54 protein-coding genes and 1 riboswitch (1 of these 55 running past the window's edge) are annotated in these 56,186 nt (G+C 71.5%); of the genes, 26 read left to right on the top strand and 28 right to left on the bottom strand.

All coding sequences use genetic code 11. The annotated features are described in order from the left end of the window. Window positions 1-91: 91 nt before the first annotated feature. The 5 genes from ABZ845_RS00005 to ABZ845_RS00025 all read right to left on the bottom strand — a co-directional run bounded on the left by ABZ845_RS00005 (window position 92) and on the right by ABZ845_RS00025 (window position 5,122). Window positions 92-802, bottom strand: coding sequence for a VIT family protein (locus ABZ845_RS00005; protein ID WP_360970953.1), 711 nt, complete (start codon window positions 800-802; stop codon window positions 92-94). Window positions 803-827: 25 nt separating this feature from the next. Beyond that, a complete protein-coding gene (locus ABZ845_RS00010; RefSeq protein ID WP_360970956.1) occupies window positions 828-2,075 on the bottom strand; it encodes an amidohydrolase family protein in 1,248 nt (415 codons plus the stop codon). Then, a complete protein-coding gene (locus ABZ845_RS00015) occupies window positions 2,072-3,355 on the bottom strand; it encodes an amidohydrolase family protein (RefSeq protein WP_360970959.1) in 1,284 nt (427 codons plus the stop codon). Before ABZ845_RS00015 ends, ABZ845_RS00010 begins: the two co-directional genes overlap by 4 nt. Before the next feature lie 85 nt (window positions 3,356-3,440). Next, window positions 3,441-4,325 carry an SDR family NAD(P)-dependent oxidoreductase gene (locus ABZ845_RS00020; RefSeq protein WP_360970962.1) on the bottom strand — a complete coding sequence of 295 codons (885 nt, stop codon included), beginning with the start codon at window positions 4,323-4,325 and terminating at the stop codon, window positions 3,441-3,443. Next, window positions 4,325-5,122, bottom strand: a complete 798-nt coding sequence (locus ABZ845_RS00025) for an acetoacetate decarboxylase family protein (protein ID WP_360970964.1) — start codon at window positions 5,120-5,122, stop codon at window positions 4,325-4,327. Before ABZ845_RS00025 ends, ABZ845_RS00020 begins: the two co-directional genes overlap by 1 nt. Before the next feature lie 149 nt (window positions 5,123-5,271). Here ABZ845_RS00025 and ABZ845_RS00030 point away from each other — a divergent pair, with 149 nt between their 5' ends. Continuing rightward, the gene (locus ABZ845_RS00030) at window positions 5,272-5,913 is read left to right on the top strand and encodes a TetR family transcriptional regulator (protein ID WP_360970967.1); all 642 of its coding nucleotides are present in this window, start codon (window positions 5,272-5,274) and stop codon (window positions 5,911-5,913) included. A gap of 95 nt (window positions 5,914-6,008) precedes the next feature. Next, on the top strand, window positions 6,009-7,016 hold the full coding sequence (locus ABZ845_RS00035; RefSeq protein WP_360970970.1) for a DEDDh family exonuclease: 1,008 nt from the start codon (window positions 6,009-6,011) through the stop codon (window positions 7,014-7,016). 70 nt (window positions 7,017-7,086) lie between these two features. Here ABZ845_RS00035 and ABZ845_RS00040 read toward each other — a convergent pair whose 3' ends face one another. Continuing rightward, window positions 7,087-7,335 carry a hypothetical protein gene (locus ABZ845_RS00040; protein WP_360970973.1) on the bottom strand — a complete coding sequence of 83 codons (249 nt, stop codon included), beginning with the start codon at window positions 7,333-7,335 and terminating at the stop codon, window positions 7,087-7,089. 1,211 nt (window positions 7,336-8,546) lie between these two features. Between ABZ845_RS00040 and ABZ845_RS00045 the strand changes: the two genes are divergently transcribed. Beyond that, a complete protein-coding gene (locus ABZ845_RS00045; protein ID WP_360970976.1) occupies window positions 8,547-9,374 on the top strand; it encodes an SURF1 family protein in 828 nt (275 codons plus the stop codon). 114 nt (window positions 9,375-9,488) lie between these two features. Next, window positions 9,489-11,273, top strand: coding sequence for a glycoside hydrolase family 15 protein (locus ABZ845_RS00050; protein ID WP_360970979.1), 1,785 nt, complete (start codon window positions 9,489-9,491; stop codon window positions 11,271-11,273). A 20-nt stretch (window positions 11,274-11,293) separates the two neighbouring features. Here the strand turns inward: ABZ845_RS00050 and amaP are convergent, their stop codons facing one another. From amaP to ABZ845_RS00090, 8 genes are all read right to left on the bottom strand, one after another. Then, window positions 11,294-11,872 (bottom strand): alkaline shock response membrane anchor protein AmaP, encoded by a 579-nt coding sequence (gene amaP, locus ABZ845_RS00055; protein WP_360970982.1) that lies wholly within the window; start codon window positions 11,870-11,872, stop codon window positions 11,294-11,296. Between the two features lie 6 nt (window positions 11,873-11,878). After that, on the bottom strand, window positions 11,879-12,544 hold the full coding sequence (locus tag ABZ845_RS00060) for a DUF6286 domain-containing protein (protein ID WP_360970985.1): 666 nt from the start codon (window positions 12,542-12,544) through the stop codon (window positions 11,879-11,881). Then, window positions 12,541-12,921, bottom strand: coding sequence for a hypothetical protein (locus tag ABZ845_RS00065; RefSeq protein WP_360970988.1), 381 nt, complete (start codon window positions 12,919-12,921; stop codon window positions 12,541-12,543). The genes ABZ845_RS00060 and ABZ845_RS00065 overlap by 4 nt, the downstream gene beginning before the upstream one ends. 3 nt (window positions 12,922-12,924) lie before the next feature. After that, window positions 12,925-13,110 (bottom strand): hypothetical protein, encoded by a 186-nt coding sequence (locus ABZ845_RS00070; RefSeq protein WP_360970991.1) that lies wholly within the window; start codon window positions 13,108-13,110, stop codon window positions 12,925-12,927. Between the two features lie 53 nt (window positions 13,111-13,163). After that, a complete protein-coding gene (locus ABZ845_RS00075) occupies window positions 13,164-13,643 on the bottom strand; it encodes an Asp23/Gls24 family envelope stress response protein (RefSeq protein ID WP_360970994.1) in 480 nt (159 codons plus the stop codon). A 166-nt stretch (window positions 13,644-13,809) separates the two neighbouring features. Then, window positions 13,810-14,601: an enoyl-CoA hydratase/isomerase family protein gene (locus ABZ845_RS00080; protein WP_360972370.1), complete on the bottom strand. Its 792-nt coding sequence runs from the start codon at window positions 14,599-14,601 to the stop codon at window positions 13,810-13,812. A 133-nt stretch (window positions 14,602-14,734) separates the two neighbouring features. Then, window positions 14,735-14,956, bottom strand: a complete 222-nt coding sequence (locus ABZ845_RS00085; RefSeq protein WP_043439149.1) for a helix-turn-helix domain-containing protein — start codon at window positions 14,954-14,956, stop codon at window positions 14,735-14,737. A 373-nt stretch (window positions 14,957-15,329) separates the two neighbouring features. Next, the gene (locus ABZ845_RS00090) at window positions 15,330-16,928 is read right to left on the bottom strand and encodes an ABC-F family ATP-binding cassette domain-containing protein (RefSeq protein WP_360970997.1); all 1,599 of its coding nucleotides are present in this window, start codon (window positions 16,926-16,928) and stop codon (window positions 15,330-15,332) included. A 350-nt stretch (window positions 16,929-17,278) separates the two neighbouring features. On the opposite strand from ABZ845_RS00090, the gene ABZ845_RS00095 reads away from it, so the two are divergent. Continuing rightward, the gene (locus ABZ845_RS00095; protein ID WP_360972372.1) at window positions 17,279-17,689 is read left to right on the top strand and encodes a VOC family protein; all 411 of its coding nucleotides are present in this window, start codon (window positions 17,279-17,281) and stop codon (window positions 17,687-17,689) included. Window positions 17,690-17,696: 7 nt separating this feature from the next. On the opposite strand, the gene ABZ845_RS00100 is transcribed toward ABZ845_RS00095, so the two are convergent. The 3 genes from ABZ845_RS00100 to ABZ845_RS00110 form a co-directional block, all read right to left on the bottom strand. Then, window positions 17,697-19,106, bottom strand: a complete 1,410-nt coding sequence (locus tag ABZ845_RS00100) for a hypothetical protein (protein ID WP_360971000.1) — start codon at window positions 19,104-19,106, stop codon at window positions 17,697-17,699. Between the two features lie 186 nt (window positions 19,107-19,292). Further along, window positions 19,293-20,426 (bottom strand): alpha/beta fold hydrolase, encoded by a 1,134-nt coding sequence (locus ABZ845_RS00105; RefSeq protein WP_360971003.1) that lies wholly within the window; start codon window positions 20,424-20,426, stop codon window positions 19,293-19,295. Between the two features lie 66 nt (window positions 20,427-20,492). Further along, the gene (locus ABZ845_RS00110; RefSeq protein ID WP_360971006.1) at window positions 20,493-21,224 is read right to left on the bottom strand and encodes a class II aldolase/adducin family protein; all 732 of its coding nucleotides are present in this window, start codon (window positions 21,222-21,224) and stop codon (window positions 20,493-20,495) included. 393 nt (window positions 21,225-21,617) lie between these two features. Here ABZ845_RS00110 and ABZ845_RS00115 point away from each other — a divergent pair, with 393 nt between their 5' ends. From ABZ845_RS00115 to cobI, 9 genes are all read left to right on the top strand, one after another. Further along, entirely contained in the window at window positions 21,618-22,838 is a 1,221-nt protein-coding gene (locus tag ABZ845_RS00115) for an inorganic phosphate transporter (RefSeq protein ID WP_360971009.1), read from the top strand. Window positions 22,839-22,860: 22 nt separating this feature from the next. Then, window positions 22,861-23,076: a hypothetical protein gene (locus tag ABZ845_RS00120; protein WP_360971012.1), complete on the top strand. Its 216-nt coding sequence runs from the start codon at window positions 22,861-22,863 to the stop codon at window positions 23,074-23,076. Window positions 23,077-23,270: 194 nt separating this feature from the next. Beyond that, a riboswitch (cobalamin riboswitch) is annotated at window positions 23,271-23,413 on the top strand. 99 nt (window positions 23,414-23,512) lie between these two features. Continuing rightward, on the top strand, window positions 23,513-24,496 hold the full coding sequence (locus ABZ845_RS00125) for a cobalamin biosynthesis protein (protein ID WP_360971015.1): 984 nt from the start codon (window positions 23,513-23,515) through the stop codon (window positions 24,494-24,496). Next, window positions 24,493-26,001, top strand: a complete 1,509-nt coding sequence (locus ABZ845_RS00130; RefSeq protein ID WP_360971017.1) for a cobyric acid synthase — start codon at window positions 24,493-24,495, stop codon at window positions 25,999-26,001. The genes ABZ845_RS00125 and ABZ845_RS00130 overlap by 4 nt, the downstream gene beginning before the upstream one ends. Further along, complete coding sequence (cobN, locus tag ABZ845_RS00135; protein ID WP_360971020.1) at window positions 25,998-29,654, top strand: cobaltochelatase subunit CobN; 3,657 nt, start codon at window positions 25,998-26,000, stop codon at window positions 29,652-29,654. The genes ABZ845_RS00130 and cobN overlap by 4 nt, the downstream gene beginning before the upstream one ends. Then, entirely contained in the window at window positions 29,651-31,657 is a 2,007-nt protein-coding gene (locus ABZ845_RS00140; protein ID WP_360971023.1) for a putative cobaltochelatase, read from the top strand. The genes cobN and ABZ845_RS00140 overlap by 4 nt, the downstream gene beginning before the upstream one ends. Further along, window positions 31,657-32,265, top strand: a complete 609-nt coding sequence (gene cobO / locus ABZ845_RS00145; RefSeq protein ID WP_360971025.1) for a cob(I)yrinic acid a,c-diamide adenosyltransferase — start codon at window positions 31,657-31,659, stop codon at window positions 32,263-32,265. Before ABZ845_RS00140 ends, cobO begins: the two co-directional genes overlap by 1 nt. Then, entirely contained in the window at window positions 32,259-33,668 is a 1,410-nt protein-coding gene (locus ABZ845_RS00150) for a cobyrinate a,c-diamide synthase (RefSeq protein ID WP_360971028.1), read from the top strand. Before cobO ends, ABZ845_RS00150 begins: the two co-directional genes overlap by 7 nt. Beyond that, window positions 33,665-34,414: a precorrin-2 C(20)-methyltransferase gene (cobI, locus tag ABZ845_RS00155; protein ID WP_360971031.1), complete on the top strand. Its 750-nt coding sequence runs from the start codon at window positions 33,665-33,667 to the stop codon at window positions 34,412-34,414. The genes ABZ845_RS00150 and cobI overlap by 4 nt, the downstream gene beginning before the upstream one ends. Window positions 34,415-34,428: 14 nt before the next feature. On the opposite strand, the gene ABZ845_RS00160 is transcribed toward cobI, so the two are convergent. Further along, complete coding sequence (locus ABZ845_RS00160) at window positions 34,429-35,157, bottom strand: ZIP family metal transporter (RefSeq protein WP_360971034.1); 729 nt, start codon at window positions 35,155-35,157, stop codon at window positions 34,429-34,431. A gap of 103 nt (window positions 35,158-35,260) precedes the next feature. Between ABZ845_RS00160 and cobM the strand changes: the two genes are divergently transcribed. Genes cobM through cobC form a run of 6 tightly spaced genes read left to right on the top strand, consistent with a single transcriptional unit; the run spans window position 35,261 to window position 41,599 of the window. Further along, window positions 35,261-36,079, top strand: a complete 819-nt coding sequence (gene cobM, locus ABZ845_RS00165; protein WP_360971037.1) for a precorrin-4 C(11)-methyltransferase — start codon at window positions 35,261-35,263, stop codon at window positions 36,077-36,079. Next, window positions 36,076-37,329, top strand: a complete 1,254-nt coding sequence (cbiE, locus tag ABZ845_RS00170; RefSeq protein WP_360971040.1) for a precorrin-6y C5,15-methyltransferase (decarboxylating) subunit CbiE — start codon at window positions 36,076-36,078, stop codon at window positions 37,327-37,329. Before cobM ends, cbiE begins: the two co-directional genes overlap by 4 nt. Then, the gene (gene cobJ, locus ABZ845_RS00175; RefSeq protein WP_360971042.1) at window positions 37,326-39,008 is read left to right on the top strand and encodes a precorrin-3B C(17)-methyltransferase; all 1,683 of its coding nucleotides are present in this window, start codon (window positions 37,326-37,328) and stop codon (window positions 39,006-39,008) included. The genes cbiE and cobJ overlap by 4 nt, the downstream gene beginning before the upstream one ends. After that, window positions 39,005-39,589, top strand: coding sequence for a precorrin-8X methylmutase (locus ABZ845_RS00180; protein WP_360971045.1), 585 nt, complete (start codon window positions 39,005-39,007; stop codon window positions 39,587-39,589). Before cobJ ends, ABZ845_RS00180 begins: the two co-directional genes overlap by 4 nt. Next, on the top strand, window positions 39,586-40,539 hold the full coding sequence (locus ABZ845_RS00185) for a sirohydrochlorin chelatase (RefSeq protein WP_360971048.1): 954 nt from the start codon (window positions 39,586-39,588) through the stop codon (window positions 40,537-40,539). Before ABZ845_RS00180 ends, ABZ845_RS00185 begins: the two co-directional genes overlap by 4 nt. Further along, window positions 40,529-41,599 carry an Rv2231c family pyridoxal phosphate-dependent protein CobC gene (cobC, locus tag ABZ845_RS00190; protein ID WP_360971051.1) on the top strand — a complete coding sequence of 357 codons (1,071 nt, stop codon included), beginning with the start codon at window positions 40,529-40,531 and terminating at the stop codon, window positions 41,597-41,599. The genes ABZ845_RS00185 and cobC overlap by 11 nt, the downstream gene beginning before the upstream one ends. A 68-nt stretch (window positions 41,600-41,667) precedes the next feature. Here the strand turns inward: cobC and ABZ845_RS00195 are convergent, their stop codons facing one another. The 5 genes from ABZ845_RS00195 to ABZ845_RS00215 all read right to left on the bottom strand — a co-directional run bounded on the left by ABZ845_RS00195 (window position 41,668) and on the right by ABZ845_RS00215 (window position 46,458). Then, complete coding sequence (locus ABZ845_RS00195; RefSeq protein WP_360971054.1) at window positions 41,668-42,621, bottom strand: SCO1860 family LAETG-anchored protein; 954 nt, start codon at window positions 42,619-42,621, stop codon at window positions 41,668-41,670. Between the two features lie 201 nt (window positions 42,622-42,822). Further along, window positions 42,823-43,914: an amidohydrolase family protein gene (locus ABZ845_RS00200; RefSeq protein WP_360971057.1), complete on the bottom strand. Its 1,092-nt coding sequence runs from the start codon at window positions 43,912-43,914 to the stop codon at window positions 42,823-42,825. A gap of 53 nt (window positions 43,915-43,967) precedes the next feature. Further along, window positions 43,968-44,705: an amino acid ABC transporter ATP-binding protein gene (locus tag ABZ845_RS00205; protein ID WP_360972374.1), complete on the bottom strand. Its 738-nt coding sequence runs from the start codon at window positions 44,703-44,705 to the stop codon at window positions 43,968-43,970. A gap of 50 nt (window positions 44,706-44,755) precedes the next feature. Further along, entirely contained in the window at window positions 44,756-45,613 is an 858-nt protein-coding gene (locus ABZ845_RS00210; protein ID WP_360972376.1) for an amino acid ABC transporter permease, read from the bottom strand. Continuing rightward, window positions 45,610-46,458 (bottom strand): transporter substrate-binding domain-containing protein, encoded by an 849-nt coding sequence (locus tag ABZ845_RS00215; RefSeq protein ID WP_360971060.1) that lies wholly within the window; start codon window positions 46,456-46,458, stop codon window positions 45,610-45,612. The genes ABZ845_RS00210 and ABZ845_RS00215 overlap by 4 nt, the downstream gene beginning before the upstream one ends. A 593-nt stretch (window positions 46,459-47,051) precedes the next feature. Between ABZ845_RS00215 and ectA the strand changes: the two genes are divergently transcribed. The 4 genes from ectA (at window position 47,052) to thpD (ending at window position 50,322) form a co-directional block, all read left to right on the top strand. After that, the gene (gene ectA, locus ABZ845_RS00220) at window positions 47,052-47,594 is read left to right on the top strand and encodes a diaminobutyrate acetyltransferase (protein WP_360971063.1); all 543 of its coding nucleotides are present in this window, start codon (window positions 47,052-47,054) and stop codon (window positions 47,592-47,594) included. 74 nt (window positions 47,595-47,668) lie between these two features. Next, the gene (ectB, locus tag ABZ845_RS00225; RefSeq protein WP_360971066.1) at window positions 47,669-48,940 is read left to right on the top strand and encodes a diaminobutyrate--2-oxoglutarate transaminase; all 1,272 of its coding nucleotides are present in this window, start codon (window positions 47,669-47,671) and stop codon (window positions 48,938-48,940) included. An 87-nt stretch (window positions 48,941-49,027) separates the two neighbouring features. Further along, window positions 49,028-49,426, top strand: a complete 399-nt coding sequence (locus ABZ845_RS00230) for an ectoine synthase (protein WP_360971069.1) — start codon at window positions 49,028-49,030, stop codon at window positions 49,424-49,426. Next, a complete protein-coding gene (gene thpD / locus ABZ845_RS00235; RefSeq protein WP_360971072.1) occupies window positions 49,423-50,322 on the top strand; it encodes an ectoine hydroxylase in 900 nt (299 codons plus the stop codon). The genes ABZ845_RS00230 and thpD overlap by 4 nt, the downstream gene beginning before the upstream one ends. A gap of 81 nt (window positions 50,323-50,403) precedes the next feature. Here thpD and ABZ845_RS00240 read toward each other — a convergent pair whose 3' ends face one another. The 3 genes from ABZ845_RS00240 to ABZ845_RS00250 all read right to left on the bottom strand — a co-directional run bounded on the left by ABZ845_RS00240 (window position 50,404) and on the right by ABZ845_RS00250 (window position 53,001). After that, window positions 50,404-51,453, bottom strand: a complete 1,050-nt coding sequence (locus ABZ845_RS00240; protein ID WP_360972378.1) for an aminotransferase class V-fold PLP-dependent enzyme — start codon at window positions 51,451-51,453, stop codon at window positions 50,404-50,406. A 108-nt stretch (window positions 51,454-51,561) separates the two neighbouring features. Beyond that, a complete protein-coding gene (locus ABZ845_RS00245) occupies window positions 51,562-52,278 on the bottom strand; it encodes a DsbA family oxidoreductase (RefSeq protein ID WP_360971075.1) in 717 nt (238 codons plus the stop codon). Window positions 52,279-52,392: 114 nt separating this feature from the next. Then, the gene (locus ABZ845_RS00250; protein WP_360971083.1) at window positions 52,393-53,001 is read right to left on the bottom strand and encodes a DUF1349 domain-containing protein; all 609 of its coding nucleotides are present in this window, start codon (window positions 52,999-53,001) and stop codon (window positions 52,393-52,395) included. 119 nt (window positions 53,002-53,120) lie between these two features. Here ABZ845_RS00250 and ABZ845_RS00255 point away from each other — a divergent pair, with 119 nt between their 5' ends. Together ABZ845_RS00255 and ABZ845_RS00260 are read left to right on the top strand one after the other, a co-directional pair. Continuing rightward, window positions 53,121-53,594, top strand: a complete 474-nt coding sequence (locus ABZ845_RS00255; protein WP_360971086.1) for a GNAT family N-acetyltransferase — start codon at window positions 53,121-53,123, stop codon at window positions 53,592-53,594. Between the two features lie 120 nt (window positions 53,595-53,714). Continuing rightward, on the top strand, window positions 53,715-55,169 hold the full coding sequence (locus ABZ845_RS00260; protein ID WP_360971089.1) for a penicillin-binding transpeptidase domain-containing protein: 1,455 nt from the start codon (window positions 53,715-53,717) through the stop codon (window positions 55,167-55,169). A 31-nt stretch (window positions 55,170-55,200) separates the two neighbouring features. Here the strand turns inward: ABZ845_RS00260 and ABZ845_RS00265 are convergent, their stop codons facing one another. Both ABZ845_RS00265 and ABZ845_RS00270 read right to left on the bottom strand, forming a co-directional pair. Next, window positions 55,201-55,638 (bottom strand): hypothetical protein, encoded by a 438-nt coding sequence (locus ABZ845_RS00265; protein ID WP_360971092.1) that lies wholly within the window; start codon window positions 55,636-55,638, stop codon window positions 55,201-55,203. 59 nt (window positions 55,639-55,697) lie between these two features. Then, window positions 55,698-56,186 carry the 3' portion of a heavy metal-binding domain-containing protein gene (locus ABZ845_RS00270; protein WP_360971095.1) on the bottom strand. Its footprint extends 366 nt past the window's final position, so the window shows 489 of its 855 coding nt (coding positions 367-855); the start codon falls outside the window, past its right edge; it ends in the stop codon at window positions 55,698-55,700.

Here is a 56,186-nt window from a genome sequence, read left to right on the forward strand (position 1 = left end):
AAAGTGCGGTCACGAGGGTGTTCAGTTCTGTCGTCACAAACGGATCTTGAACACCCTCTCTTCATGCCCGCAGGCATTTGGACAGACTCGTCTAGACCCCGGCGGCACCCAGCAGGCTGCCCGCCGCATAGGTGACGCCCATGGCCAGCGCGCCGCCCGCCACGTTGCGCAGCACCGCCCGTCTCGGGTCGGCGGCGCCGAGCCTGGCGCTGCTCCACCCCGTGAGGACGAGCGCGGCCAGTACGGACGCCACGGTGACGAGGAGGCGTACGGAGGCCGGCGGCAGGACGATCGCGAGGAGCGGCAGCAGGGCGCCGATGGTGAAGGCCAGGAAGCTGGCCCACGCCGCATGCCACGGATTGGTCAGCTCGTCGGGGTCGATACCGAGCTCCACGCGCGCGTGCGCGCGCAGCGCGTCCCTCTCCGTCAGCTGGACCGCCGCCTCGCGGGCCACCTGCCGGGACAGCCCGCGCTCCTCCAGCAGTTCGGTGAGCTCCTCCAGTTCGGCGTCCGGCTGCTCGCGCAGCTCGCGCTTCTCCATGGCCAGCGCGGCAAGTTCCGAGTCGCGCTGGGTGGAGACGGACACGTACTCCCCCGCCGCCATCGACATGGACCCGGCGAGCAGTCCCGCGAGGCCGGCCGTCAGCAGTGCCGCGCGGGCGCCCGTGGCCCCGGCCACGCCGACGACCAGCCCCGCCGTGGACACGATGCCGTCGTTGGCGCCCAGCACCGCGGCCCGCAGCCAGTTCAGCCGCGAGCCGAGCGCGCCGCCGTGCGTCTCGTCGTGGGGTGGTTCGGTCACGGGACCGAGGATGGCACCCCGCACGTCACCAGACCCGTACCGACCCTCCACGCGCGAACACCGGGCTCGTCGCGTCGGGCGGAGGCTGGGGCAGGGGTTCGGCGATCTCCGCGACCGTGGGGCCCGCCTTCGCCGCGATGGGATCGAGGGCGGTCAGGTCGAAGCCGTACACGCGCGCCGCGTTGCCGCCGACCATCGCCGCGACCTCCTCGCGCGGCACACCCGCGAACGCGAACCTGAGGCCCTCCCTGGTGTACGGGTAGGTGCCCTCGTCGTGCGGGTAGTCACTCCCCCACATGATCTTGTCGAGACCGATGCGGTCCCGCAGCGGTACTTCGTGCGGGCGCATGAAGCTCGCCCCGACGAAGCAGTTCGAGCGCCACACCCGCGACGGGGCCTCGCCCATCGCGTCCGCGAGCCCCACGCCGAACTTCGACTCGGCCGTCTGCGCCGTGGACGCCTGGGCCGCGGCGACCATCCGGCCGTGGTAGTAGTCCAGCATGGCGAGCACACCGGGTATCCAGCCCGAACCCTGCTCGGTCAGCACCAGTTTCAGCGCGGGATGGCGCCGGAAGGCCCCGCCGAAGACCAGATGCCACAGCGCGCGGTGCGAGAACCATGTCGTCTCCACCATGAACACGGCCCGCGCGGCGGGTTCGTCGCCCAGGGGCGGCGAGGCCGATCCGGAGTGGTGATTGACCGGGACGCCCTGCTCCTCGCAGACCGCCCAGATCGGGTCGTACGAAGCCGAATGCAGCTCGGGAAGGCCCGAGCCCGGCGGTGTCCCGGGGAGCAGAAGTCCGCCGCGCAGACCGGCCTCCGTGGCCCGCCTGATCTCCTTCACCGCCTCCTCGACGTCGCCCAGCAGGATCTGGAAAACGCCCGCCCGGCGGTCCGGGGCCAGGGAGCAGAAGTCGGCCAGCCAGCGGTTGTGCGCCCGCAGGCCCGCCCACCGGAGCTCGAACTCCTCCCCGGTGGGTGCCGGCGCCATCAGCGCCCCGGACGGGAAGAACGGCGGGATCGTGTTGGGGAAGACGACCTCCGCGACGATGCCGTCCGCCTCCAGCTCGGCAAGGCGCCGCTCGGAGTTCCAGTTCCGGTCGGCGGTGTCGGCGAGCAGGTCCTCGTAGGGATTGACGTACGACGTTGCCCACGCGTCGAACTCTTCGTGGTACCGCTTCTCCAGGTACGGCTTGTAGTCCAGGAGGTCGGCCCCGGCGTGGCAGTCCGCGGAGATCACGGTGTACCGCTCATCGGACCGTTCCTCGCTCACCGGGTCACCCCCAGCACCGGGAAGTCCTCGTCGGTGAGCCAGTGGCGGCCCGCCTCACGGGAGCGGGCCCAGGACGCCTCCACGGCCGCCTGGTCGTCGGGCTGGCCGAGGTCCGCGGGGGTGGGGCCGATGCGCCGGGCGAGCGGGGCCAGCTTCTCGGTGTCGAAGCCGAAGACGTCCGCCGCGGCCAGGCCCAGCATCCGGCGGGTCTCGGCGGCCGGGATGTCGTGGAAGGTGCGGCGCAGCCAGGCGCGGGTGTCGGGCCAGGTTCCCTCGGGGTGCGGGAAGTCGCTGCCCCACAGGATGTTGTCGACGCCGATCTCGTACCGCTGGGCCAGTTCGCGCCGTTTGGTGTTGGTCGCGCAGACGAACATCTGGCGGTCCAGATACTCGTGCGGCGGGCGCTTCAGCTCCTCGAACGGCGAGAGCTTCTTGCCGCCGTGCGCGCCGAGGTAGAGGCGGTCCATGAACCAGAGCAGGTTGGGCAGCCACCAGCAGCCGGACTCCGCCACACCGAACTTCAGCCCGGGATGGCGTTCGAAGACACCCGACCACAGCAGGAACCACAGGGGGCGGGCGGGCCACCAGGTGACCTCGCTGACGTAGATGCCGAGGTGGTCGCCGTACTCGTCGCGCGGCGAGGTCCCCGAGTGGGTGAGGACCGGCATGCCGCACTCGGCCGCCGCCGCCCACACCGGGTCGTAACGACGGTCGTGGTAGGGCTCCTTGTCGGCCCACATGCAGGGGATCATCAGCGCCCCGAGGCCCGACTCCTTGGCGCGGTGGACCTCCGCGACGACGGTGCCGACGGGGGCGGTGATGGGCAGCAGGGCGACCCCGCAGTGCCGTTCGGGGTGTTCGGACACGAAGTCCGCGAGCCAGCGGTTGTGCGCCTGCGCGCCCGCCATGCCGAGCCGGGGGTCCTGGTCGCCGGAGAGGCCGAGGCCCACGCCGAAGGGCGCGGCGGTCCGGCTGTCCACGGCGTCGGCGTCCGGGAAGACCACCTCGGCGGCCACTCCGTCGCCGTCGAGCTCCTTGAGGCGCTGCGCGGGCTCCCAGCCGCCGCGCAGCCCCTCCTCGTTGTCCTTGAACCACTTGTCCGCGAACGCCTCGTTGCGGATGCCGAGCCGGGTCATCTCCTCCCGGCGGCGGTCCCGTCCTGCGAGGAACTCGTCGAACTCCCGGTGGAAGCGGCTCTCCAGATAGGGCCGGTACTCCTCGGTGGGCAGTCCGGCATGACAGTCGGAAGAGATGATCAGATACGGGGTCTGGTCGGTCACCGTGGTCCCCCTCTCGGTCCAATCGGTCCAGTCGAACCGGTCGGTCGAGTCGGTCGAGTCAGTCGAGTCAGTCGAGTCAGTCGAGTCAGTCGAGGATGAAGTTCTCGAGGTACGACGGGTTCGCGCGGTCGAGCATCGACCGCGCCCGCGCCCTGATCTGGGTGTCGCTGTGCTCGCTCGGCGGCAGCAGCCAGAAGCGGTCCGCACGGATGCCCTCCACGACGAGGCCGGCGACCTCCTCGACCGGCGTGAAGCTCACCTCGCGCCCGGCCTCCTTCATCGCCGCCTCCCACTGGTCGATGCTGCGGTACGGGGTGCGGCGGGGCTTCTGCTTGGCGTACCTGGCGGGGCGGTTGCGGTGCGACTCCCACAGTCCCGTCCGCAGCATGTGCGGGCCCGGGAAGAGCACGGAAGCGCCCACGCGCGCGTGCTCCGCCTTCAGATGCGCGTACAGGGACTCGGTCATCGTCACCACGGCCGCCTTGGTCACGGCGTACACGGAGGCGGTGGGCAGGGGTGCGATACCGCCGTCGCCCGAGGAGGTGTTGACGACATGGCCCGGCTCTCCCCTCGCGATCATCCGGGGCAGGAAGGCCTGGACTCCGTGGAAGACGCCCCACACGTTGACCGCGAAGGCCCAAGCCCAGTCGTTCGGGTCGTGCTCCCACATACGGCCTTCGGCGCCCGATCCGACTCCGGCGTTGTTGCAGAGCACATGGACGGCGCCGAAACGCTCGTACACGTCGTCGGCGAGGGCCACCACCGCGGCCCGGTCCCCCACGTCCACCACGCGCGCGTGTACGACGGCTCCCGCCTCGCGCAGCTGGGCCGCCGCCTTCTCCAGCGCCCCCTCCTCCACGTCAGCGAGGACGACGCGCAGACCCTCGGCGGCGAACCGCCGTGCCATCGCGAACCCGATGCCGCTCGCCGCCCCGGTGACCACGGCGACCTGTCCGGCGCTCAGCCTCATCAGGCGCTCCCCTCGGGCGGCCCGTCGAAGACCTGCAACGGGTCGTCGTACCGCTGGTGGACGTAGGGCAGCAGGGCGGCGGCGTCGACCCGTTCGGCCACCGTGCCGCGCTGGTCGGTGGTCTTCTCGCCGAGGCTGATCTCCAGGAGGCGGCGGACCGGGAGGTCGGTGACGGGGTCGTACACCGACTCACGCAGGATCACGTCCCCGGTGATCCGCTCCAGCTTGCGCACCTTCTCCTCACGCACGCAGTGGACGAGGACCGGGTCGGCGTCGAAGCCCGAACCGTCCACGGCGGGGAGGAACTTGAAGTAGAAGTCGGTCTTGCGGCTGGGCGCGGGCAAGGGCAGTTCCCCGCTCACCGCGCCGCGGACCTCCACGAACGCGATGCCGTGCCGGGCGAGCGATGCCCGGATCACGAGGCCGTCGCGCTCGACCGTCACCTCGCCTAGCTTCTTCGGCTCCCCGAAGACCTCGCGGCCACCGGTCAGGGCCCGTTCATGGGTCATCGGCATGACGAGCGGGTACCAGCCCTCGACGCCGCCGTGCGCGGCGGCGACCGCGAACGAGCCCGCGCCGAGGGGATATCCGGGCAGGCTCACCTTGCTGATGTTCACCCGCACCAGGGGGCGGGCGGTGGGTTTGAGCGGGGGCGGCAGCACCGCCGCGACCGCGTCCGGATCGCTCTCCCAGGTGGCCACGACGCCCGTGGACCAGATGTCGGGGAGCTTCGCCTGAGCGGCGCGCGTGGCGGCGATCTCCGCCTCGGTGCGCGCCCCGTACCGCACTCGTGCCATGTCGTACCCCTTCGTCGTCGTACCGCTTCGACTGATGGGCCGTCGCGTCGGACCCGTCAACCGTGCCTGACGGACCGTCACCTGTAACACAGTTACAGCAGACCCCGTCCGGGGTAAACAGGGCTGCACGGACGAACATTGGGGGGATCATGGCCAGAGCGGCACTCACCCGGGACGAGGTCCTGGACACCGCCGCGAACCTGGTGAAACGGCATGGTCCGGACGCGCTGTCCATGCGCAGGCTGGCCGCGGAGCTGGGCACCGCCGTCACCTCGATCTACTGGCATGTCGGCAACCGCGAGGCCCTGCTCGACGCACTCGTGGAGCGCACCGTCGCCGACCTCGGCGAGATCCACCCCACCGGGGACACGCCCGCGCAGCGCATCGTCTCGGTCGCGGGCGCCCTGCGGCGACGGCTGCTCGGCCGTCCGCATCTGGTCGCGCTGGTCCACGAACGCGGTCTGACGGAACGGATGTTCCTGCCCGCCCAGCAGGCTCTGGTACGGGAGGCGCACGCCGCGGGCCTGCGCGGTGCGGGGGCCGCCGACCTGGTACGGGCCGTACAGGTCCAGGTCGTCGGCCATGTCCTGGTGGAACGGAATCAGGAGCGGGCGCCGGAGCAGCATCCCGGTCAGCAGGAGCTGTGGAGCGGCACCGTGTCCGCGGGTGACGATCCGGCACTGGCCCTCGCGCTGGCCGGTCCTCCGGACAGGGAGCGGCTGTTCGTCCTGTCCGTGCGGGCGCTGGTGCGGTCCCTCCTCGAACCCGCGGCGAACTCGCACCGGTTGTAGCGGGGGTGCGCGCCCCGGCGCGTGGGCGGCGTGAACCGGCCCCGCCGGGCGGGCAGGGGAAAGGCTGTCAGCCAGGGCCCGTATCCTCAATGACCATGTTTGAAGATCCCGCGACCGCAGTGCCCCCGGCCGTCTGGCCGGCCGCGTATCCCGAGGGGTACGCGGTCGTCGACGTGGAGACCACCGGACTGGCCCGCGACGACCGGATCATCTCGGCGGCGGTCTACCGGCTGGACGCGCGCGGCGAGGTCGAGGACCACTGGTACACGGTCGTCAACCCGGAGCGCGACCCGGGCCCCGTATGGATTCACGGCCTGACGAGCGAGGTCCTCGAGGGGGCACCGCTGTTCGACGAAATCGCCGAGGAGTTCTCGGCCCGGCTCGCAGGACGCGTCCTCGTCGCGCACAACGCGGTGTTCGACTGGTCGATGATCGCACGTGAGTACGCGCGCGCCGAGCGCGAGGCGCCGGTCCGTCAGCGGCTGTGCACCATCGCGCTCTCCAAGGAGCTGGGGCTTCCGCTGGCCAACCACAAGCTGGAGACGCTGGCCGCGCACTTCGGGGTCGTGCAGCGGCGGGCGCACCACGCGCTGGACGACGCGCGCGTCCTGGCCGAGGCGTTCCGCCCGAGTCTGCACTCGGCCGCGCGCGACGGCGTACGGCTGCCGCTGCTGGAGTGCCGCCCGCTGACCGAGTGGTCCGCCTCCCCGACGATCGGCCGGCAGTCCTCCGGGGGCCCCGGGCCGAGCAGTTGGCGGCCCTCACGCAAGCGCCCGGCCTGCCCCTACCCCAACCCGGGCCGTTACGAAGAGGGCAAACCGCTCAAGCAGGGCATGCGGGTGGCGTTCTCCGGTGACACGTCCATCGACCGGGAGCTGCTGGAGGACCGGGCCGTCGAGGCGGGACTGCATGTCGCCACGAGCCTGTCACGGCTGACGAGCCTGCTGGTGACCAACGACCCCGACTCGGGCACGTCGAAGACGGTCAAGGCACGGCAGTTCGGAACGCCGGTGATCGACGAGGCGGCCTTCGGACAGCTTCTGCGGGACGTCGAGCCCGCGGGAGCGGTACCGGAGCCGAGGGCCGGCGCGCGTAACCGGTGAGGACACTCACCGACCGACGTTCGCGTGATCGCCAACGGCGAAGTGCCCCTCCCGCGGGAGGGGCACTTCGCTATGCCGGTGATCCGACCTTGTCGACGATACCGACCTTGCCCTCCGCTCGGGCGCAATGCCCGCCGCAGTACCAGTGACCGTCGGCCTCGACACCCTGACCGATGATCTGCACGCGACAGTGCTCACAGATCGGGGCCATATGGTGAATCGCGCAGGCGAACGAATCGAAGACGTAGCGCGCGCCGTCCTGGGTCTCCACAGTGAACGCCAGCGCATAGTCATTGCCGCACACTTCGCAACGTGTCATGCACGGTATCGTCAGGACCGCAGACGGCACGGGCAAGCTGACGGCCCGCTCCCGACCGGAGGTTCTACCTGGTCGGCGTAGCGTCCGGCGATGCCAACACTCCTTCGCGGAGGCCAGGTTCCTCTGCCTGCCGACTCAAGCGGCCCGGCCCTGCATATTATTGGAATTACCGAAGCGGAATCCGGCGTCTGACTCGCGCCCGCAGACAGCCGAACTCCCAAGATTTCGGCTTTCGATGGCTTTCGCTTTCCGTCCTGCACTCGGCCGACCGGGCATAGCGAGCGATTCCTCGCCCGCGATCGGAATTACGCCGATTTTCTTACGTTCCCGCCGTTATGAGGATATTCGGCGCGTCTGTCAACTTTCATGCTGAGATCACCGAACTCTGAGGGCAATCTACGTCCTTGGAATCACCACGACTCGCTGCGAGTAGGTCACAGCTCGAAGTAGAAAGCAGGTCACTCATGCGCCTTGGCACCCGATTCGGTCCGTTCTCCCGGCACAGAAACGTGCTGGCCGCGGGTCTTCTGGCCCTGCCGACGCTGGTCGCCTTCGGCGTTATCCCCTCCGCGGCCGACACTGCCCCTGCTCATCAGCAGGCGTCCCGGCTCCTGGCACCGGCTGGGGGGCGCAAGTCGTGCGACGACCGCCGTGATGACGATCGCAGGTCCTCGAGGGGCGGCAAGGACAGGGACCGCAAGGAGAAGTGCAGGGGCGCCACAGGGCCAACAGGTCCTACGGGGCCCACAGGCCCTATGGGCGACACCGGAGCGACGGGGCCCACAGGACCGACGGGACCGACCGGCCCCACGGGTGCGACCGGTGTCACGGGACCTGGTGGGCTGGCCGGCTACCAACAGGTCTCCAAATCCGCCTCATGCACGGGCGACGACATCTGCACCCTCACAGCGACCTGTCCAGCCGGGACGGTGGTCACCGGGGGAGGCATCTCCCCCGACGCATTCGTCAGTAGCGGGGTGTACGTCATGCAGACTGCACCGACCAGCAACACCACGTGGGAGGCCACCATGCGCAACTCCAGCGGGACGACGATCAACGTGACTGTCTGGGCCGTCTGCGCAAATTCCAGCTGACGTGTCAGCCCCGTCGACGCGACACCGTACGTGAGCCGGTCCTAGTCCAAGCCGGTGTACCCGTCCGAGCCGGTACCCGCCTCAGAGCACCCCACGACCGAGATGTACCGTCGTGGGGTGTACCGCTTCCTGCTGACCCGCCAGTGGGTGATCCTCACCCTCGTGGCCCTCCTGCTCATCCCGACGATGATCGGGCTGGGTCTCTGGCAGCTGCACCGCCACGACCACCGGCAGGCGCTGAACAAGGTGATGAACGACTCGCTGGCGGCGCGGCCCGTGCCCGCCGAGTCGCTCACCTCCGTCGGCGGAACGGTCGAGCACAAGGACATCTACCGCCGCGTGACCGCGAAGGGCCGCTTCGACACGGCGCACGAGCTGGTGGTGCGCCGTCGTACGAACGCGGACGACGAGATCGGCTACCACGTCCTGACCCCCTTCTTGCTGGACGACGGCAGGACGCTCCTGGTCGACCGGGGCTGGATCGGCTCCCCCGACTCCCAGACCGCCTTCCCGAAGATCCCGGCGCCCGCGAGCGGCGAGACCACGGTCACCGGCCGGCTGATGCAGGACCAGACGACGGCCGCGAGCGGAATCAAGAACGTCAAGGGACTGCCGGACCGCCAGATCATGCTGATCAACAGCCGGCAGGTCGGCGCCCTGCTGCGCGGCACCGGAGACGCCTCCGCCAAGGACGTGCTCGGCGGCTACATCGAACTGACCGCGCCCGCCCCCAAGGGCGGCAGCCCCGAGCTGATCCCGTCGCCCAAGGAGGACACCAGCTGGATCGGCCTCGGCGACATCAACCTGCCGTACGCCGTCCAGTGGTGGGTGTTCGCCGCGGGCGTCCCCTTCGGCTGGCTGGTCCTGGTCCGCCGCGAGGCCCGGGAGCGGGCGCGGAGGGCTGCGGAGGACCCGAGCAGGGAGCCGGAGCCCGCCGCGGTCTGACCGCCTGCCCGGCCCCTCACCTCCAGCGCGCGCGGTCCCTCCCGCGGGCGGCTCTGTCACCCCTCCGGCCCCGCCCCTGATTGCTGCGTGGGTGCACCGGGAACCCGGAACTCCGTGGACCCGCGCATCGAGGACTACGCGCTCATCGGCGACGAGCAGACCGCCGCCCTGGTCGGCCGGAACGGCTCGGTCGACTGGCTGTGCCTGCCCCGCTTCGACTCGCCCGCCTGCTTCGCCAGGCTGCTGGGCGACGACAGACACGGCCACTGGAGGATGGCGCCCAAGGGCGCCCGTCTGTGCACCCGCCGCGCCTACCGGCCCGAGACTCTGATCCTCGACACGGAGTGGGACACCCGGGACGGCTCGGTGCGTGTCACCGACTTCATGCCCCAGCGCGACCGCGCCCCCGACCTCGTACGCGTCATCGAGGGCCTCGAAGGCAGCGTCACCATGCGGGGCGAACTGCGGCTGCGCTTCGACTACGGCTCGATCGTGCCGTGGATGCGCCGCCACGACGGTCAGCGCGTGGCCGTCGCGGGCCCCGACTCGGTGTGGCTGCGCAGCGAGCCCGAGGTGCACACCTGGGGTGCCAACTTCACCACCCACTCCGAGTTCACCGTCGGCAAGGGCGAGAGGGTCGCCTTCGTCCTGACCTGGCATCCCTCGCACCGGCCCCGCCCGCCGTTCATCGACCCGTTCCAGGCCCTGGACTGCAGCGTCGAGGACTGGCAGGGGTGGGCGGCGCAGTGCCGCTACAACGGCCCCCACCGGGACGCGGTGGTCCGTTCCCTGATCACCCTCAAGGCCCTCACCTACCAGCCCACGGGCGGCATCGTGGCCGCCCCCACCACCTCCCTGCCGGAGTCCCTGGGCGGTGTGCGCAACTGGGACTACCGCTACAGCTGGCTGCGCGACTCGACCCTGACGCTGCAGGCGCTGCTGTACGCGGGCTACCACGAGGAGGCCGAGGCCTGGCGCGACTGGCTGCTCAGAGCGGTCGCCGGCGATCCGGCGGACCTGCAGATCATGTACGGCATCTCGGGTGAGCGGCGGCTGCCCGAGTTCGAGCTGTCCTGGCTGCCCGGCTTCCAGGGCTCGGCACCGGTTCGGATCGGCAACGAGGCGGTGAAGCAGCTCCAGTTGGACGTGTACGGCGAGGTCATCGACTCGCTCACACTGGCGCAGCGGTCGGGCCTGCCCGTCAGGCCGCACATGTGGCAGGTGCAGTGCGCGCTGATGGACTTCCTGCGCACCGCGTGGCGGCAGCCCGACGCGGGGCTGTGGGAGGTGCGCGGCGAGTGCCGCCACTTCGTGTACTCCAAGGTGATGGCGTGGGTGGCCGCCGACCGGGCCGTGCGCGCGCTTCAGGCGCATCCCGACCTGTCGGGCGATCTGGAGGGGTGGCGGGCGATGCGCGACGAGGTGCACCGGGAGGTGTGCGAGCGCGGCTTCGACCCGGAGCGCAACACGTTCACCCAGTACTACGGGTCGCGCGCGCTCGACGCCTCGCTGCTGCTGATCCCCCGCGTCGGCTTCCTGCCGCCGGACGACCCGCGCGTGGCGGGCACGGTCGACGCGGTCTGCGCGGAGCTGGAGCAGGACGGCTTCGTGCGCCGCTACAGCACGGAGGGCTCGGAGGTGGACCCGCTTCCCGGCGGCGAGGGAACCTTCATCGTCTGCTCGTTCTGGCTCGCGCAGGCCCTGCATCTCATCGGTCGCACCGACGATGCCGAGCGGCTGTTCGAGCGGCTCGTGGGACTCACCAACGACGTCGGTCTGCTCGCGGAGGAGTACGACCCGGAGGCACGCCGCCAGCTCGGGAACTTCCCGCAGGCATTCAGCCATCTGGGCCTGGTGGGCACCGCGCTGACCCTGTACGGGGACGCTCCGGCGGAATAGGGCCGGCTCCCCGGCGGCCGTCAGGTGACCCGCTCGGCCCGGTGCCTGACACCCCGCAGCCGTACCTCGGCGGGCAGTCTCGCGAGGCCGGCGGACTCGCGGGCGCGCGCGAGCGACTCGTCGGTCAGCCTGCGCAGCGCGTCGGCGGGGTCCACATGCGCGGCCACCCCGACCCGGATGCGGGCCGCCGGTGTGCTGCGGCGCCCCGTCAGCAGCACCTCCGCCCATGCGACGCCGTCCGGCTGCCCCGCTTCCTGGGCCAGTACGTCCTCGAGGGCCCGTCCGCGCAGGAGGGCGCCCTCGCCGTCGCCGGTGTCCACGAGCACTTCCGCGAGGCGACGCCTGCGCAGCACCGATATGAGCCACCACAGGGCGAGCAGGGCGAGTACGGCGAGCGCCCCGACAACCGTGGGCCACCACCAGGTCCGCTCCCGCCACCGGGTGCGCTCGGCGTCGCTGAGCAGGACGTCGTGCGGGCCCTGGTGGATCCACCATGAGGGGGGCTTCACTCCGAGGCCGACGGCGAGCACACAGCCGCCGAGGGCGATCAGGACCAGGCCGGTGAGCCCGATCAGCACACGGTTGGCGGTCCGCGGCACCGCTCCTCACCCCTTCCGTCCGGGCCGCCGCACATGCACCGAGAGCGCGGGCGGCCGGGCGAGCCCGAGGCCGCGGATGGCGTCCGCGAGCGTCACGTCCAGGTCGGCGCGTACGTCGTCGAGTTCCCTGAAGTGCGACACCGCCCGCACGTCCGCCTTCCTGCGGCGCAGGCGGACGCGTACGGACCGCACTCCGGAGACCTCCATCGCCCGGTCCCTGAGCACCAGGGCGGCGGCGTCCCGGTGGAGTCCGGCGCGTATGTCGGGGTGCTCCGCGCGCATGGTGAGCACGCCGCGCAGTCCGGGTGTCGTGGCGAGCACCAGCAGCCAGAGGCCCACGGCGGTGACCGTGGCGGCTCCGGCCAGTACCCAGGTGCCGTCGAGGGGTTGCTCGGCGAGCAGACGGGCGAGGTCCCGGCGCCATGGCTGGGCGGTCCGGTGGGCCCGTACCGCCACGATGTCGTACAGGAAGAGCCCCGCGACGATCAGCAAGAGCAGCGCGAGGACGCCCGCGGGGACGCGTCGCGCCGACCAGAAGCGTCCGCCGCGGCCGTGCGCGCCGTCCACCGGTTCGTACGCCGCAGCGGACGCGGACTGGCCGAATCCGCCGTCCGTGGGCTGCTCGTCGGCGGGGAGCTTCTGGGTGGTGCCGTGGGTCTGGGACTCGCTCATTGCGTCCTCCCGTGCGCCGGTGCCGGATGAAGCCGCTCCACCTGGACGGCGACCTCGTGCACCTCCGTCCCCGCCAGTGCGCTTACCCGCTCGGTGACACGGCGACGCACGGCGGCGCACTGCCCGCCGATGTCGGAGGGGTAGCCGAGTTCGACGCCGAGGCGCACGCGCGCGCCGGTGCCGCGGACGACGACCGTGGCGTACGGGGGCAGGGCGCCCGGCGCGAGGGGCATGAGCGCCTCGCGCGCCGCCTGCGCGGCGATCCTCGCGATGACCAGGTCGGCGATCCGGGTGGCCCCGCGGTCACCGGCCGCCACCTCGTCCGTGGGCTGCCGCGTCGCGCCACTCGGCTCCCGTTCCGTGGCAGGGCCGGGCATGGGTCAACGCCGCCGGTCGTCGCGGGGGCGGAAGAAGTCGCGGGCGTCCAGATCCCCCTCCAGGAAGCGGCCGACGACGAACCCGACGGCTCCGAGGGCCGCCACGAGCAGGAACGCGCCGAAGCCGCCGAAGTATCCGGCGAAGCCCAGCGCCATTCCGGCGATCATGCCGATCACGGCCATGCTCATGCTGCGCTCCTCAGCTCGCGGTCCCGGGATACCAGGCTCCCGCGGTCCTCCGCCTACTGGACCCTCGTCTCCGGCTCCTCGTCCTCTTCGTCCGGCAGCTTGACATCGGTCACCGCGATATTGACCTCCACGACCTCGAGTCCTGTCATGCGTTCCACCGCCGCGATGACGTTCTCGCGCACCGCGCGGGCCAGTTCGGCGATGGACACCCCGTACTCGACCACGATCTCCAGGTCGAGCGCGGTCTGTACCTCGCCGACCTCGGCCTTCACCCCGCGTGCGGCCCGCGAGCCGCCGGGCACCCGGTCGCGCATCGCGCCGAAGGTGCGGCTGAGGCCGCTGCCGAGGTCGTGCACGCCGGGCACATCGCGCGCCGCGAGTCCGGCGATCTTCTCCACCACGCCGTCGGCGATGGTCGTCCGGCCCCGTGTGGCCGGGTCCCCGCCGCCGCGCCGGGTGGGCGCCCGCATCTGAGGGGTCTCCACGCCCTCGGAGGTCACCTCCGGCCGGTTCCGCCCCGTCATCTCGGTCATCACCGCACGCCCCTTCCGGTCGTCTCCCCTCACCCACGGTAAGGGCGTCGGCACGGCCGCGCGCCGCGGATGCGGCAGGCCGGAGCAATTGCTGCGGGGCGCTGACATGGCTCTGCCGCGCCGTCACATCCCCACGGACATGGCGGCGCGGCAGAGGGAAGAGATGTCAGTCGCCGGTACCGGCCAGGTCCCGCAGGCGGCGGGCCTGTGCGGCGCGCTCGGCGGCGCGCTGGTCCTCGTACGACCGCCCGTGGGCCCCCCGCAGCAGGGCCTTCGTCTCGATCACCGCGTCCCGGGGGGCGGCGAGCAGCGCGGACGCAAGGTCCCGCACGGTGTCGTCGAGCTGCTCACGCGGCACGGAGATGTTCGCGAGACCCGTGCTCACGGCCTCCTCGGCCGTGACGAAGCGGCCCGTCGCGCAGATCTCCAGCGCGCGGGCGTAGCCGACCAGGCTGACCAGCGGATGCGTGCCGGTGAGGTCCGGAACCAGACCGAGGCTGGTCTCGCGCATGGCGAACTGCACGTCGTCCGCGACGACGCGCAGGTCACAGGCGAGGGCGAGCTGGAAGCCCGCACCGATCGCATGCCCCTGGACAGCGGCGATGGACACGATGTCATTGCGCCGCCACCAGGTGAAACCTTCCTGGTACTCGGCGATGGTCGCGTCCAGCTTCGCGTCGCTGCTGCGCGCGAGGTCGATGAAGTTCGGTTCGCCCTCGATTCCCTCGGGCGTGAACATCTGCCGGTTGAGCCCGGCCGAGAACGACTTGCCCTCCGCGCGCAGCACGACCACGCGCACGGAACCGGGCAGTTTGCTCCCGGCCTCCGCCAACGCTCGCCACATCGCCGGGCTCTGGGCGTTGAGCTTGCCCGGGTTGTCCAGCGTCACCGTGGCGATTGCCTCGTCGACAGTGAGCCGTACACCGTCCTTGTCGAGTACCGGGTCGAGCGATGCCATGAGGGCGCCTCCGATGGGTGCGGTCAGAAGAGGATGCCGCATGACGACATCCACAAGTGACTGCACAGTAACCACCCGGCCGGTCGCCCGACCGACCGGGTGGCCACCACCGAAGCCGATGGGCCGCCCGGCGTCAGGCCGACGGGGCCTTCTTGCCCCGCGTCGCCCCGCCACGCCCACGTAGCGTGACACCCGACTCGCTGAGCATCCGGTGAACGAAGCCATACGAGCGGCCGGTCTCCTCGGCCAGCGCCCGGATGCTCGCACCGGAGTCGTACTTCTTCTTCAGGTCTGCCGCGAGCTTGTCGCGCGCGGCGCCGGTCACCCGGCTGCCCTTCTTCAGAGTCTCGGCCACCCGTGCCTCCTCATGGGAAGTGCGCTCTGGTCTCCTCATGATCACCCCTCGAGGGCGCGATGGCCACCCATTCGGCAAGGTCCATGCGACAAGGTTGTGACGACGGGAGCGCGCATCCACGAACGGAATCCCGCCTTCCGCCTCTTCGCGTCCACGCGTCCGAACGGGTTGATCCGGAAAGCACCAGGTCAGCGCGGCACAACGGCCGAGCCCTTGGGATGGAAGGTATCGGCCGTGAATTCCGTGTAGGACACACCTCGGTACGAGGGGATCTCACACAGATGATGGATCACGGATCGGCCGAATGATCCATACTCAGTGGATCAGCCGTTCGGTCAAGCGGGGCTGACACCGCTGCCGGAGCAGCGGATCCTCAGGCCAGGGTGACCAGGTCCGCGTAGTCCGCGCCCCACAGGTCCTCGACGCCGTCGGGCAGCAGGATGATGCGCTCCGGCTGGAGCGCCTCCACCGCGCCCTCGTCGTGGGTGACCAGGACGACCGCACCGGTGTAGGTGCGCAGCGCGCCGAGGATCTCCTCGCGGCTGGCCGGGTCGAGGTTGTTGGTCGGCTCGTCCAGCAGCAGCACGTTCGCCGACGACACCACGAGGGTGGCGAGGGCGAGACGGGTCTTCTCACCGCCGGAGAGGACACCGGCCGGCTTGTCCGCGTCGTCACCGGAGAACAGGAACGAGCCGAGCACCTTGCGGACCTCGACCAGGTCCATGTCGGGCGCCGCGGAGCGCATGTTCTCCAGGACCGTGCGGTCCGGGTCCAGGGTCTCGTGCTCCTGCGCGTAGTAGCCGAGCTTGAGGCCGTGGCCGGGGACGACGGCGCCGGTGTCGGGCTGCTCGGCGCCCGCGAGCAGCCGCAGCAGGGTGGTCTTGCCCGCGCCGTTGAGGCCGAGGATGACGACCCTCGAGCCCTTGTCGATGGCCAGGTCGACGTCGGTGAAGATCTCCAGGGAGCCGTACGACTTCGACAGGCCCTCGGCCATCAGCGGGGTCTTGCCGCAGGGCGCGGGCTGCGGGAAGCGGAGCTTGGCGACCTTGTCGGACTGGCGCACCGCCTCCAGGCCGGACAGCAGCTGGTCGGCGCGGCGGGCCATGTTCTGCGCCGCGACCGTCTTGGTGGCCTTGGCGCGCATCTTGTCCGCCTGGGCGTTGAGCGCGGCGGCCTTCTTCTCGGCGTTGGCGCGCTCCCGCTTGCGGCGCTTCTCGTCGGCCTCGCGCTGCTGCTGGTAGAGCTTCCAGCCCATGTTGTAGATGTCGATCGCGGAACGGTTGGCGTCCAGGTAGAACACCTTGTTCACGACCGTGTCGACCAGGTCGACGTCGTGCGAGATGACGATGAAGCCGCCGCGGTAGGTCTTGAGGTAGTCGCGCAGCCAGACGATCGAGTCGGCGTCGAGGTGGTTCGTCGGCTCGTCGAGCAGCAGGGTGTCCGCGTCGGAGAAGAGGATGCGGGCCAGCTCGATACGACGGCGCTGACCGCCGGAGAGGGTGTGCAGGGGCTGGCCGAGCACACGGTCGGGCAGGTTGAGCGCGGCGGCGATGGTGGCGGCCTCGGCCTCCGCGGCGTATCCGCCCTTGGTGAGGAACTCCGTCTCCTGGCGCTCGTACTGCTTCAGGGCCTTCTCGCGGGTGGCGCCCGTGCCATTGGCGATGCGCTGCTCGTTCTCGCGCATCTTGCGGATCAGGACGTCCAGGCCGCGGGCGGACAGGACGCGGTCGCGGGCCAGCACGTCCAGGTCGCCGGTGCGCGGGTCCTGCGGAAGGTAGCCGACCTCGCCGGAGCGGGTGACGGTGCCCGCGGCGGGGATGCCCTCGCCCGCGAGGACCTTGGTCAGGGTGGTCTTGCCGGCCCCGTTGCGGCCGACCAGACCGATGCGGTCGCCCTTGGCGACGCGGAACGAGGCGTTCTCGATGAGGATGCGGGCACCGGCGCGCAGCTCGATACCGGAAGCGGAGATCACGGACAGGCTCCAGGGCTGGGGCGGGATGGGCGGCTGAGGACGTTCCCGCCGTCTAATGCGCGAGGAGAATGGCCATGGGGACCAGTCTAACGGGGGCGTGCAAGCGGATTTCCTGGGTGCGGACGCCGTCCACTGTGATCCTCGTTGCCCCGGCGGCCGGGGCACTTTAGGCGCGGGCACGGTGGATCGCGCGCGATACGGCCGCGGCATCCCCCTTTCGTGCTGTGTCCGGCGTTTTCGCGTGGTCTCCGGCGCCGCGGCCGTGGAGCGTTGTCGGTGGCCGGTGCCAGACTGGTCGGCGGGTCATCGTTGCGGACGGAACGCCGGAGGGAGTGATCGGGGTGGCGGGCATGGGCATGGACGGCAGGCGGCCGAGCATCTACCCGACGCTGCTGTACGTGGACGCGAAGGCGGCGATCAGACAGCTGACGGACGCCTTCGGTTTCACCGAGCTGTCGGTGTACGAGGGGGAGGACGGCTCGGTGCTGCACGCCGAGCTGGTACAGGGCAACGGAGCGGTGATGCTGGGCTCCAAGGGCCGAGGCGGCGTCTTCGACGAGGCGATGAAGAACGCGGGCCCCTGCGGGGTGTACATCGTCGTGGACGACGTCGACGCACACCACCAGCGGGCCGTGGAACACGGCGCGGACATCCTGATGCCCCCGACCGACCAGGAGCACGGCTCCCGGGACTACATGGCCCGGGACGCCGAGGGCAACGTCTGGAGCTTCGGGACCTACGCCCCCGAGATAGCGCTCTGACCGCAGCTCAGCTGCCGCCGGTGTGGACCTGGAAGGCGGCGCGGCGCACGGCCCGGGCGAGCGCCGGGTCCGGGTGGGCGGCGGCGAGCGCGACCAGGACCTGCACGGTGCGGGGGTGCCCGACCGCGCGCACCTCGTCGAGGAGCTGGGGCACCGTGGGCTGCACGGCGGACTCCAGGTGGCGTACGAGGAGCGGGGCCTCCCCGTGGTCGGCGACGGCGGCTGCCGTGTCGACCCACAGCCAGGTGGCCTCCTCCCGGGTCAGCACCTCGTAGGCGTCCTCGGGGTCGGTTCCGTCGTACTCGGCGAGCCACAACAGGGCGTAGGGACGCAGCGGGGTCTCGGCCGCGACGGCGCGCACCTCGGGCTCGGCGGGGGCCCCGACCACACGCAGCGCCTCGAAGGCCAGACCGCGCAGGAGGGCGTCCTCGCCACGGGCGGCGTCCAGGAGCTGTGTGACGGCGCTGCCCACCGTGCGGGCAGCGAGCCAGGCGCGGTACTCGGCGCGGGCCGCGTTCGGGCGCAGCTGCGCGCAGCCGCGGAGCATCGCCTCCGCGTTCTGCTCGATGTTCCCTGCGGGGCTCTGTGCCGCGACGCAGATCTGCTCCAGCTTGACCCAGACCGCCCAGCTGCCGAGCGGGGTGAGGGTGGCCTGGCCATCGGCGCAGGTGAGGGCGCCGACATAGGCGAGCGCTTCTAGGGCCCAGTCGAGCAGCGGGGCGAGGTCGGTGTGCTCGGCGGCGCCGTGCAGCGGCGCCTCGGCGGGTGCGGGGCCGGGGCCGTAGGGGACCTCGCAGCGCTCGGTGCGCAGCTCGGTGACGCGCTGCGCGAGAAGGTCGAGGAGCTGCTCGACGGGGACGGGGCCCGCGGACAGCTGGAGGAAGGAGAGCACCTGGGGCATGCCCGAGACGGCCTCGGCGACGGCGGCGTGCTCGCGGTCGGCGGGCTCGGGGTAGGCGAGCGACCAGGCGTCGAAGAGGGCGACCCAGCCGCGCAGCACGGCGGAGTCGTCACGGTGCCAGGCGCGCAGCCGCCAGCCGGGGCGGGCGCTGTCTCCGTGCACCTCGACGAGGCCGGCGAGGCGGGCGGTGTCCCAGTCGGCGCTGACCTGAGCGGCGGTCAGGCCGAGGTCGGCCGCGGCGCGTTCGGCGGTGGCGTGGGAGAGGGTGCCCTTGTCGTCCGGGGCCGCGCCGTCACGGCCCGGCCGGAGCGAGGCGCCCGCCCAGTGGGCGACACGGGCCGCGCCCGCCAGCCGGGCGCGGGCCATCACGGCCAGCTCCGCGGGCGGGGGTGTGCCCTCGGGCGGCCGGGGCGCCGGGCGGCGCGTACGGTGCTGGGTCACCGCTTGGGAAGTGGCGGCCAGGGGCCGCGGGCGGACGAGTCGGAGCCTGGAGTCGCGCGGGGTACGGGACGTCACAGGTGCAGTCTTCCGGTTGACGGTCCGAAAACCCAAACGGAATGCCAGGGCGGGCCCCGGGGCGGCCGACGGAGCAGGCGGGCGCGCTCGGCCAGGAGGTGGCAGCGAGTGCGTGGAGAGGGCTTGCCCGAGGGCATAAGCGGAAGAGACGGCACCGGGGAACGGGGCCGACGACTGAGACGCCCGTCACATCAGCGGGGTCAAGAAGCGCCGCATGGCCTCTTCGTAGGCACCGGGGTCCACGTTCCACATCGCGCCGTGCGATGCGTGCGGCACGGTCTGAAGGCTGACCAGGTCCCTGCGGCTCTCGGCGAGACGGCGCGAGGGGCCCCAGGGGGCGATCGTGTCGTCGGGGCCGTGGAAGACCAGGACCGGCATCCGGAGCCGGGCCGGGTCGACGGCGGCGGAGGCGTGGGCGTGGTCTCCGTGCAGACCGGTACGGCCCTGGGCGGCACGCACGGCCAGCGGCAGCAGCGGGCCGGGGGTGCGGCGGGCCGCGGCGAGGGCCCGCAGGGTGGCCTGCCAGTCGAGCACGGGCGAGTCCAGGACGAGCCCGCAGATCCGCTCGCGAAGCGCCGACCGCGTGGCCGCGTACAGCGCCATGGCGGCACCGGTGGACCAGCCGTGCAGGACGACGCGCCTCGCGCCGTACCGCACGGCGTAGCGGATCGCGGCGTCCACGTCGCGCCACTCGCTCTCGCCGAGGTGGTTCAGGCCGTCCGGGGGCCTGGGTGCCCCGAGGTCGCCCCGGTAGGCGAGGTCGAGGACCGGGAAGCGGTGGCGGCTGAGGAACCCCATGACGTTCATGGGGTGTTCCCGGGTGGCGCCGAGCCCGTGCACCGTGATCACCCAGGTGTCGCGGACCCCTGGCACGAACCAGGCGGGCAGGGTGCCGAGTTCGCCGGGCACGTCGACGTCGGCGTGTTCGAGGCCGAGGGCCGAGGTCGGGTTGCCGATGTGCAGGGTGGGGGTGAACCAGGCCTTGTCGCCGGGTTCGAGTGTGCCGTGCGTCACCCGTTCCAGGCGGCGTACGACGGTGTCGGCGGAATGGGGGGCGGTGTCGAGGACCGGACCGACGACGGCGTGCGAGTCGTCCCCGGACAGGCCGTAGGTGCCGGGGCGGCCGGACGCCAGGTCGCGGGTGAGCGCGATCCGGCCCGCGGCCAGGGAGTGCACGGTGAGGCGGGGCTCCGTGGGCAGCGGACGCCCTGGGGCGGCCTTGAGCGCGGCGTCGCTGGCGAAGCGTCCCGCGACGACGCCCGCCGCGCCCGCCGCGATGGCTACGGTGACGGCTGCGGCCGCCGCTTTGACAGTGCGCACCCGTCCAGTCTCCCGGCGCGGCCCTCCCCCGGCCAGTGGGCGGGCTCCGCCGGTGTCACACAGGGGTCAGCGGGCCCCCTGGCCGTAGCCCCGCAGCCTTTCCCCGGCCTCCGCGAGCTGCTCGGGGGTGAGCAGCGCGGGTGACAGTCCGGGGACCGACGCCGCGGTGAGCCACACCCGGCACATCCACTCCAGCTGTGCCGTGCGGTCGTATGCCTGGGCGAGCGAGGTGCCGTAGGCGATCGTCCCGTGGTTCTGGAGGAGGCACGCGCTGCGGCCGTCCAGCGCCCGGAGCATGTGGTCGGCCAACTCCGGGGTGCCGTAGGTCGCGTAGGGGGCGACCCGGACCGCCCCGCCGAGCGCTCCGGCCATGTAGTGGATCAGCGGGAGTTCCCGTACGAGGGTGGAGACGGCCGTCGCGTGCACGGCGTGGGTGTGGACGACGGCGCGCGCCCCGGTGGTGCGGTAGACCGCGAGGTGCATCGGCAGCTCGCTCGTGGGCCGCAGCGAGCCGAGCACCTGCCGGCCTTCGAGGTCGACGCCCACCGTGTCCTCGGGGGTCAGCCGTTCGTAGGGCACTCCCGTGGGCGTGACCAGGACGGTGTCCCCGACCCGTACGGAGACGTTGCCGGACGTGCCGACGACCAGTCCCTCGGCGACGGTCCGGCGGGCCGTGGCGACCAGTTCGCCCCACGCCCGCCGCACCTCGTCCACCGGCGGACCGGGCGTGTCCCGCCACGCCTCCGCCGCCTCCGTCGTGTCTTCTGCGTCCCGTGCGTCGCGTCGCTGCTCAGCCATGCCGCGATCCTCTCAGGGGACTGCCTCGGCGGTGGCCCGGCGCGATGGGGGTCGTAAGACGCGCATTCATAAACGGACATATCGGTGCAATTGGCCGTCAAGGCCCTGCGCTCGCAAGGGGGTTGCCTCGCGCCGCGACAGAGTGACCAACGTCTCTTCGACGGCCTTCGGGGGCGTCCGAAGGGGCGCATCGCGAGGCGGCCACAGATCGGGCAAAGGGCTCCGGAGCCCGAAATTCCGCCCTAGTTCGACAATCCGACCGCCACCTCCGCACATCTGACGGAGCGTCGGCCATCCAGCTAGTACACCCTCAAGCCTGTCCCAGTTCACCTTCCGTTCACTCAGGTTGCCTACGGTCCACAGGCCAATGACCTCCCAGAGAAGCTTGGGTAAATGGAACACATCACGCTCCTCCTTGGAATCGTGATCGTCACCGCTCTCGTGTTTGATTTCACGAACGGTTTCCACGACACAGCCAACGCGATGGCCACGACCATCTCGACCGGCGCCCTGAGGCCCAAGATCGCAGTGGCGATGTCCGCCACGCTGAACCTCGTGGGCGCGTTCCTCTCCGTGGAGGTCGCCAAGACGATCTCCGGCGGCATCATCAACGAAAAGGGCATACGGGTCGAGGTGATCTTCGCGGCCCTGGTCGGCGCCATCCTCTGGAACCTGCTGACCTGGCTCCTGGGTCTGCCCTCCAGTTCCTCCCACGCACTCTTCGGCGGTCTCATCGGCGCAGCGGTCTCCTCGGCCGGCTGGTCCGCGGTGAACGGCTCGACGATCGTCATGAAGGTCCTGATACCCGCGGTCGCCGCACCGGTCGTGGCCGGATTCGCCTCGCTGATCGCCACGCGCCTGTCGTACGTCATCGGCAACCGCGCCGACGACAAGGCCACCGCCAAGGGCTACCGCTTCGGATCGATCGCCTCGGCCGGCCTGGTCTCCCTGGCCCACGGCACCAACGACGCGCAGAAGACGATGGGCGTCATCACCCTGGCGCTCGTCACCGGCGGTGTCATCGCCCCCGGCTCGAACCCTCCCACCTGGGTCATCGTCTCGGCCGGTCTGGCCATCGCGCTCGGCACCTACCTGGGCGGCTGGCGCATCATCCGCACCCTCGGCAAGGGCCTCACAGATCTGGCGCCGCAGCAGGGCTTCGCCGCCCAGACCAGCGCGGCGACCGCGATCCTCGCCTCCTCGCACATCGGCTTCTCCCTCTCCACCACCCAGGTCTGCTCGGGTGCCGTCCTGGGCTCGGGCCTCGGCCGCAAGGGCGGCGTCGTCCGCTGGTCCACCGCGACCCGGATGCTCGTCGCCTGGTGCCTGACGCTCCCGGCCGCGGGACTGGTCGGCGCGGGCGCCGAACTTCTCACCAAGCAGGGCACCTGGGGCACGGTGACCACCGGTGTGCTGCTTGTCGCGGGCGCCGGGGTCATCTGGACGCTGTCCCGTCGCAAGCCGGTCACCGTGAACAACGTCAACGACGTCGACGGCATCGAGACGGAGCCCGCGGGCGTCGTCACCAACGCCATCGCCGCGGTGATCCCGCCTCCGGCGGGCCTGGTCGAGACGACCACGGCCGAGACGGTACCCACAGCCAAGACGGCTTGAGACGGCTAAGGAAACACCACTCATGAAGATCGACTGGGCAGCTCTCGGCTCCGTCCTCGGCGTCAGCCTCGGGGTGACCGTGGCTCTGGTGGCCCTGTTCACCCTGGGCGTCGTGGGCCTCACCAAGAAGGACTCGGCCGAGGGCGGCGCGGCCGCCCTCGCGGCCACCGGCGCCTACGCGTGCTTCGCGGCGTGCGCGGCGGCGGTCGGATACGGGATCTTCCTGATCGTGGCCTGAATCGCCACGGCTCGAAACCGTAGGGCACGGACACACGCGTCGCACCCCCGCAGTGGTCTTCACTGCGGGGGTTCGCCATGTCTGCGGCCACTCTCGCGCGTTGGGACGGAAACCACCGATTCGGGCGACTGACGGCACTTCAGCCGTGTGGGGCTCGGCACACCGCTGCATCGCAGGTCAAGAGCAGGTTGACGGGTGTTCCGGGCACATGGTGGACTGCCGGGGCCAATACGGCGGCAGGAGAGGAAGCCGGTGCGAATCCGGCGCGGTCCCGCCACTGTCACCGGGGAGAAGATCCCCCGGGAGCCAGGAACTCTCACCGCCGGTCTCGTCGAACCAGGGCGTGGACACCCTGAGTGAGGACATATCGCCATGCGCGGCTGCCTGTTGAGGTTCAGCGACCGGGTTCTGCCCCACCCCGCGGTCGGCTGAGCCGATGAGTGCCGATCGCGTCTTCGCGTACGGCGCGGGCCTCGGCCTCCTCGGTGACCACCTGCTCGGCGATCCCCGCCGCGGGCACCCGGTCGCCGCGTTCGGGCGAGCCGCGTCCGCCGTGGAGCGGATGCTGTGGCGGGACCACCGCGGGCGGGGCGCGCTGCACACCGCCGTCTGCGTGGGCGGCGCCGTGTCCCTCGCGGCGCTCGCCGCGTCGGCCGTGCGTCCCTCCCGTGCCGGATCCATCGCCCTCACCGCCGCCGCCACCTGGTCGGTCGTCGGCGGGACTTCACTCGCCCGAGAGGCCCGGACCATCGGGCGCGCCCTCGAAGCGGGTGACATCGAGGCCGCCCGCGCGCGTCTGCCCCATCTGTGCGGACGGGATCCGCAGGCACTCGACGCCGACGGGATCGCCCGGGCCGTGGTCGAGTCCGTCGCCGAGAACACCTCGGACGCCGTGGTGGGCGCGCTGATGTGGGGAGCCGTGGGCGGGGTGCCCGGGCTCGTCGGCTTCCGGGCCGTCAACACCCTTGACGCGATGGTCGGTCACAAGTCGCCCCGGTATCAGCGGTACGGGTGGGCGTCCGCCCGGCTCGACGACGTCGCCGGGTGGCCGGGGGCGCGTCTGACCGCCCTCCTCGCGGCGGCCTCGGGACCGGATCCGCGCGGGGCCGTACGCGCCTGGCGTATGGACGCCCACCGGCACCCGAGCCCCAACGCCGGGCCCGTGGAAGCGTCGTTCGCGGGTGCGCTCGGGGTACGGCTGGGCGGCACGCTGTCGTACGCGGGACGGGTCGAACACCGGCCCGTGCTCAACGGCGGCGGGGGGCGCGCGGTCCGCGTCCCCGACATCGAACGCGCCGTGAGTCTCTCCAGGCGCGTGACCGTGCTCGCCCTCGGCGTCAGTGTCGCCGGGCGGGCGGGCGCCCGGATGCTGTCCGGAGCGTTCACCCGAGGGCTTCTCGCGAAAGGACGTAAGGCATGAACGGCGGACTGCTCGTCGCCGGTACCACCTCCGACGCGGGCAAGAGCGTTGTGACGGCCGGGATCTGCCGGTGGCTCGTGCGGCAGGGGGTCAAGGTCGCGCCCTTCAAGGCGCAGAACATGTCCCTCAACTCCTTCGTCACACGCGAGGGCGCCGAGATCGGACGGGCGCAGGCCATGCAGGCGCAGGCGTGCCGTATCGAGCCCACCGCGCTGATGAACCCGGTCCTGCTCAAGCCGGGCAGCGACCGCAGCAGTCAGGTCGTCCTCATGGGCAAGCCGGTGGGCGAACTCAGTGCGCGCGGCTACCACGGCGGACGGCAGGAGGCACTTCTCGGCACCGTGCTGGACTGCCTCGCCGAGTTGCGGGGCACGTATGACGCGGTGATCTGTGAGGGGGCCGGAAGTCCCGCCGAGATCAATCTGCGGCGGACCGACATCGTGAACATGGGGATCGCGCGCAATGCGCGACTGCCCGTGCTCGTCGTGGGCGACATCGACCGCGGCGGTGTCTTCGCCTCGTTCTTCGGCACCGTCGCCCTGCTCTCCCCCGAGGACCAGGAACTCGTCGCCGGGTTCCTGGTCAACAAGTTCCGCGGGGACGTCTCGCTGCTCGAGCCCGGGCTCGACATGCTGCACGGTCTCACCGGGCGGCGGACGTACGGCGTCCTGCCCTTCCGGCACGGCCTCGGGATCGACGAGGAGGACGGGCTCAGGGTCTCCCTGCGCGGGACCGTACGCGAGTCCTCCGTGGCCCCGCCCGCCGGCGAGGACGTCCTGCGGATCGCCGTCTGCGCGATCCCCCTCATGTCCAACTTCACCGACGTGGACGCCCTGGCCGCCGAACCGGGCGTCGTCGTACGGTTCGTGGACCGGCCCGAGGAACTCGCCGACGCCGACCTCGTCGTCGTCCCGGGCACCCGTGGCACGGTCAGGGCCCTGGAGTGGCTGCGCGAGAGGCGACTGGCTCAGGCCCTCGTACGGCGGGCCGCGGAAGGGCGGCCGGTCCTCGGCATCTGCGGCGGGTTCCAGATCCTCGGGGAGCACATCGAGGACGAGGTGGAGAGCCGCCAGGGCCATGTGGACGGGCTCGGGGTGCTGCCCGTGCGCGTACGGTTCGCGCGCGAGAAGACCCTCACCCGCCCCTCCGGCGAGGCACTCGGCGAGAGCGTGGAGGGATACGAGATCCACCACGGGGTCGCCGAAGTCACCGGCGGGGAAGCCTTCTTGGACGGCTGCCGGGTCGGCCGGACCTGGGGCACGCACTGGCACGGCTCGCTGGAGTCCGACGGCTTCCGCCGTGCCTTCCTGCGCGAGGTCGCCGCCGCCGCGGGCCGCCGCTTCGTGCCGGCCCCCGACACTTCGTTCGCCAGGCTGCGCGAGGAACAGCTCGACCGGCTCGGCGACCTGATCGAACAGCACGCGGACACGGACGCGCTGTGGCGGCTCATCGAGTCCGGCGCGCCGCAAGGACTGCCTTTCATTCCACCGGGAGCGCCCGCATGAGCACAGTGTTGTTGTTGTCGACCGCCGACACCGATCTGCTGGCGGCCCGTGCCTCCGGCGCGTCCTACCGGATCGGCAACCCGACCCGCGTGGACGTCACGGACGAACTCCCCCGCCTGGTCGAGGGCGCGGACATCGCGGTCGTACGGCTGCTGGGCGGAAAGCGCGCCTGGGAGGACGGGCTCGCCGCCCTCAAGGCGTCCGGCGTCCCGACCGTGCTGCTCGGCGGCGAGAGCGTGCCCGACGCCGAGCTGATGGCGGAGTCGTCGGCACCCGCGGGCGTCGTCGCCGAGGCGCTGCGGTACCTCGTCGAGGGCGGGCCCGCCAACCTCACGGAACTGGCCCGCTTCCTGTCCGACACCGTACTGCTCACCGGCGAGGGCTTCGCCGAGCCGCAGAAGATGCCCGAGTACGGCGTCCACGGCGAGCGCACCCGCGTCGAGGGCCGCCCCACCGTGGGCGTGCTCTTCTACCGCGCCCACGAACTCAGCGGCAACACCGCCTTCGTGGACACGCTGTGCGACGCGATCGAGGCGCAGGGCGCGAACGCCCTTCCGGTGTACTGCGGTTCGCTGCGCGGCGCGGACGCCGGGCTGTACGAGATCCTCGGCCGGGCCGACGCCCTGGTCGCCACCGTGCTCGCCGCGGGCGGTACCCACGCCTCGCAGGCGTCGGCGGGCGGAGACGAGGAGGCCTGGGACGTCGGGGCGCTGGCCGACCTCGACATCCCCGTCCTGCAAGGACTGTGCCTCACCTCCTCGCGCACCGCGTGGGACGAGTCCGACGCCGCCCTCTCCCCCCTGGACGCGGCGATGCAGGTCGCGATCCCGGAGTTCGACGGGCGGATCGTCACGGTCCCCTTCTCCTTCAAGGAGCAGGGCCCGGACGACGTCCCGGTCTACATCGCCGACCCCGAGCGGGCCGCGCGCGTCGCCGGGATCGCCGTGCGCCACGCCCGGCTGCGGCACAAGCCGAACGCGGAGAAGAGGATCGCGCTCGTCTTCACCGCCTATCCGACCAAGCACTCGCGGGTGGGCAACGCGGTCGGACTCGACACTCCCGCCTCGGCGGTACGCGTCCTGGACGCCCTGCGCGACGCCGGATACGGGCTCACCGACTACCCCTCGGGTGGCGACGAACTCATCCACCGCCTCATCGAGGCCGGCGGACATGACGTCGAATGGCTGACCGAGGAGCAGCTGGCCGCCGCGCCCGCGCGGGTGCCGCTCGCCGACTACCGCGCCTGGTTCGACAAGCTCGAGCCCGGACTGCGGGACGCGATGCTTCAGGCGTGGGGCGAGCCGCCGGGCGGCCTGTACGTGGACGGGGACGACATCGTGCTGGCGTCCCTCCGGTTCGGGAACGTCGTCGTGATGATCCAGCCGCCGCGTGGCTTCGGCGAGAACCCGATCGCGATCTACCACGACCCGGACATGCCCCCGTCGCACCACTACATGGCGGCCTACCGCTGGCTGGAGAACAGTTTCGGCGCCGACGCCGTCGTCCACATGGGCAAGCACGGCACGATGGAGTGGCTGCCGGGCAAGGGACTCGGGCTGTCGCACGGGTGCGCGCCGGACGCCGTCCTCGGCGACCTGCCCCTGATCTACCCGTTCATCGTCAACGACCCCGGCGAGGGCACCCAGGCCAAACGGCGCGGGCACGCCACGGTCGTCGACCACCTCGTACCGCCGATGGCGCGTGCCGACACCTACGGCGACCTGGCCAAGCTGGAACAGCTCCTCGACGAGTACGCGCTCGTGTCGGATCTGGACCCGGTCAAGGCCCCCGCCGTGCGGGCCCAGATCTGGACCCTCGTCAAGGCCGCCGAACTGCACCACGACCTGCACGTGGACGAACAGCCGGACGACAACGAGTTCGACGAGTTCGTCATGCACATCGACGGCTATCTGTGCGAGATCAAGGACGTGCAGATCCGCGACGGCCTCCACATCCTGGGAGGCGGGCCGGAGGGCGAGCCGCGCGTCAACCTGGTGCTCGCCGTGCTGCGCGCCTCGCAGGTGTGGGGCGGGCAGGCGAACGCGCTGCCGGGCCTGCGGGCGTCGCTGGCCGCGCACTTCGGGCTGGAGGAGAAGGAGCTCCTGGCCGAGCCCGGCGCCCCGGTGAAGGTGCCGGTGGAGCTGACGGACCTGGTGGAAGGTCCCTCGCGCACGGGCGCCGACGCGATCGACCTGCTGGAACAGCTGTGCCGGCGGATCGCGGAGAGCATGGAGGAGCGTGCCTGGGCGGCCGAGGAGAGCGCCGCCCTGGTACGGGAGGTGCTCGGCGGTGCCGAACTCCCCGACGCGGTGGCGGTGCTGGAGTTCGCCTGCACCGAGGTCGTGCCGCGACTCGCCCGCACCACGGACGAGATCGGCCACATCCTCAGGGCGCTCGACGGCGGCTACGTCCCGGCGGGCCCCTCCGGCTCACCGACCCGTGGCCTCGTCAATGTGCTGCCGACCGGCCGCAACTTCTACTCGGTCGACCCCAAGGCCATTCCGTCACGGCTGAGCTGGGAGGTCGGGCAGTCGCTGGCCGACTCGCTCGTGGCGCGGTACCTCCAGGACACCGGCGAGTACCCGAAGTCCGTCGGCCTCACCGTGTGGGGCACGTCCGCCATGCGCACCCAGGGCGACGACATCGCCGAGATCCTGGCACTGCTGGGCTGCCGCCCGGCGTGGGACGACGCCTCGCGCCGTGTCACGGGCTTCGAGATCGTGCCGCTCGCCGAGCTGGGCCGCCCCCGCATCGACGTCACGGTCCGCATCTCCGGCTTCTTCCGGGACGCGTTCCCGCACGTGGTGGGGCTGATCGACGACGCGGTACGGGCGGTGTCCGAGCTGGACGAGCCCGCCGGGTCGAACTTCGTACGGGCACACGTGGACGAGGACGCGGCACAGCACGGCGACCGGCGGCGCGCGACGGCCCGGATCTTCGGGTCGAAGCCGGGGGCGTACGGCGCGGGTCTGCTGCCGCTGATCGACGCGCGGAACTGGCGGTCAGACGCGGATCTGGCCGAGGTGTACGCGGTGTGGGGCGGTTACGCCTACGGGCGCGGCCTCGACGGGCGGGCGGCGCGCGGGGACATGGAGACGGCGTTCCGGCGGATCGCGGTGGCGGCGAAGAACGTCGACACCAGGGAGCACGACCTTGTCGACGCCGACGACTACTTCCAGTACCACGGCGGCATGGTCGCGATGGTGCGGCATCTGACGGGGGCCAACCCCGAGGCGTACGTGGGTGATTCGGCTGTGCCGGACCAGGTGAGGACCCGGACTCTGGGCGAGGAGACGCACAGGGTCTTCCGGGCCCGGGTGGTCAACCCCAGGTGGATGGCCGCGATGCGGCGCCATGGCTACAAGGGCGCTTTCGAGATGGCCGCGACCGTGGACTACCTCTTCGGGTACGACGCCACCGCCGGGGTCGTGGACGACTGGATGTACGAGAAGCTCAGCGCCGAATACGTCTTCGACGCCGAGAACCAGGAGTTCATGCGGAAGTCCAACCCCTGGGCGCTGCGCGGCATCACGGAACGGTTGCTGGAGGCGGCCGACCGTGGCCTGTGGGCGGAGCCGGACGCGGACACGCTGGAGCGGCTGCGCGCCACCTATCTGGAGCTCGAAGGCGATCTGGAAGGCGACGAGAAGTGAGTACCCCCTTTCCGTTCACGGCCGTCGTAGGCCAGGACGACCTGCGGCTCGCGCTGCTGCTGAACGCCGTGTCACCCGCCGTCGGCGGTGTACTGGTGCGCGGCGAGAAGGGCACCGCCAAGTCCACGGCCGTGCGCGCTCTTTCGGCGCTGCTGCCCGCGGTGGACGTGGTCCCCGGGTGCCGGTTCTCGTGCGCCCCGGGCGCCCCGGACCCCGCTTGCCCGGACGGGCCGCACGAGGCGGCGAGCGGTGCACAGCGGCCCGCCCGCATGGTCGAACTGCCCGTGGGCGCCTCCGAGGACCGGCTCGTGGGCGCGCTCGACATCGAGCGGGCGCTCGCCGAGGGCGTGAAGGCCTTCGAGCCGGGGCTGCTGGCCGACGCACACCGCGGAATCCTGTACGTCGATGAGGTCAACCTCCTCCACGATCATCTGGTCGACCTGCTTCTGGACGCCGCCGCCATGGGTGCCTCCTATGTCGAGCGCGAGGGTGTCTCCGTACGGCACGCGGCGCGCTTCCTGCTCGTCGGGACGATGAACCCCGAGGAAGGCGAACTGCGGCCGCAGTTGCTGGACCGGTTCGGGCTGACCGTCGAAGTCGCCGCCTCGCGCGAGCCCGACCAGCGTGTGGAGGTCGTGCGGCGCCGGCTCGCGTACGACGACGACCCGGCCGGATTCGCCGCGCGGTGGGCCGACGAGGAGGCCGCCGTGCGTGCGCGGATCGTGGCGGCGCGCACGCTGCTGCCGTCCGTGCGGCTCGGGGACGGCGCGCTGCGGCAGATCGCGGCGACCTGTGCCGCCTTCGAAGTGGACGGCATGCGCGCCGACATCGTGATGGCGCGTACCGCCACCGCGCTGGCCGCCTGGGCGGGGCGGACCGACGTGCTCGCCGAGGACGTACGGCAGGCCGCGCTGCTCGCTCTTCCGCACCGGCGGCGGCGCAACCCCTTCGACGCGCCCGGCCTTGACGAGGACAAGCTGGACGAGACGCTGGAGGAGTTCGGGGGCCCGGAGGACGACGACCCGGACCCTGGTCCGGACGGGCCCGGAGGGGGCGGTGGGCAGCCGTCGCCGGAGGAGGGTCCGGGCGGCGGTGACACCGCCGCGCGGCCCGAGGCCGGGGAGAGCGGACAGCCGGAGGCCTCCGGCGCCGGGGAGCAGCAGGCTGTTCGCGCTTCCGAGCCCTTTCGCACCAAGGTGCTGAGTGTCCCCGGCATCGGTGAGGGTGCCGCCGGGCGGCGGTCGCGGGCCCGTACCGAGCACGGGCGCACCACTGCGGCGCGCCGGCCCCGGGGAACGCTCACCAAACTGCATCTGGCGGCCACCGTGCAGGCGGCGGCGCCACACCAGCGGGCAAGGGGGCGGTCGGGTCCCGGGCTCGTGGTGCGCCGGGACGATCTGCGGCAGGCGGTGCGCGAGGGCCGTGAGTCGAATCTCGTGCTGTTCGTCGTGGACGCCTCCGGCTCGATGGCGGCGCGCCGGCGTATGAGCGCCGTGAAGGGTGCCGTCGTGTCGCTGCTGCTCGACGCCTACCAGCGGCGGGACAAGGTGGGTCTTGTGACCTTCCGCGGTAGTGACGCGCAGGTCGCGCTGCCGCCGACCTCGTCCGTGGACGCGGCCGCGGCCCGGCTGGAGTCGCTGCCGACGGGCGGCCGTACGCCGCTGGCCGCCGGGCTGCTCAAGGCTCACGAGGTGCTGCGGGTCGAGCGGCTGAGGGACCCCGCGCGGCGGGCGCTCGTGGTCGTGGTGACGGACGGGCGGGCCACCGGCGGCGTGGAGCCCGTCGCGCTGGCCGGGCGTGCGGCGGGGCTGCTGGCCGGAGAGGGGGTCGCGTCCGTCGTCGTGGACTGCGAGTCGGGGCCCGTACGGCTGGGGCTCGCCGGTCGGCTCGCGGGGCAGTTGGGCGGTACGGCCGTCTCGCTGGACGAGTTGCGGGCCGACGCGATCGCCGGTCTGGTCAGGGAAGTGCAGGGGACGCAGAGGACTTCGAGGAGGGCCGCGTAATGCCGCAGGGACAGCCCAGTGTCGTGCCGGAGGACGGTCTGACGACCCGCCAGCGGCGCAACCGTCCGCTCGTCGTCGTGCATACGGGCATCGGGAAGGGCAAGTCGACCGCCGCCTTCGGGCTCGCGCTGCGCGCCTGGAACCAGGGCTGGCCGATCGGGGTGTTCCAGTTCGTCAAATCGGCGAAGTGGAAGGTCGGCGAGGAGAACGCGCTGCGGGTGCTGGGGGCGTCCGGCGAGGGCGGGACCGTCGACTGGCACAAGATGGGCGAGGGCTGGTCGTGGGTGCAGCGCGACATCCAGGGTGACAACTCGACGAACGAGGAGAAGGCCCGGGAGGGCTGGGAGCAGGTCAAGCGTGACCTGGCCGCCGAGACGTACAAGCTGTACGTGCTGGACGAGTTCGCGTACCCCATGCACTGGGGATGGGTCGACACCGACGAGGTCGTGGACGTGCTGCGCCACCGGCCCGGCACCCAGCATGTCGTGATCACCGGGAGGAACGCGCCCGCGAAGCTCGTGGACTTCGCCGACCTCGTCACCGACATGTCCAAGGTCAAGCATCCGATGGACGCCGGCCAGAAGGGCCAGAGAGGCATCGAGTGGTGACGTCCTCGTCCGTGCCCCGGCTGGTCATCGCCGCTCCCGCCTCCGGCAGCGGCAAGACCACCGTCGCCACGGGGCTGATGGCCGCGTTCGCCGCGCGGGGGCTCGCCGTGTCCCCGCACAAGGTCGGGCCCGACTACATCGACCCCGGGTATCACGCGCTCGCCACCGGGCGCGTGGGGCGGAACCTCGACGCGTACATGTGCGGGCCCGAGCTGGTCGCCCCGCTGTTCCTGCACGGGTCGCGCGGGTGTGACCTCGCGGTCGTCGAGGGTGTGATGGGGCTGTACGACGGGGCCGCCGGGGAGGGCGAACTGGCCTCCACCGCGCATGTGGCGAAGCTGCTGCGGGCACCCGTCGTGCTCGTGGTCGACGCGTCCTCGCAGTCCCGGTCGGTGGCCGCGCTGGTGCACGGGTTCGCGTCCTGGGATCCTCAGGTGCGGGTCGGGGGCGTGATCCTGAACAAGGTCGCTTCCGACCGGCACGAGGCGCTGCTGCGGGAGGCGCTGGATGCCGCCGGGGTTCCTGTGCTCGGCGCCTTGCGGCGGGCTGATCAGGTCGGCACGCCGTCGCGGCACCTGGGGCTGGTGCCGGTCGCCGAGCGGCGGGCCGAAGCGGTCGAGGCCGTGGAGGCCATGGCCTCACAGGTGGCTCAGGGGTGCGATCTCGCCGCGCTGGCCGAACTTGCCCGCAGTGCGGGTCCGTTGCCCGGTGCGGCCTGGAACGCGGCTGAGGTTCTGGGGGCCCCCGCTCCCGGGCCCACGAGCAGAGAGGTGCCCCCGGACAGGCTGGATGTGACCGGCGTTGTCAAGGTCGCCGTCGCCGGTGGGGCCGCGTTCACCTTCTCCTATGCCGAGAACACCGAGCTGCTCGCCGCCGCCGGTGCCGAAGTCGTCCCGTTCGATCCCTTGCGGGACGAGCGGTTGCCCGAAGGGACGCGGGGGCTCGTCATCGGGGGCGGGTTCCCGGAGGTGTACGCCTCCGAGCTGTCCGCCAACGACCCCCTCCGCAAGGCGGTCGCCGACTTCGCCCTGAGCGGGGCGCCTGTTGCCGCCGAGTGTGCGGGGCTGCTGTATCTGTGCCGGGAGCTGGACGGGCGGCCGATGTGCGGGGTGCTGGACGCGCGGGCCCGTATGAGTGAGCGGCTCACGCTCGGCTACCGGGACGCGGTGGCCGTGGGGGACAGCGTGCTGGCCGCGGAGGGGACGCGGATGCGCGGGCACGAGTTCCACCGCACCGTCGTGGAGCCCGGTGCCGGGGCGGCTCCCGCCTGGGGGATGCGCGCCCCCCTCCGGCGCGTCGAAGGTTTCGTAGAACGCGGTGTGCACGCGAGTTATCTGCACACGCACTGGGCCGCCGAGCCCGGTGTGGCCCGTCGGTTCGTGGAGAGGTGCCGGACGTCATGAGCAGCAGGCTGACCGGAGTCGGGGTGGGCCCCGGGGACCCGGAGCTGGTGACCGTCAAGGGCGTCAACGCTCTGCGGGACGCCGATGTCGTCGTCGTGCCCGTGATGGCCGGTGCAGACGGGACGGACGGCGGGGAGCCCGGGCGGGCCGAGTCGACCGTGCTGCACTACGTGCCGAAGGAGAAGACCGTACGTGTCGTGTTCGCGCTCAACGAGCGCAGCGACCGCGCGCGGCGTGAGGCGGCCTGGGACACGGCCGGGGAGCGCGTGGCCCGCCTCCTTCAGGAGCACTCGGCCGTCGCGTTCGCCACCATCGGCGATCCCAACGTGTACTCGACGTTCACCTATCTCGCGCAGACCGTGCAGGAGCTCGTGCCGGGGACCGTCGTCGAGACCGTGCCCGGCATCACCGCCATGCAGGACCTCGCGGCACGGTCCGGGGCCGTGCTGACCGAGGGCACCGAGCCGCTCACGCTCGTGCCCGTGACCGCCGGGTCAGGTGTGCTGAAGGACGCGCTGGAAGGGCCCGGCACGGTCGTGGCGTACAAGTTCGGGCGTCAGGCTCGGGAGATCGCCGGGATCCTGCGGGAGACCGGGCGGCTCGACGACGCCGTGTGGGGCTCCGCTCTCGGGCTGCCCGGGGAGTCCATCCGGCCCGCCTCCGATCTCGACGGCGGCCCGCTGCCCTATCTGTCGACGCTCATCGCCCCCGCCCGGCGCGACGGCACGCGGGGCGGCAAGCTGTGACCGGCGGCAGCAGATCAGCCGGCGAGGCCCACCACGAGCCAGATGAACGCCGCGCCCGCGATCGTGCACAGCAGGGTCGAGCGGGCGGGGTGGACGTGGTGCGCCTCGGGAAGGATCTCGGCGGCTGCCAGGTAGAGGAGCACTCCGCCGAAGAGCCCCAGATAGCCGCCGAGCAGCTTCTCGGGGATGGTGAACGCCAGCGTGGACGCGGCGCCCAGGACGGGTGCCGCGGCATCCGCGACGAGCATCATGATGGCCTTGCGGCGGGCGTTGCCGTACAGGCTGGTGATCGTGTAGGTGTTGAAGCCGTCCGCGAAGTCGTGCGCGATCACCGCGAGCGCGACCGCGGCGCCCATGCCCCCGCCCACCTGGAACGCGGCACCGATCGCGACACCGTCCATGGCGCTGTGCCCCACCATCGCCCCGGCCGCCGTCAGGCCCACCTCGGGCGCCCGGTGGTTGTGCTCGTCCGCGCCATGTGCGGCGGCGCGCGCGGCCAGCAGGCGCTCCACCAGGTGGGCCAGCAGGAAGCCGGCCACGAACAGCAGCAGCGCCGCGGGTACGCCGAACACCTCGCCGCCCGCCGCGCGCAGTGCCTCCGGCAGCAGGTCGAGGCCGACCACTCCGAGCATCAGTCCCCCGGCCAGGCCGAGGACGAGATGGCGGCGATCGGTCACACGCTGTGCCGTCCATCCGCCGGCCAGCGTCATCAGGAACGCGCCGAGCGCGACGAAGACCGCCATATGACCTTGCTATCCAATCGATCTCTGTGCACTCAGGACCGGCGGCCTTCTGCGCACCGCTGTTCCGCACTGCTCAAACTTTCGTAGGAGAGGAAAGATTCCCATGGCCGATGCCACCACCGGCAAGGTGACCTTCGTCGGCGCCGGCCCCGGCGCCGCCGACCTGCTGACCTTCCGCGCCGCGCGCGCCATCGCCGAGGCCGACATCGTGATCTGGGCGGCCAGCCTCGTGCAGGCGGAAGTCCTCGATCACGCCCGGGAGGACGCCGAGATCCTCGACTCGGCCACACTGTCCCTGGAGGACGTCGTCGCCGTCTACCGGCGTGCTCACGACGAGGGTCTGACGGTCGCGCGGATCCACTCCGGCGACCCGGCTCTGTGGGGCGGAACACAGGAGCAGCTCGACCGCTGCGCGGAGCTCGGCATCGAGACGGAGATCGTCCCGGGCGTCTCGGCGTTCTCCGCCGTGGCCGCGCTCGCCGGGCGTGAACTGACGATCCCCGAGGTCGCGCAGTCCGTGGTGCTGACCCGCCTCGGCGGCGGCAAGACGCCGATGCCGCCCGGGGAGGAGGTGCGGGAGTTCGCCCGGCACGGCACCACCATGGCGATCTTCCTGTCCGCTGCCCGCAGCGGACAGCTGGTGCGGGAGCTGCTGGAGGGCGGCTACCCGACCGGCACCCCGGTCGTGGTGGCCTACCAGGCGACCTGGCCCGAGGAACTGGTCGTGCGGTGCACGATCGGCACGCTGGAGGCGACCGTCAAGGAACACAAGCTCTGGAAGCACACGCTGTTCCTGGTCGGTCCGGCCCTCGACGCGCACGGCACGCGCTCGCATCTGTACCACCCGGGCCACTTCCACGGTTACCGCAAGGCCGACCCCGAGGCCCGCAGGGCCCTGCGCTCCCGTGGGGCGAGTACATGATCACGGTCGTCGGTACGGGCACGGGTACGGGGCTCCCTGTCCCGTCCGATGTGCTGGCCGGGGCCGAGCTGGTGGTGGGCGGACGGCGGCATCTGGAGGCCGCCGTGCTGCCACGGGAGGCCGAGCGGATCGTCCTCGGGCCGCTGGCCCCCGCGCTCGACACGGTGGAGCGGTATGTCGCCGAGGGACGGCGGGTCGTGGTGCTGGCCTCCGGGGACCCCGGGTTCTTCGGGATCGTCCGGGCGCTTGCCGAACGGTTCGACGCCGAGCGGCTCGATGTGCGGCCCGGGGTGTCCTCGGTGGCCGCCGCGTTCGCGCGGCTCGGGCTGCCGTGGGACGACGCGGTCGTGGTGAGCGCGCACGGGCGTGATCTGCGCACGGCGGTGAACGTGTGCCGGGCGCGGCCGAAGGTCGCCGTGCTGACCGGGCCGGGCGCCGGTCCCGCCGAGCTGGGGGCTGCGCTCGCCCACGCCCCTGGTGAGCGCATCCTCGTGGTGGCGAGCGCGCTGGGCGATCCGGAACATGAACGCGTGGAGCGGGTGACGCCCGCCGAAGCGGCGGCGCGCGACTGGGGTACGGCGGTGAGCGTCGTCCTGTCTCTCGACGCGTCGCGCGCGCTGGGCCCCGGCCCCGTGCGTACGGTCGCGGGTCCGCCTCCCGGGCCGACCGAGTGGGCTCTGGAGGAGAGTGCGTTCGCTCACCGCGACTCGATGATCACCAAGTTCGAGGTGCGCGCACTGGCGCTGGCGCGGCTCGGGCCGCGCCCCGGGGACCTCGTCTGGGACGTCGGTGCAGGCTCCGGGTCGGTCGCGGTCGAGTGCGCGCGGCTCGGCGCCGCCGTCAGCGCCGTGGAGAAGACACCGGACGGGGTGGAGCGGGTCCGTGCCAACGCGGCGGCGCACGAGGTGGACGTGCACGTCGTGCACGGCGCCGCTCCGGCCGTGCTGGACTCGCTCGCCGACCCGGACGCGGTGTTCGTCGGCGGCGGCGGAGGCGAGCTGCCGGCCATCGTCGCCGCGTGCGCGGCGCGGGCCCGGCGGTCGGTGGTGATCGCCATGGCCGCCCTGGACCGGGTGCCGGCGGCCCGCGAGGCGCTCGTCTCGGCCGGGTTCTCCTGTGACGGCGTGCTGCTGCAGTCGTCGCGGCTCGCGCCGCTGCCGGGCCAGGTGACCCGGCTCGCGGCGACCAATCCCGTCTTTCTGCTGTGGGGCACACGTCCCGTGGCGCATACCGAAGGAGTTGCTCAGTGATCGGCCTGATTTCCGCCACCGCGGCGGGGACGGCGGCGCGCGACCGGCTGGCCGCGGCGTGGCCGGACCGCACGAGGGTGTACGAAGGGCCCGTCGGGGAGGCCGTACGGGCCGCGTTCGCGGAGTGCGAGCAGCTGGTTTGCTTCCTGGCGACGGGCGCCGTCGTACGTCTCATCGCCCCACTGCTGGGTGAGAAGACGTCCGACCCGGGCGTGGTGTGCGTGGACGAGGGCGGCCGGTTCGCGGTGTCGCTGGTCGGCGGACACGGCGGCGGGGCCAATGGACTCGCGCGTGAGGTGGGCGCGCTGCTGGGGGCCGAGCCGGTGGTGACGACGGCGACGGACGCCGTGGGGCTGCCGGGTCTCGACACGCTCGGACTGCCGTACGAGGGGGCCCTCGCCGCGGTGTCGCGGGCCCTGCTGGACGGTGAATCCGTGGCCCTGGAGGCCGAGGTGCCCTGGCCGCTTCCTCCGCTGCCGACAGCGGCGGATGGGGCGTACTCGATCCGGGTGACGGACCGGGCCGTGGAGCCGGGTGAGCGGGAGGTGCTCTTGCGTCCGCCGTCGCTGGTGGCCGGCGTCGGCGCCTCCAAGGGTGCTCCCGTGGAGGAGGTGCTGGAGCTGGTGGAAGGAGCCCTGCGGGACGCCGGGCTCTGCGCGCTCTCGCTCGCCGAACTCGCCACCGTCGACGCCAAGGCCGGCGAACCGGGCATCGTGGAGGCGGCGCGGCGCCTCGGGGTGCCCGTGGTGACGTACCCCGCCGACGAGTTGGCGCGGGTGGAGGTGCCCAATCCGTCCGATGCGCCGCTGGCCGCGGTCGGCACTCCGTCGGTGGCGGAGGCGGCGGCGCTCGTGCGAGGCGGTGAACTGCTCGTGCCGAAGCGGAAGTCGGCCGCGTCTCCCGCGATGGCGACCTGTGCCGTCGTACGCCGTCCGGGGCGCGGGCGCCTGGCCGTCGTGGGGCTCGGGCCGGGTGCCCGGGACCTGGTGACGCCGCGTGCGCGGGACGAGTTGCGGCGTGCGTCCGTGCTGGTCGGGCTCGACCAGTACGTGGACCAGATCCGCGATCTGCTGCGGCCCGGCACCCGGGTCCTGGAGTCGGGGCTCGGTGCCGAGGAGGAGCGGGCACGCACGGCGGTGGCCGAGGCTCGCAAGGGGCATGCCGTGGCGCTGATCGGCAGCGGCGACGCCGGTGTGTACGCGATGGCGTCCCCGGCGCTGGCCGAGGCGTCCGACGACATCGACGTGGTCGGGGTGCCCGGTGTCACGGCCGCGCTCGCGGCGGGCGCGATCCTCGGCGCCCCGCTGGGCCACGACCATGTGTCGATCAGCCTGTCCGATCTGCACACGCCCTGGGAGGTCATCGAGCGGCGTGTGATGGCCGCGGCCGAGTCCGACCTGGTCGTGACCTTCTACAACCCCCGCAGCCGGGGCCGTGACTGGCAGCTGCCGAAGGCGCTGTCGATCCTCGCCGGGCACCGGGCGCCGGGCACACCGGTCGGTGTCGTACGGAACGCGTCGCGGCCGGACGAGTCCAGCCGGGTGACGACCTTGGCCGCGCTCGACCCGGCGACGGTCGACATGATGACCGTCGTGACCGTGGGCAACACGGCGACCCGTGACATCGCGGGGCGCATGGTGACACCGCGCGGCTACCGCTGGCAGGAGGAACCGAAGTGAACCGTGTGATCCACCCGATCGAGCAGGAGTCCTTCCGGCGGCTGCGCTCCCGCCTGGACACCTCGCACTTCCCGCCGCTGACACGGGCGGTGGTGGAGCGGGTCATCCACTCCGCCGCCGACCTCGACTACGCGGACGACCTCGTCATGGACGAGAGCGACCTGGTCAAGGCGCACGCGGCGCTGCACGGGGGCGCGCCGGTGGTCGTGGACGTGGAGATGGTGGCCGCAGGGATCACCCGGCGCGAGACCGTCTGCCGCCTCAAGGACGCCGTGGCCGGGCCCGGCCTGACGCGTTCGGCGCACGCGATGCGGCTGGCGTACGAGGACGTCGGCCCCGGGGCGCTGTGGGCGATCGGCTGCGCCCCGACCGCCCTGGAGGAACTGCTGCGACTGGACGCCTCGCCCGCGCTGGTGATCGGTCTGCCGGTCGGTTTCGTCGGCGCGGCCGAGTCCAAGGCCGCGCTGCGGGAGAGCGGACTGCCCGCCGTGAGCAACGTGTCCGAGAAGGGCGGTTCGGCGGTCGCCGCCGCCGCGCTCAACGCCCTGCTGTACCACCCCACTTCGAAGGAGACCCCGTGACCACCCCGCCGCCCGCCCTGCTCATCGCCGGCCACGGCACCCGGGACGAGGCCGGAGCCGAGGCGTTCCGCGACTTCGTACGGCGGCTGGGGCAGCGCCGTCCCGAACTGCCCGTCGCGGGCGGCTTCATCGAGCTGTCTCCCCCGCCGCTGGGCGAGGCGGTGACCGAGCTGGTGGAGCGCGGGGTACGCCGCTTCGCCGCGGTACCGCTGATGCTCGTGTCCGCCGGGCACGCCAAGGGGGACATCCCGGCGGCGCTCGCGCGGGAGAAGGAGCGGCACCCGGGGATCTCGTACGCCTACGGCCGCCCGCTGGGCCCGCACCCGGCCCTGCTGAACGTGCTGGAGCGCCGTCTGGACGAGGTGCTCGGCGACGCGGACCGGGGCGAGGTGACGGTGCTGCTGGTCGGGCGGGGCTCGACGGACCCGGATGCCAACGCCGAGGTGTACAAGGCGGCGCGGCTGCTGTGGGAGGGGCGCGGATACGCGGGCGTGGAGACCGCCTTCGTGTCGCTCGCGGCACCCGATGTGCCGAGCGGCCTCGACCGGTGCGTCAGGCTCGGCGCGCGCCGGATCGTCGTCCTGCCCTACTTCCTGTTCACGGGCATCCTGCCGGACCGGGTGCGGCAGCAGTCGCGGGACTGGGCGGCGGCGCACCCGGAGACAGAGGTGCGGTGCGCGGACGTCATCGGTCCTGAGCCGGAACTCCTGGACCTGGTCATGGAGCGGTACGAGGAGGCGGTGAAGGGCGATCTGCGGATGAACTGCGACTCGTGCGTGTACCGGATCGCTCTGCCGGGCTTCGAGGACAAGGTGGGGCTGCCGCAGCAGCCGCACTTCCACCCGGACGACGACGGCCACGACCACGGCAACGGCCACGGCAACGGCAACGGCAACGGCAACGGCCATGGGCATCATCACGGTGGGCACTCGCACTCCCATGCGCACTGAACACGACGGGCGGCACGATCTGCGCCACCACGGGGACGCCGAGGTCCGTGACGACGGTGCGGCGCTGACCGATCTCGCCGTGAACGTGCGCGCGGACACGCCCCCCGCGTGGCTGCGCGAGGTGATCGCGGACTCGCTCGGCGGGCTCGCGGCCTATCCCGACGGGCGGGCCGCTCGGGCGGCGGTCGCGGCGCGGCACGGTCTTCCACCCGAGCGTGTGCTGCTGACGGCCGGCGCGGCCGAGGCGTTCGTGCTGCTCGCGCGGGCGCTGAAGGTGCGCCGGGCGGTCGTGGTGCACCCACAGTTCACGGAGCCGGAGGCGGCGCTGCGTGATGCGGGGCACGCGGTGGACCGGGTGCTGCTGGGGCCCTCGGACGGATTCCGGCTGGATCCGGCGCGGGTTCCCGAGGACGCGGACCTGGTGGTGATCGGCAATCCGACGAACCCGACGTCGGTCCTGCACCCCGCGTCCGCGATCACCGAGCTGGCCCGCCCGGGCCGGACGCTGGTCGTCGACGAGGCGTTCATGGACGCGGTGCCGGGAGAGCGTGAGGCGCTGGCGTCCGTCACGGACGTGCCCGGGCTCGTGGTCCTGCGCAGCCTGACCAAGACCTGGGGGCTCGCGGGTCTGCGGATCGGCTATGTCCTGGCCGCCCCCGAGACGATCGCCGGGCTGGAGCGGGCGCAGCCGCTGTGGCCGGTGTCCACGCCCGCGCTCGTGGCGGCACAGGCGTGTGTGTCGCCCCGGGCGCTGGCGGAGGCCGCGCACGCGGCCCACCGGGTGACGGCGGACCGGGCGCATCTCGTGGCGGGTCTGCGGGAGTTCGGTCCCGACGGGCTGGATGTGGCCGAGCCCGCGGAGGGTCCGTTCGTGCTCGTCCGCCTGGAACGGGCGGTGTCCGTGCGCCGCCATCTGAGGAATCTCGGGTTCGCGGTACGGCGCGGGGACACCTTCCCGGGCCTGGGCGAGGAGTGGCTGCGGTTCGCAGTCCGGGACCGCGCGACGACGAACCGCTTCCTTCAGGCTCTGGACCAGGCGGTGACACTGGCCGGGCCATGAGCCGAGCCGCTCCCACCCGGTGGGGCGCCGGGGCGGTGAGTCACTTGCCCGGCGGGGCCACCGTGCGGTCAGCCCCGGCGGCGGCGTGCCACCCCGATGGCCCCGCCACCGACCGCGAGCAGCGCGATCGCCCCGGCCACGATGTACGGGGTGGCCGAGCTGCCCCCGGTCTCCGCCAGGTCATGGGACTTCGCCGGGGCATCCGCCGCCTTGGCCGGGGCGCCCGCCGCCTTCGCCGGGGCGCCCTGCGGCTTGACGTCCGGCTCGGTGGCCGCCGTCCCCGGACCCGGCGTGCCGGATCCGGCGGGCGCCCCGCAACTGGCGCTCGCAAGCGTCACCGTGCCCTTGACCTCCGCGACGTTCAGGTTCAGCGGGTTCACGGACACCGTGAGCACCAGGGCGGACGCCGCCGCCGTGCGCGAGGACACCCGCGTCGGTGACACCTCCGCCCTCACCTCACCGACGCCGGGGACCTTCACATCGGTGGGACCGCCCGCCGTGGCGGTGACCTTGCGTCCGAGAATGGTCACGGCGCCCAGCAGGTTCGCCGTGGCGACCGGCCTCTTCCCGGGCGCGCACACCGCCTTGGAGGTGACGCCCTCCACCTCGATCAGGGACAGCATGGGCAGTCCGGGAAGGTGGACGCGTGCGTGCGCGAGGCTCGTGGAGGCCTCCGCGCCGTTCGAGGAGACCGTCGCCTTCGCGTCGGCGGCTTCCGCTCGCACCACATCGAAGGGGTGCCCGCCCGCCACCCCGTCCAACTGGGCCGACAGCGCGGTCTCCTGAGCGCTCCTCGGTGCCTGGACCGCGTTGAGGGAGACCGCGAGCGGGACGTTCAGCGTCTTGTTGACCAGGGACACATCGAGCCCGGTGCGCAGGACGAAGGCGCTCGCGCTGCCGTGGTCGCCGGTCGCGGCGGCCGGACCCGCCCCGGCCAGTGCGGCGGGGCCTGCGGCCAGGGCGGTGGCCAGCGCGACGGTGGTCAGCCGGCGTGCGGGCATGCGGAAGGTAGTGCCGTTCATGGTGGTGGGACCCCCAGGGAAGACAAGCTCGGGACCCGGAAAGGATTACGCACCCGGAGTGAACCGTCAGCAACACGGGGTTACTTCACTCCATAGTGGCTTTCCCGCAAGGATCTTCGAAACTCGCGGCACGCTTGTTCCCTGGGGTCGCCGCCACATCCCCCACATCGGGGAGCGCGACGGGGGCGCCCGGAGCAGCGCCTATGCGGCCACCCGTCCGTTCACCACCACACGCAGCGGCGCCGCCAGGACGCGTACGTCGGCGCGCGGATCCGCCTCGTACACCACGAGGTCGGCGGGCGCCCCTTCCTCGAGTCCGGGCCTGCCGAGCCACCGGCGGGCACCCCAGGCGGTCGCCGACAGCGCCGCCAGCGGCGGAAGGCCGGCGGTCACCAGTTCCGCCACCTCGGCCGCCACCAGGCCGTGGGGCAGCGAACCGCCGGCGTCGGTCCCCACATACACCGGGATACCGGCGTCGTACGCGGCGCGCACGGTGCCGTAGCGCCGCTCGTGCAGCCGCCGCATATGGGCCGACCAGCGCGGGTACTTCGTCTCGCCGCCGTCGGCGAGCCTCGGGAAGGTCGCGATGTTCACCAGGGTCGGGACGATCGCCACGCCCCGCTCCGCGAACAGCGGGATCGTCTCCTCCGTCAGCCCCGTGGCGTGCTCGATGCAGTCGATGCCCGCCTCGACCAGGTCGCGCAGCGAGTCCTCGGCGAAGCAGTGTGCGGTGACGCGTGCGCCCAGGCGGTGCGCCTCGGCGATCGCCGCCCCGACCGCGTCACGCGGCCAGCAGGCGGACAGGTCCCCCGCCTCACGGTCGATCCAGTCACCGACCAGCTTGACCCAGCCGTCGCCGCGCCGCGCCTCCTGGGCCACGTGGGCGACCAGGTCCTCGGGCTCCACTTCCCAGGCGTAGTCGCGGACATAACGGCGGGTGCGCGCGATGTGCCGGCCGGCCCTGATGATCTTCGGCAGGTCGTCGCGGTCGTCGATCCAGCGTGTGTCGGACGGGGAGCCCGCGTCACGGATCAGCAGGGTGCCGGCGTCGCGGTCGGTCAGCGCCTGCTTCTCGGAGACGTCGTCGGGCACCGGGCCATGGGCGTCGAGACCGACATGGCAGTGGGCGTCCACGAGCCCGGGCAGCACCCAGCCCTCCACGGTACGGACGTCCCGGGCACCGGACGGACGGTCGTAGGAGACGCGCCCGTCGACCACCCACAGCTCATCCCGCACCTCCTCCGCCCCGACGAGCACCCGCCCCTTCACATGCAACACCGCACGCTCACTCATGCCCCGCACATTAGTGCCCCCGGCAGGCCGCACGGCGCGGGGGCCGTGTCCTTCTAGGGCGCCCCCGCAGGATCGAGCACCCGGGACAGGAAGTGCCGTGTCCGCTCATTGCGGGGATCGCCGATCACCTGCCCAGGCGTGCCCTGCTCAAGGATCACCCCCTCGTCCATGAACACGACGCGGTCGGCCACCTCACGGGCGAAGCTCATCTCATGAGTGACGACCATCATCGTCATCCCGGAGTCGGCCAGCATCCGCATCACGCCCAGCACATCCCCCACGAGCTCGGGGTCGAGCGCGGAGGTCGGCTCGTCGAACAGCATCACCTCCGGGCCCATGGCGAGCGCCCGCGCGATGGCCACCCGCTGCTGCTGTCCGCCGGAGAGCGCGGAGGGAAAGGCGTCCGCCTTCTCGGCGAGCCCCACGCGCGCCAGGTTCTCGGCGGCGACCCGCGCGGCCCGTGCCTTGTCCCGCCCGAGGACCCGGCGCTGCGGCAGCGTGAGGTTCTCGGTCACCGTGAGGTGCGGGAAGAGGTTGAACTGCTGGAAGACCATGCCGATACGGCGGCGTACGGCATCGATGTCCACGTCAGGGTCGGTCACTTCCGCGCCGCCGACGAAGACCTGTCCCCTGGTGGGCTCCTCCAGGAGGTTCACACAGCGCAGCAGGGTCGACTTGCCGGAGCCGGACGGGCCGATGACACAGACGACCTCTCCCCGGCCGATCTCGAGGTCGATGCCGCGCAGCACCTCGTTGCCGCCGAAGGACTTGTGCAGGTCATGGATGCGGATCTCGGCGGAAGCGGACCCGGGGACAGGGCCGGAACTCGTACTGGGACTGCTCACTTGACGGCCTCCCTGGCCTTCGCCTCCAGGCGGCGTACGACGAAACCGAGCGGGATCGTGACCAGCAGGTAGCACAGTCCTGCGACCAGGATCGGAGTGGAGTTGGCGGTGGTGCTGGCCAGGTCGCGTCCGAACTTCGACAGTTCGCGCTCCTCCAGTGTGACGCCGAGCACCAGCACCAGTGAGGAGTCCTTGAAGAGCTGGACGAACTCGTTGGTGAGGGGCGGGAGGATGATCCGGAACGCCTGCGGGATGACGATGGACACCATGGCCCGGGCGGGCGAGAAGCCCAGCGAACGGGCCGCCTCCGTCTGCCCCTTGGGCACCGCCTGGATACCGGCGCGGAAGGTCTCCGCCATGTACGCGGCTCCCACCAGACCGAGCGCGAGGGCCGCCTTGCCGTAGGTGCCGCCCACGATCTCCGTGCCGGGGAAGGCCAGCGGTACCGCGACGCCGATGAAGATGAAGATCAGCAGGGCGGGCAGGCCTCGGAAGATCTCGATGTAGACGCCGGCGATCCAGCGGTACGGGCCCACGGAGGACAGCCGCATCAGGGCGAGGACGATACCGAGCGCGAGGCCGACGGCGAAGCCGGACAGGGTGTAGAGCACGGTGTTCTTCAGCGCCTGTGTGATGACGTCCGGGAACATCTGCCGGGCGATGTCAGCCTGCGCGAACTGGTTCTGGAGCCGTCCCCAGTCCGCCGTGACCGCGAGGGCGATCACGGCGGCCACGAAGACGGCGTACTGCGTGCCCCGCGAAAGCCGCCGCCGCCGGCGCCGGGTCAGGCCCTTCCGGCGGGGCTGGACCTCGCGCCCGGCCGTATCCGTATCCGTGCCGAGGGCACCGCTCATGACGCGGCGGGCGATGCGGCCGACGGGCTGTACGGGCCGATCCACTTCTCGTACAGCTTCTTGTACGTGCCGTCCGCCTTGGCGTCCTTGAGGGCCTTGTCGATCGCCGCCAGGAGTTTGCTGTTGCCCTTCTTCACCGTGAAGCCGTACTGCTCACCGGTGTTGAGGTTGCCGGCCAGCCTGAAAGCGTCGGCGTTGGCCTTGTCCTTCAGCCAGCCCTGCGCCACCGGGTAGTCGATGATGACCGCCTGGACCTGGCTCGTGCGCAGGCCGTTGATCACGGCGTCGGACGACTCGAAGGAGATGGGGTCGAAGCCCTGCTTCTTCGCGTAGTCCTCACCGGTGGTCTGTGCCTGGGCGCCCAGCTTCCCGCCCTTGGCCTTGAGACCGGCCAGCGACGTGATCCCGCTCTTCCTGCCGACCAGGACGGCCTGTGTGGCGTCGAAGTACGGGGCGGAGAAGTCGACGTGCTTCGCACGCTCGGCGGTGATGGTCATGCCGGCGGCGGCGACATCGCACTCGCCGGAGTTGAGGAACGCGCCGGTCTTGAAGTTCTCGAAGGGCGTGTCGAGGATCTGCTGCTTCACCCCGAGGTCCTTGGCGACCAGGTCGATCAGCGAGACGTCGAAGCCCTGCACCTTGCCGTCGATCTCGGACTGGAAGGGAGGGTAGGGCAGGTGCGTGCAGGTGGTGAGCTGCCCCGCCCTGGCGAGTCGCACCCCGCCCGCGGCGGACTTGCCGGCGCTGCCGCCGCCGGTCGAGGTGCAGCCGGCCACGAGCACCACGCCGGCCATCGTGGTAGCGGCGGCCAGGACGCGCGCCCGGCGTCCGAGGAGGGTGTTCACGGGGGTGGACCTCTCTGTGGGGGAACTGTGAGTTCCGATTATAAGGAAAGGTTTGAGCCTCTCAAACCAATCCCATGATCGAGAGCCGCTTACACCTCAGAAACCACTGACACGATGGCCGACCGGAGACGCCCGGCACCCGGACTCCCCCGACGGAGCGGGGCGCCGGGACGGCGCCACCGAAGGCGCACCCCAGGACGGCGCGCCGAGCAGGTCCGGAGCTGCCGTCCACCGGAGGAGGCTCCGGCAAAGTGACCGACATCCGAAATCGGCATTTACCCGCGAGCCCCTTCCGTGCAATTATCGAATTCCCCTCAGGGCAGCTTCCCATATCCTTCTGCCCGCTTCCTCTGGACCTAAACGCAAAGATTCTGCGAACACCAACCGATGCAATTCGGACAGATCTGTGAGGATCTCCGGGGTGTGATCGACTCCACACCGTCGCCCTTTTGTGCCGGATTTTTCGGTCATGCATGGACTAATCATCTCCCTCTCACGCAGACGCACGCGCTCGCGTGATAACACATGGGCTGCCATTCCGTAACCCCGCAGGGCGATGCATTTTAGAATTTCCATGGGTAAATTCAATCCGCATGACCGCCGCACAAGCAGACCTGCAACCGGAATTCCTGGAAATGCCGGACGGGCTGCGGATCGACCGTCCGGACGTGGCGGACGGTGCCGCGCTCTGGCGTATCGCCAAGAACTCCAGAACCCTCGACCTGAACTCGTCCTACAGCTATCTGCTGTGGTGCCGTGACTTCGCGGACACCACGGCCGTGGTACGCGCCGAGTCCGACGGACAGCCCGTCGGGTTCGTCACCGCGTACCTGCGGCCCGACCGTCCACGCACCCTCCTGGTCTGGCAGGTGGCCGTCGACGCCTCCCACCGCGGGCAGGGCCTGGCGGCGCGACTGCTCGACGGGCTCACGGCGCGGGTCGTGCAGCAGCACGGGGTGACCGGGGTCGAGACGACGATCACCCCCGGCAACACCGCTTCCGAGCGTCTGTTCCTGTCGTACGCCCGGCGCCATGGCGCGGCCGTGGACCGCGAGGTCCTCTTCGAGACGCGCCAGTTCCCCGACGGGCCGCACGACCCCGAGGTCCTGTACCGCATCGGTCCCCTCGCCGCCTGATCCACCCGATCCACCCGATCCGCCCGATCTCCACGCACGACCTCCCTCCCCCACCACCGAGGAGCGTTTTCGCCGTGACCATCACCCAGCCCGACCTCAGCGTCTTCGAGACCCTGGAGTCGGAGGTGCGCAGTTACTGCCGCGGCTGGCCCACCGTCTTCGACCGCGCGCACGGCAGCCGCATGTACGACGAGGACGGCCACGAATACCTCGACTTCTTCGCCGGCGCCGGATCCCTCAATTACGGCCACAACAACCCCGTACTCAAACGTGCGTTGATCGACTACCTGGAGCGGGACGGCGTCACGCACGGCCTGGACATGTCCACCACGGCCAAACGCACCTTCCTGCAGACCTTCCAGGACCACGTCCTGCGGCCCCGCGATCTGCCGTACAAGGTCATGTTCCCCGGGCCCACCGGCACCAACGCCGTCGAGTCCGCCCTCAAGCTGGCCCGGAAGGTGAAGGGACGCGAGGCCATCGTGTCCTTCACCAACGCCTTCCACGGCATGTCCCTGGGCTCCCTCGCCGTCACCGGCAACGCCTTCAAGCGGGCCGGCGCCGGAATCCCGCTGGTGCACGGGACGCCCATGCCCTTCGACCACTATCTGGACGGCAAGGTCCAGGACTTCCTGTGGTTCGAGCGGCTCCTGGAGGACCAGGGATCCGGACTCAACCGGCCCGCGGCCGTCATCGTGGAGACCGTGCAGGGCGAGGGCGGCATCAACGTCGCCCGTCCCGAGTGGCTGCGCGCGCTCGCCGATCTGTGCGAACGCCGCGACATGCTGCTGATCGTCGACGACATCCAGATGGGCTGCGGACGTACCGGCGCGTTCTTCTCCTTCGAGGAGGCCGGGATCGTGCCGGACATCGTCACCGTGTCCAAGTCCATCAGCGGCTACGGACTGCCCATGTCGCTGTGCCTGTTCAAGCCCGAGCTGGACCTCTGGGAGCCCGGCGAGCACAACGGCACCTTCCGCGGCAACAACCCCGCGTTCGTCACCGCCACCGCCGCGCTGGAGACGTACTGGGCCGACGGGGCCGCGATGGAGAAGCAGACGCGGGCGCGCGGCGAGCAGCTCGAACAGCAGCTGATCTCGATCACCGAGGAGAACCTCGCCGACGTCAAGGAGTACCGCGGACGCGGGCTGGTGTGGGGCCTCGAGTTCCACGACAAGAGCCGCGCCGGGCGGATCGCCCGCCGCGCCTTCGACCTCGGGCTGCTCGTGGAGACCTCGGGTCCCGAGAGCGAGGTCGTCAAGTTGCTTCCCGCCCTCACCATCACCGCCGACGAGCTGGACGAGGGCATGAGCGTCCTCGCCCGCGCGGTCCGCGAGACCGTCTGAGCACACGAGAACCCTGTGCTCAGCCCCTCTGTGCCCGGACGCTCCGAGCACGACAGCACAACCCGCCGTTAAGGAGGCGCACCCCCCGTGATCGTCCGTTCGTTCAAGGACATCGAAGGCACCGACCGGCACGTCAAGTCGGCGTCCGGCACCTGGGAGAGCAAACGCATCGTCCTCGCCCGGGAGAAGGTCGGCTTCTCCCTCCACGAGACCGTCCTGTACACGGGCACGGAGACGTCGATGTGGTACGCCAACCACATCGAGGCCGTCGTGTGCGTGGAGGGCGAGGCGGAACTGACCGACCACGAGACCGGGAAGACGTACACGATCACGCCGGGGACCATGTACCTCCTGGACGGGCACGAGCGGCACACGCTGCGGGTCAAACAGGACTTCCGCTGTCTGTGCGTCTTCAACCCGCCCGTGACCGGCCGGGAGGACCACGACGAGAACGGCGTCTATCCCCTGCTCACCGAGGAGGCGTGAGGCACATGACCACCACCGTCACCGATCTGTACCCCAGCCGCGGCGCCACCGAGGTGTCCGTCCCCCGCCAGGACCCGGTCGTCTGGGGCGCGCCCGGCACCCCGGGACCCCTCTCCGTGGAGGGCCTCCAGCGTTACGAGCGCGACGGCTTCCTCGCCGTGGACGAGCTGATCGGTCCGGACGACGTCGCCCTGTATCGGCGGGAGCTGGAGCGGCTCGTCGCCGACCCGGCCATCCGCGCCGACGAGCGGTCGATCGTGGAGCCGCAGTCGAAGGAGATCCGGTCCGTCTTCGAGGTCCACAAGATCAGCGAGGTGTTCGCCGGGCTGGTCCGCGACGAGCGCGTCGTGGGGCGGGCGCGGCAGATCCTCGGCTCGGACGTGTACGTCCACCAGTCGCGGATCAACGTCAAGCCCGGTTTCGGGGCCAGCGGTTTCTACTGGCACTCAGACTTCGAGACCTGGCACGCCGAGGACGGTCTGCCGAACATGCGGACGGTCTCCGTCTCGATCGCGCTGACCGAGAACCTCGACACCAACGGCGGCCTCATGATCATGCCGGGGTCGCACCGCACGTTCCTGGGCTGCGCCGGGGCCACCCCGAAGGACAACTACAAGAAGTCGCTGCAGATGCAGGACGCGGGCACGCCGTCCGACGAGGCGCTGACCGCGATGGCGAGCGAGTACGGCATCCGGCTGTTCACCGGCAAGGCCGGTTCGGCGACCTGGTTCGACTGCAACTGCATGCACGGGTCCGGGGACAACATCACCCCGTTCCCGCGCAGCAATGTCTTCATCGTGTTCAACAGCGTGGAGAACACGGCGGTGGAGCCGTTCGCGGCTCCGATCCGGCGGCCCGAGTTCATCGGGGCGCGGGACTTCACTCCGGTGAGCTGACCCGGTTCCGCTGACGCGTGTGGGCCGCGTCCGTCCGGCTGGACGGACGCGGCCCACACGCGTTCGGTCAGGGGGTGAGGGTCAGCCCGACAGGACGTCCAGGAGCCGGTCGACGTCCGCGGGTGTGTTGTACAGGTGGAAGGAGGCGCGAAGGTTGCCCGCGCGGTCGGAGACCTCGACACCGGCCCGGCTCAGCTCGTCCCGGCGCGCTCCGAGTCCCGGTACGGAGACGATCGGCGAGCCCGGTGAGGGGAGCGGTTCGACGCCCAGGCCGCGCAGTCCGGCGCGGAAACGGTCGGCGAGGGCCAGGTCGTGGGCGTGTACCCGCTTCACGCCCAGTTCCTCCAGCAGTTCCAGGGAGCGGCGGGCGCCCGCATAGGAGAACAGCGAGGGACTCGAATCGAACCGCCGGGCCGAATGGGCGAGTTCGGGTACCGGACCGTAGCAGCTGTTCCAGGGCTCCTCGCCCGAGACCCAGCCGGCGAAGACGGGGGTGAGCCCACCGAGGTCTTCCGGGACCACCAGGAACGCGACTCCCCACGGGCACATCAGCCACTTGAAGGCGACGGAGGCGACATAGTCGTACGCGTCCGCGTCGAGCGGCAGCCAGCCCGCGGCCTGGCTCGCGTCCACATACGTACGGGCGCCGTGGTCGCGGGCAGCCGCGCGGATGGCGGACAGATCCGCCAGCCGGCCGTCGGCCGACTGCGCGGCGCTGACCGCGACCAGGGCCGTGCCGGGGCGTACGGACTCGGCGACGGCCTCCAGCGGGACCGTACGCACCTTGAGGTCGGGGCGCATATGGAACGGGTTGACGAGGGAGCTGAAGTCGCCCTGCGCCGTGAGCACTTCGGCACCCTCGGGCAGCGAGGCGGCGATCAGCCCCGTGTACACGGCGACCGAGGCCCCGGCCGCCACCCGGCGCTCGGGGACCCCGGTCAGCCGGGCGAAGGAGGCGCGGGCCGCCTCCACGTCCGCGAACATGTCGGTGGACTGCCCGGCGGCGGCCGACTCCAGGGCCGTCCGCACGGCCTGGACGGTGCGCTCCGGCAGCAGGCAGGTGCTGGCCGTGTTCAGATAGGTGTTCTTCGGGGCGAACTCGGCACGGACGAGGGTCTCGAAGGTCTCCATGGGACCACTCTGCGTGCTCATGGAGTCATAGTCCATTACGAATCTCTGTCGTGTGTCGCAAAGAAACGCTTATGAATGCCCCGCGACCTGCACGTTTGTTCAATGCTGCTACGGCTGCGGCACCGCGCACCCGTCGGGACCGCAGGCGTCCGCCGCGCCGTCCTCGATCAGCTTCAGCGCCGGGCGCTCGCCCCATGCCTGGGCCAGCGCCTGGGCGAAGACCTCCGCGGGCTGCGCCCCGGAGACGCCGTACTTCCGGTCGAGGACGAAGAACGGCACACCGTTCGCGCCCAGCTCGGCGGCCTCCCGCTCGTCGGCGCGTACGGCGTCGGCGTACGCGGCGGGGTCCCGGAGGACCCGGCGGGCCTCGTCGGTGTCGAGTCCGGCCGCGGCGGCCAGCTCCACCAGCCGCTCCTCGCCCTCGGTGAAGACGGACCGCTCCTCGGCGAAGTTCGCCCGGTACAGAAGCTGGATCAGCTCGTCCTGCCTGCCCCGCTCCTTGGCGAAGTGGAGCAGGCGGTGCATGTCGAAGGTGTTGCCGTGGTCACGGCCGGTGGTGCGGTACTCCAGGCCCTCCACGCCGGCCTGCGCGCCCAGGCTGTCCTCACCCGCCTGCGCCTGCGCCTGACTCATCCCGTACTTCTTCGTGAGCATCGCGAGGACCGGCTGGACGTCGCCCTTGGCGCGGTGCGGGTCCAGCTCGAAGGAGCGGTGCACCACCTCCACCTCGTCCCGGTGCGGGAAGGCGCCGAGCGCCTTCTCGAAGCGGGCCTTGCCCACATAACACCAGGGGCAGGCGATGTCGCTCCAGATCTCCACGCGCATGTCTTCGGCTTCTCTCCAGGTCGTACGGGTACGGAGCCTGCCTCCGCATGAATGTGAACGTTCAAGCGGTTGCTGTCATTCCCGAGTCGCGCACGGCTCGGTCCGGCCCGGCTGCTACGAGCCGTCCCGCAGGCTCTCCGGCCACGAGTCCCGGAACTCCACATGGTCGAAGGTGACCACGCACCCCTCCCCCACCGGTGACTGCGCCATGAAGCCCACGAGCGACGCCGCGCTCCGCTCCTCGTCGGCCAGCGTGAACAGACGGACGAACGTCCATTGCTTGCCGTCCCGCGACGCGTGGAACGCGAACGCGCGGCCCGTCCGGCTGACCCGGAGCCAGACCGCACTGCCCTCCACGGTGAAAGAGTTCGCGTCATCGGAGTGGCCTCGGGTCACCACCGTGCAGACGGTGGGCACATCGGGCGAGTTCTCCAGGCACAGCTTGGCCCACTCCCGCTCACCTGTCTGGACGTACAGCGCCCCCGCGTCGAAGGACGCGCCGAACCCGACCGTGACCCGGGCGATCAGCTGGAAGTCCCCCTCGGGAGCGCCGAGGAGCCGGGGCGCGTCGGAGGCCGGGTCCAGCGCCTCACCGGTGGGCGGCACGAAGCGGTCCTGCCGGGCACCGGCCCAGCCGGTGAGCACCCCGTCCTCGTACGACCAGTGGCCGTCGGGGCCGTAGGTCCGGAGGTGGAAGGGCAGTTCGGGAAGTTCCTCGTCCATTGGGAGAGTGTCCCAGTTCGCCGGTTCCCGGCGCGCGACCCTCCGGATGCCATGCCGTGCTTCGAGCGTCGTCCGCCGGGGTGTTCTCTATCCTGAACGCTGTCTTTGGAGGGTGTGACATGGAGGTCGTACTGCGCGAGGTGCGCGACGGTGATCTGCCGGTCTTCTTCCGCCAGCTCAACGACCCCGTGGCCCTGCGGATGGCCGCCTTCACGCCCGAGGACCCCGCCGACCGGTCCGGCTTCGACGCCCACTGGGCGCGGCTGCGCACCGCGTCCGGCGTCGACGTCCGCACGGTGCTGGCGGACGGCGATGTGGTGGGTACCGCGGCGGTGTACGGCGAGCCGGGTGAGCGGGAGGTCACGTACTGGATCGACCGCGCCCACTGGGGCCGGGGAATCGCGACGGCGGCGCTGCGGGGCCTGCTCGAGGAGATTCCGGAGCGCCCCTTGTACGCCAGGGCCGCCGCCGACAACGCGGGCTCGCGACGGGTCCTGGAGAAGTGCGGGTTCGCGGAGACGGCTCGGGCGAGGGGCTTCGCGCAGGCGCGCGGGGAGGAGATCGAGGAGGTCGTCCTGGTCCTGAAGCCCTGAGCCCCTCACGGCCTCCCACTCCGGCGTTGTCCCGGATCGTGTCCCGGATTCTCTTAAGACCCGATGAGAAAACGGCACGGAAGGGAACGATCTGCTCGTTCCCGGTCGTCTTCAGTCGGGATGAACAAGACGATCAGGCGCGCCGCCGTCTTCGCACTGCTCCTGGTGTTCGCTCTGCTGGTCAGGGCGACCTGGGTGCAGTTCTACGACGGCAAGGCGCTCGCGGAAGACAAGGACAACCGGCGGAACGCGATCACGACATACGCGGGACCGCTCGGGAACATCATCGTGGGCGGTCACGCGGTCACCGGCTCGGCCCGGACGACGCACAGTGACCTCGCGTACAAGCGGACCTACACGGACGGCGAGCTGTACGCGGCGGTGACCGGTTACGCCTCCCAGGCCTACGCACCGACGCAGCTGGAGGGCATCTACCAGGACGTGCTCAATGGCACGGACAGCCGTCTGAAGAACCCCCTGGACACGGTCATCGGCAAGCGGGCCGATCCGGGCGATGTGGTCACGACGATCGACCCCGCCGTACAGAAGGCCGCGTACCAGGCACTCGGCGACAAGAAGGGTGCGGCGGTCGCGATCGACCCGAAGACCGGCAGGATCCTCGCCGTCGTGTCCACCCCGTCGTACGACCCCTCCTCGCTGACCGACGCCAACACCGCCGGGGCGGCCTGGAAGCAGCTGAACGCCGACCCGGACAAGCCCCTGACGAACCGCGCCCTGCGGCAGCCGCTGCCGCCGGGTTCGACGTTCAAGCTGGTCGTGGCCGCTGCCGCGCTGGAGGACGGGCTGTACTCCTCGGTGGACCAGAGCACACGCAGCCCGAACCCGTACATGCTGCCGGGCTCGACCCGTCCGCTGACGAACGAGGACCCGGGCGCCCCCTGCGCGAACGCCTCGATCAGAGTGGCCCTGCGCTACTCGTGCAACAACGTCTTCGGCAAGATGGCCGTCGACCTCGGCCAGGACAAGGTCAGGGCGATGGCGGAGAAGTTCGGCTTCAACGACGACAAGCAGGACGTGCCGGTGCGGGCGTACACCAGCGTGTACCCCTCGGGCATGGACGAGGCACAGACGGCGCTGTCGGGCATCGGCCAGTTCGACGACACGGCTACCCCGCTGCAGATGGCCATGGTGTCGGCGGCGATCGCCAACGACGGCGAGCTGGTCTCGCCGCACATGGTGGCGCGGATCACCGACAGCGGCGGCGATGTGCTGCAGAACTACGACGACGCCGGGTCCAAGCGGATCGTGAGCGCCTCGACCGCGCGGCAGTTGCAGTCCGCGATGCAGACGGTCGTGTCGCAGGGCACCGGCACGAACGCGCGGATCCCCGGCGCGACGGTGGGCGGCAAGACGGGTACGGCCCAGCACGGCGAGAACAACAGCAAGACGCCCTACGCGTGGTTCACGTCGTACGCGAAGTCCGACAGCAACGGCAAGGAGGTCGCCGTCGCGGTGATGGTCGAGCAGTCCGACGCGGCACGCTCGGAGGTCAGCGGGAACGGTCTGGCCGCGCCGGTGGCCAAGGCGATGATGCGGGCCGCTCTCGCGGGGTGAGCCGGGGTGAGCGGCGCGGGCGGCGGGGGCGTCACTCGCCGAGCAGCAGCCGTTCCAGCGCCGCCCGTGCCCGCGCGTCGGACCGGGCGCGGGCGGTGACCGCGCCCGCGAGTTCCCGTACCCACTCGTCGAGCGCGACCGGACGCCGGGAGAGCACCACGCCGCGGACCTCCTTGCAGACCTCGCCCTTGGGGTGCCCGCCCGCCAGGTCGAGCACGAGACGCTGCTCGCCGAGGAAGACCTCGACCCGCCGGACACGGCCGTCGCGCCCCGCGAGCCGGTCGGCCATGCCCCGCTTGCGCTCGACGGTGACGGAACCCGGCGGCAGCGCTTCCGCGAGGGTCCCGGTGAGCACCTGGGCGTAGACCTCGAGGTCGGCGGCGTCCCTGCGCAGCGCGGCCGTCAGCAGGTCGATGGAGTGCGCTTCCGCGCCGGGTTCGAACGGGACTGGGTCGTGCGGCGAGGTCATCGCGAGGGGCCTCTCGTGGTGTGGTGCGGTTGCCCGGGGTCTGCTGAGCCGAAGAGACCCTAGCCGTCCAGGCTGAGCACCATGGTGGGGCGCTCGATGACATGGTCGTCGCGCAGCGGTCGTACGGCCGTACCGATCGCGAAGAACTCGGTGGTGTGGCCTCCCCAGCGGTGGTTGTGCGCGTTGAGCTGCACGCCGACGATTCCCTCCGCCTTCAGCTCCTCCGCCTCGTGCTGCATCCGCGCCATCGCCAGTTCCCGCGCGTCGTACAGCGCCTGCGTGAACTGCTCGATCTCGACGTTCTTGCCGATGTTGGAGAACACCTGCCCCATCCGCTGGTGCGCGATGTGGTAGACGCAGGTGCCCATCACCATGCCCAGCGGGGCGTAGCCAGCGCGGATGAGCGTCCAGAAGTCCTGGCCGTTGAGATCCGAGGTGAACGGCTGGCCCTTGAGGTTGCGCCAGCTCCCGCCGCCCGGCACGGGCTCCTCGGCCTTGACGGCGGTGCCGATGGCGATGAACTCCGCGACGTCGTTGCCGAATTCACG

The sequence above is a fragment of the Streptomyces sp. NPDC047022 genome (assembly GCF_040644155.1).
Classification (GTDB): domain Bacteria; phylum Actinomycetota; class Actinomycetes; order Streptomycetales; family Streptomycetaceae; genus Streptomyces.

Coding starts and splice junctions, on each gene's coding strand:
- ABZ845_RS00020 (WP_360970962.1), bottom strand. CDS start 4,325: ATGAGGCTGAGCGCCGGACAGGTCGCCGTGGTCACCGGGGCGGCGAGC.
- ABZ845_RS00025 (WP_360970964.1), bottom strand. CDS start 5,122: ATGGCACGAGTGCGGTACGGGGCGCGCACCGAGGCGGAGATCGCCGCC.
- ABZ845_RS00030 (WP_360970967.1), top strand. CDS start 5,272: ATGGCCAGAGCGGCACTCACCCGGGACGAGGTCCTGGACACCGCCGCG.
- ABZ845_RS00035 (WP_360970970.1), top strand. CDS start 6,009: ATGTTTGAAGATCCCGCGACCGCAGTGCCCCCGGCCGTCTGGCCGGCC.
- ABZ845_RS00040 (WP_360970973.1), bottom strand. CDS start 7,335: ATGACACGTTGCGAAGTGTGCGGCAATGACTATGCGCTGGCGTTCACT.
- ABZ845_RS00060 (WP_360970985.1), bottom strand. CDS start 12,544: ATGAGCGAGTCCCAGACCCACGGCACCACCCAGAAGCTCCCCGCCGAC.
- ABZ845_RS00065 (WP_360970988.1), bottom strand. CDS start 12,921: ATGCCCGGCCCTGCCACGGAACGGGAGCCGAGTGGCGCGACGCGGCAG.
- ABZ845_RS00070 (WP_360970991.1), bottom strand. CDS start 13,110: ATGAGCATGGCCGTGATCGGCATGATCGCCGGAATGGCGCTGGGCTTC.
- ABZ845_RS00075 (WP_360970994.1), bottom strand. CDS start 13,643: ATGACCGAGATGACGGGGCGGAACCGGCCGGAGGTGACCTCCGAGGGC.
- ABZ845_RS00080 (WP_360972370.1), bottom strand. CDS start 14,601: ATGGCATCGCTCGACCCGGTACTCGACAAGGACGGTGTACGGCTCACT.
- ABZ845_RS00095 (WP_360972372.1), top strand. CDS start 17,279: ATGGGCATGGACGGCAGGCGGCCGAGCATCTACCCGACGCTGCTGTAC.
- ABZ845_RS00110 (WP_360971006.1), bottom strand. CDS start 21,224: ATGGCTGAGCAGCGACGCGACGCACGGGACGCAGAAGACACGACGGAG.
- ABZ845_RS00115 (WP_360971009.1), top strand. CDS start 21,618: ATGGAACACATCACGCTCCTCCTTGGAATCGTGATCGTCACCGCTCTC.
- ABZ845_RS00120 (WP_360971012.1), top strand. CDS start 22,861: ATGAAGATCGACTGGGCAGCTCTCGGCTCCGTCCTCGGCGTCAGCCTC.
- ABZ845_RS00125 (WP_360971015.1), top strand. CDS start 23,513: ATGAGTGCCGATCGCGTCTTCGCGTACGGCGCGGGCCTCGGCCTCCTC.
- ABZ845_RS00130 (WP_360971017.1), top strand. CDS start 24,493: ATGAACGGCGGACTGCTCGTCGCCGGTACCACCTCCGACGCGGGCAAG.
- cobN (WP_360971020.1), top strand. CDS start 25,998: ATGAGCACAGTGTTGTTGTTGTCGACCGCCGACACCGATCTGCTGGCG.
- cobO (WP_360971025.1), top strand. CDS start 31,657: ATGCCGCAGGGACAGCCCAGTGTCGTGCCGGAGGACGGTCTGACGACC.
- cobI (WP_360971031.1), top strand. CDS start 33,665: ATGAGCAGCAGGCTGACCGGAGTCGGGGTGGGCCCCGGGGACCCGGAG.
- ABZ845_RS00160 (WP_360971034.1), bottom strand. CDS start 35,157: ATGGCGGTCTTCGTCGCGCTCGGCGCGTTCCTGATGACGCTGGCCGGC.
- cobM (WP_360971037.1), top strand. CDS start 35,261: ATGGCCGATGCCACCACCGGCAAGGTGACCTTCGTCGGCGCCGGCCCC.
- cbiE (WP_360971040.1), top strand. CDS start 36,076: ATGATCACGGTCGTCGGTACGGGCACGGGTACGGGGCTCCCTGTCCCG.
- cobC (WP_360971051.1), top strand. CDS start 40,529: ATGCGCACTGAACACGACGGGCGGCACGATCTGCGCCACCACGGGGAC.
- ABZ845_RS00195 (WP_360971054.1), bottom strand. CDS start 42,621: ATGAACGGCACTACCTTCCGCATGCCCGCACGCCGGCTGACCACCGTC.
- ABZ845_RS00200 (WP_360971057.1), bottom strand. CDS start 43,914: ATGAGTGAGCGTGCGGTGTTGCATGTGAAGGGGCGGGTGCTCGTCGGG.
- ABZ845_RS00210 (WP_360972376.1), bottom strand. CDS start 45,613: ATGAGCGGTGCCCTCGGCACGGATACGGATACGGCCGGGCGCGAGGTC.
- ectA (WP_360971063.1), top strand. CDS start 47,052: ATGACCGCCGCACAAGCAGACCTGCAACCGGAATTCCTGGAAATGCCG.
- ABZ845_RS00240 (WP_360972378.1), bottom strand. CDS start 51,453: ATGGAGACCTTCGAGACCCTCGTCCGTGCCGAGTTCGCCCCGAAGAAC.
- ABZ845_RS00245 (WP_360971075.1), bottom strand. CDS start 52,278: ATGCGCGTGGAGATCTGGAGCGACATCGCCTGCCCCTGGTGTTATGTG.
- ABZ845_RS00250 (WP_360971083.1), bottom strand. CDS start 53,001: ATGGACGAGGAACTTCCCGAACTGCCCTTCCACCTCCGGACCTACGGC.
- ABZ845_RS00255 (WP_360971086.1), top strand. CDS start 53,121: ATGGAGGTCGTACTGCGCGAGGTGCGCGACGGTGATCTGCCGGTCTTC.
- ABZ845_RS00260 (WP_360971089.1), top strand. CDS start 53,715: ATGAACAAGACGATCAGGCGCGCCGCCGTCTTCGCACTGCTCCTGGTG.
- ABZ845_RS00265 (WP_360971092.1), bottom strand. CDS start 55,638: ATGACCTCGCCGCACGACCCAGTCCCGTTCGAACCCGGCGCGGAAGCG.